Here is a 56,966-nt window from a genome sequence, read left to right on the forward strand (position 1 = left end):
GCCCGCCCTGGTCGCCGTACTGCTGGCCCTGACCCGGGTACTGCTGCTGGCCCTGGAACTGCTGCTGGTCCTGGTACTGCCCCGGCTGGCCCTGGTTGCCGTACTGCTGCTGCCCCTGGCCCCAGTCACCCTGCTGCTGCGGATAGTGCTGCGGCTGGCCGCCGTCGTAGGCGGACTGGCCGTCGGCGGCCTGTCCGCCCCATCCGCTGTCCCCGTACAACGGGTCCTCCGGATGCCACGGTTCGGAGCCAGGGCCCCGGCCATACTCAGTCATCGATCCCCTACGAGCCGCGAGCCGGCAGCGGCCGGCTCATGGCTCGGCTCCCGTCCGCCTCTTTGCTGTGCGAGGGCTGTTCGAACACCATCGCATCGGGCGGAACGTTACCGTATCGCGATCAGATGACCACTTCGACGCCCTCGCCGGGCGACTTGCCTGACACCCGTTCGGATTCCAGCGCCTGCTGCAGAATGATGACGGCCGCCGCCTGGTCGATGACCGACCGGCCCTTCTTCGATTTCACGCCCGCTGCGCGCAGCCCCTGACCGGCGGTCACTGTGGTCATCCTCTCATCCACGAGCCGTACCGGAACAGGAGCGATCCCTTCCGCGAGCTCCTGGGCGAAGGCGCGGACCTTGACCGCGGCGGGACCCTCGCCCCCCTTGAGGGAGCGAGGGAGCCCGACGACGACCTCGATCGGCTCGTACTCCTCGACGAGCTGCCGCAACCGGCGGTGGGCGGCCGGGATGTCACGTCCCGGGACCGTCTCCACCGGTGTCGCGAGGATCCCGTCGGGGTCGCACGAGGCGACCCCGATCCGGGCGTCCCCGACGTCGATCGCGAGCCGACGTCCTCTGCGCATGTCCACGGCCCTTACTTGGCCGTCTCGGCGACGAGGCGCTGGACCGCGTCGATGGCCTCGCCGACGGCGGCGGAGTTCTGGCCGCCGCCCTGAGCGACGTCCGGCTTGCCGCCACCGCCGCCACCGAGGGTCTTGGCGGCCGCGCGGACCAGTTCGCCGGCCTTCAGACCGCGCTCGCGGGCGGCCTCGTTGGTGGCGATGACCGTCAGCGGCTTGCCGCCCGCGACCGTGAACAGGGCGACGACGGCGGCCCGTCCGCCCTGGATGCGGCCGCGCACGTCGAGGACCAGCTTGCGCAGGTCGTCGGCGCCCGTGCCGTCCGGGACCTGACCGGTGACCAGGGCGACGCCGCCCACGTCCTTGGCGGACTCCACGAGACCGGCGGCGGCCTGCAGGACCTTCTCCGCGCGGAACTTCTCGATCTCCTTCTCGGCGTCCTTCAGCTTGCCGAGCATGGCGGAGACCTTCTCCGGAAGCTCCTCGGGGCGGCCCTTGACCAGCTCCTGGATCTGGGCGACGACCGTGTGCTCACGGGCGAGGAAGTTGTACGCGTCGACGCCGACCAGGGCCTCGATGCGCCGCACCCCGGAGCCGATGGACGATTCGCCGAGCAGCTTGACCAGGCCGAGCTGGGAGGTGTTGTGCACGTGCGTGCCGCCGCACAGCTCCTTGGAGAAGTCGCCGATGGTCACGACGCGGACGCGCTCGCCGTACTTCTCGCCGAACTCGGCGATGGCGCCCTGCTTCTTGGCCTCGTCGAGGCTCAGGATCTCGGCGTGCACGTCCAGGTCGCGGGCGAGCACCTCGTTGATCTGCTGCTCGACGTCGGTCATCACGGCCGTCGGGACGGCGGACGGGGAGCCGAAGTCGAAGCGGAAGCGGCCGGGCTGGTTCTCGGAACCGGCCTGGGCGGCCGTCGGGCCGAGGGCGTCGCGCAGCGCCTGGTGCGTGAGGTGCGTGGCCGAGTGGGCGCGGGCGATGGCCGTACGACGGCGGACGTCGATGGTGGCCTGGGCCTTGGCGCCGACCGTGACCTCGCCGACCTGGACGACACCCTTGTGGACGTACACGCCGGGGACGGGCTTCTGGCAGTCGCGGATCTCGATGACGGCACCGGTGTCGACCCGGAGGCGGCCCGTGTCACCGATCTGGCCGCCTCCCTCGGCGTAGAACGGGGTGCGGTCGAGGACGATCTCGACCTCGTCGCCCTCGGTGGCGGCCGGGGAGGAGACACCGTCGACGAGGATGCCGACGACCGTCGACTCGGCCTCGGTGCGGTCGTAGCCGATGAAGTCGGTCTCTCCGGCGGCGTCGGCGATCTGACGGTAGGCGCCGAGGTCGGCGTGGCCGGTCTTCTTGGCTCGGGCGTCGGCCTTGGCCTTGTCCCGCTGCTCCTTCATCAGGCGGCGGAAGCCGTCCTCGTCCACCGACAGGCCCTGTTCGGCGGCCATTTCGAGGGTGAGGTCGATCGGGAAGCCCCAGGTGTCGTGGAGCAGGAAGGCCTTGTCGCCGGCGAGGACCGTGCCGCCGGAGTCCTTGGTGTCGGTGATGGCCGTGTCGAGGATGTTCGTGCCGGCCTTCAGCGTCTTGAGGAAGGCGGCCTCCTCGGCGAGGGCCACGGTCTCGATCCGCTGCCGGTCGCTGACCAGTTCCGGGTACTGCTGCCCCATCATCGCGATCACGACGTCGATGAGGTCCTTGACGACGAGACCGGTGGCGCCCAGCAGCCGCATGTTGCGGATGGCGCGGCGCATGATGCGGCGCAGCACGTAGCCGCGGCCCTCGTTGCCGGGGCTCACACCGTCGCCGATGAGCATCACGGAGGTGCGCATGTGGTCGGTGACCACGCGCAGCGAGACGTCGGAGCCGTGGTCGGCGCCGTACTCGACACCCGTCAGTTCGGTGGCCTTCTTGATGACCGCCATGGAGGTGTCGATCTCGTACATGTTCTGCACGCCCTGCAGAATCATGGCGAGGCGTTCCATGCCGAGGCCGGTGTCGATGTTCTTGCTGGGCAGGTCGCCGAGGATCTCGAAGTCGTCCTTCGAGATGCCCTCGCCGCGCTCGTACTGCATGAAGACCAGGTTCCAGATCTCCACGTACCGCTCGTCGTTGACGGCCGGGCCGCCCTCGACGCCGAACTCGGGGCCGCGGTCGTAGTTGATCTCGGAACACGGGCCGCAGGGGCCCGGGACGCCCATGGACCAGTAGTTGTCCTTCTTGCCGAGGCGCTGGATGCGCTCGGCCGGAACGCCGATCTTGTCGCGCCAGATGGACTCGGCCTCGTCGTCGTCGAGGTAGACCGTGATCCACAGGCGCTCCGGGTCGAGCCCGTAACCCCCCTTGTCCTGGGGCGAGGTGAGCAGCTCCCAGGCGTAGGTGATGGCACCTTCCTTGAAGTAGTCGCCGAAGGAGAAGTTGCCGCACATCTGGAAGAACGTGCCGTGGCGCGTGGTCTTGCCGACCTCTTCGATGTCGGGCGTGCGCACGCACTTCTGCACGCTGGTGGCGCGCGGCCACGGCGGCTTGACCTCGCCGAGGAAGTACGGCTTGAAGGGGACCATGCCGGCGGGGACCAGGAGCAGAGTCGGGTCGTCCGCGATGAGCGACGCCGAAGGGACGACGGTGTGACCGCGCTCCTCGTAGAAGCTCAACCAGCGGCGGCGGATTTCAGCCGACTCCATCAGTGGTCCTCATTCCGGTTGTACGAGTACGTCGTGTTCTCGATGTACTTGATCTGCTTGTTGTCGCCGACCTGCTTGTTGCCCGGCTGCTGGGTGTCGCCGATCGCGGCGATACGGCGCTGCGGGGGCAGTTCGGGGTCCGGGCGCTCGTTCAGGCCGAGCACCTCGCCGAGTTCGGCCTCTCGTTGGGCCATCCCGTCGCGGACGTCGAGCGCGAACTCCTTGAGCCGGTGCCCCGCGTCGATCGCCTTGTTGGCGGCCTGTGCCGCGAGGCTCTCGGGGGTCAGCTTCCTGAGTTTGCGGTTGACCTTGGTGGTGGCCCATACACCCGCGGCTGCGCCTGCGGTGAACCAGAACGTACGGCGGAACATCGCTGCGTCAGTCCTTCTTCCGCTTTCCCCGCCGCGCGGACGGGACGGTGCGGCCCACGATCACGGTACGCCGGGACGCTTTGTCGGGCACATTCTCTCGACGGCCTCCGATGGCCCGGCGCACGCCGTAGCCGAACGCCGCGACCTTGACCAACGGGCCGCCGAACGTGGAGGCGACGGTCGTCGACAGCGCCGAGGCGTTCGACGTGACCTCCTGGACGTCCGACGCGATGGCGTCGACCCGGTCGATCTGCGTCTGCGCGGAGCGCACCGCGGCGGAGGCCTCTGCCAGGAGCGGGACGGCCTGGTCGGTCACGTCCGCCACGAGCTTGGTGGTCGCCCTGAGCGTCTGGGCCAGCCTCACCAGCGCGACGGCGAGGAAGGAGACCAGGATCGCCCAGAAGACGGCCACCAGGATCCCGGCCACCTCACCACCGGACACTGTGCACCCGCTCCCTGACTGTGTGCCTGAACATCGAAAAGTCGTCACCCGAGCCTATCGCGCCGGGGCCGGGGCTCCGTACCGCATTTAACGGCTCCGGGGTGTGGAGTTGCGCGAAGCGATTGTACGGAGTGCTTATGGGTCAGTACGCTCCGTATCTCATGCAGCGTTCTCACCGCGCCCGGCGCTCCGGTCCCGCGGCACCCGGCAATCTGCCCCTGGAACTCGACGCGTTCGTGGGGCGCACCACCGAACTCGCACGGCTGGCCGAGGTGCTGGAGACGGTCCGCCTGGTCACCGTGACGGGCATGGGAGGCGTCGGCAAGACCCGGTTCGCGGCGCACGCGGCGGCCCGGACGGACGTACGCGACGGGGTGTGGCGTGTGGACCTGTCCGCGGTGCACGACCCGGAACTCGTCGAGTACGCGGTGGCCGAGGCGCTCGGTCTGACGGACCACACGGCGAAGCCGCCGCGGCAGGTGCTGCTCGACCACGTCGCCGGGCGCCGGCTCCTCCTGGTCCTGGACAGTTTCGAGCACCTGGTGGACGTGAGCGCCTCACTGGTGGGCGAGTTGCTGCGGCGGGCGTCCGGGCTGCGGGTGCTGGCCGTGGGCCGCAGGCCGCTGGACGTCGGGGGCGAGCAGGTGTTCCCGCTGGCTCCGCTGGGCGAGGCGGAGGCGGTGGAGCTGTTCGCGCACCGGGCGGCGGCCCGGGTGCCCGGCTTCGCGCTGGTCGAGGAGAATCGGTCCGCCGTCGAGGAGCTGTGCGGGCGCCTGGACGGAATCCCGCTGGCGCTGGAGCTGGCGGCGGGACGCCTCAGCGCCCTCTCCCCCGCGCAGCTCCTCGCCCGCCTGGAGGACCGGTTCCGGCTGCTGACCGGCGGCGGGCGCGACGCGCCGCCCCGGCACCAGACGCTGCGCACGGCGATCGGCTGGAGCCACGAGCTGTGCACGCCGGGGGAACGGCTGCTGTGGGCACGGCTGTCGGTGTTCGCCGGGCAGTTCGACCTGGAGGCCGCCGAGTACGTGTGCAGCGGGGACGGACTGCACGCCGACGACGTCCTCGACGTGCTCGGCGAGCTGCTCGCGCAGTCGGTGCTCTCGCGTGAGGAGACCTCGGCGGGGGTGCGCTACCGGATGCTGGACACCGTCCGGGCCTACGGCGCGGACTGGCTGGCGGCGACGGGCGACGCGGAGCGGCTGCGCCGCCGGCACCGCGACTGGTACATGGGCCTGGCCACCTGGTGCGAACTGGACTGGTTCTCGCCGCGCCAGGGCGAGGTGGCGGCACGCGTCGAGACGGAGCTGCCGAATCTGCGCTGCGCTCTGGAGTACTCGCTCACCGAACCGGACGAGGCCCATCTGGGCCAGTATCTGGCGGGCGCGCTGTGGTTCTACTGGGTCGGCTGCGGCCGGCTCTCCGAGGGCCGGCACTGGCTGGAGCGCAGTGTCGAACTCGACGGCGACCGTGACCAGTCACGGCTGAAGGCCCTGTGGGTGCTCGGCTATGTGGCGGTCCTCCAGGGGGACTCGGTGCCCGCGCTGTCCGCGCTCCAGGAGTGCCGCGAGGAGGCGGAGCGCTCCGAGAACGCCGTCGCGGTCGCGTACGCCGAGCATCGCACCGGCTGTCTGGCCCTGGTCACGGACGACATGGCGCGCGCCGAAGCCCTGCTGCGCTCGGCTCTGGACCGCTATCACGAGATCGGCGAGCTCAACAGCAACGTGCTGATGGGACAGGTCGAGCTGGCGATGGCGCTCGCCTTCCAGGGCGATCTGCCGGGCGCGGTGAAACTGTGCGAGGACGTCCGCAGGGTCTGCGAGGACCACGGGGAGCGCTGGGCGCTGGCGTACGCGCTGTACGTCCTCGCGTACGAGGCCCAGGCCGGGGGCGATCAGGCACGGGCCCGGAGTCTTCTGGAGCAGGGCCTCGGAATCGCGCACGGCTTTAACGATCTGCTCGGCGCCGTCCTCGCGGTCGAGCTGCTCGCCCTGGTCACGGCGGTGGAGGGCGATCCGGCCGAGGCCGCGCTGCTCCAGGGGGCGGCCTCGCGGATGTGGCCGTCGGTGGGCCTGCCGCTGTTCGGCTCGGCGTACTACAACGCGCCGCACGAGCGCTGTGCGGCGCTTTCCCGGCAGCGGCTGGGCGACGAGCGGTACGAGGAGTGCGTACGGGCGGGAGAGCTGCTGGGGCAGGAGGCGGCGGTCGCCCGTGCGCTCAAGGGGGCCGGGGCTCCGCCGCTCGGGGCGGTGCCGTCGCCGCGCAGGCTGCCCCCGGACATGCGAAAGCCCGCCGTCTCGCCCACCGCGAAGGGCGGGGAGACGACGGGCTGACACTGACGCGCGGGTGGTACCGCGTCCGCTGTAAGAAGATCAGCGGGCGTAGTACTCGACGACGAGCTGCTCGTCGCAGATCACCGGGATCTCCTTGCGGTTCGGCTCACGGTCCAGGCGGAACGCCAGGGCCGGGAGGTTCACCTGGAGGTAGCGCGGGGTCTCACCGTCGGGGGCGAAGCCACCGGCGCGGGAAACCTCGAACAGCGTCTTGCTGCGGCTGCGCTCGCGGACCATCACGACGTCGTCGGGACGGACACGGAACGACGGCTTGTCGACCTTGCCGCCGTTGACCTCGATGTGGCCGTGGACGACCATCTGGCGGGCCTGGTAGATCGTGCGGGCGATGCCCGAACGAAGGACCAGCGCGTCCAGACGACGCTCCAGCTCGATGACCAGAGCCTCACCGGTCTTGCCCTGCGTCTTGGCGGCACGCTCGTAGGCGCGGACGAGCTGGCGCTCGGACACGTCGTACTGCGCGCGCAGACGCTGCTTCTCGAGCAGACGGACCTTGTAGTCCGAGTTCTGCTTGCGGCCGCGGCCGTGCTCGCCCGGCGGGTAGGGGCGGGCCTCGAAGTACTTGACGGCCTTCGGGGTCAGCGCGATGCCGAGGGCACGCGACTTCTTGACCTTGGGGCGGGACTGATTCGCCACTGTCTGTTTCTCTTTCCTTATTCCGGCTCACCCGGGTTAAGGAGGTCGCATCCGCAGCCTGGGAAACCCCGCGGGCCCTGACGGGCCTGCCGGGCAGCCGCTCCCTGGTCTGGGCACTACGTGCAGCACACGAGTAGCCCACCGACCGTTCCCGGAAACCGGGTGGTGGTGGGCAGCCCGCGACACCTTCGACGGTGCGCGACGCTCCTGGATCCCCTCGTCGTACGAGTACGGTGTCGGGGTTCCGGCTGCATGTCCCGTTGGGTGATGCCGACCGGAGCCGGACGCGGGACGCAGCGCTTCGAGCCATGTTACAGGGTGCTCACGACCGCCCTCTACCGAGGTGCTTGCGGGTCCACTCCACGGCGTCGGCGTAGCGGGCCTCGGCGCCGTGCCGGGTCGGTGTGTAGTACTCCCGGTCCGAGAGCTCCTCCGGCGCGTACCGCTGGGCGGCGATGCCTTCGGGCAGGTCGTGCGGATACACGTAGCCCTGGGCGTGCCCGAGCTTGGCGGCGCCCTTGTAGTGCCCGTCGCGCAGATGCGTCGGCACCGGACCCGCGTGGCCCTTGCGGACGTCCTCCATGGCGGCGCCGATGGCCACGGTCGCGGCGTTGGACTTCGGGGCCAGGGCGAGGGCGATCGTGGCGTGGCTGAGGGTGAGCGCGGCCTCGGGGAAGCCGATCATCGCGACGGCCTGGGCGGCGGCGACGGCTATGGGCAGCGCGTTCGGGTCGGCGAGGCCGATGTCTTCGCTCGCGGAGATCATCAGGCGGCGGGCGATGAAGCGGGGGTCCTCGCCCGCCTCGATCATCCGGGCCAGGTAGTGCAGGGCGGCGTCCACGTCGGAACCGCGGATGGACTTGATGAGCGCGCTGGCCACGTCGTAGTGCTGGTCGCCGTCGCGGTCGTACTTCACGGCGGCACGGTCGACCGTCTCCTCCAGCGTCTGGAGGGTGATCTCCGGCTCGCCCTTGTCGAGGGCGGCGCCGGCCGCGGCCTCCAGGGCGGTCAGGGCGCGCCGGGCGTCGCCGCCCGCGATCCGCAGCAGGTGCTCCTCGGCGTCCCCGGGCAGGGCGACGGCCTCCTTCAGGCCTCGCTCCGAGGTGAGCGCCCGGCGCAGCAGGCCGCGCAGGTCGTCGTCCGTGAGCGGTTCGAGGGTGAGGAGGAGGGAGCGGGAGAGCAGCGGCGAGATCACCGAGAAGTACGGGTTCTCGGTGGTCGCGGCGATCAGCGTCACCCAGCGGTTCTCCACGGCGGGGAGCAGGGAGTCCTGCTGGGCCTTGCTGAAGCGGTGGATCTCGTCCAGGAAGAGGACGGTCTCCTTGCCGTAGCCGCCGGTGGCGCGGCGGGCGCCGTCGATGACCGCGCGCACTTCCTTGACGCCCGCGGTGATCGCGGAGAGCTCCACGAAGCGTTTCTGGGTGGCCTTGGAGACGACGTACGCGAGGGTCGTCTTGCCGGTGCCCGGCGGGCCCCAGAGGATCACCGAGGACGGTCCGGCCGGCCCTCCGCCGCCCTCGGCGACGAGTCTGCGCAGGGGTGAGCCCGGCTTCAGCAGATGCTGCTGCCCCACGACCTCGTCGAGGGTGCGCGGGCGCATCCGGACCGCCAGGGGACTGCTGGACGGGTCCTTCTCCTGGCGTTCTTCTGCCGCGGCGGTGAACAGGTCGGGCTCCACGTCAAGAACCCTACCGGGGGCCACTGACAATCCCCGCAGGGCCGTCAGCCGACCGGTCCGGCGATCCCCGCGGGCCCGTCAGCTGGTCCAGAAGTCCCACCAGCGGGTCAGGATCAGCATGCCGATGATGCCGATGTGCAGTGTCGGCAGGACCCAGGTGAACTCGCCGAAGAAGCTCTTGACCCAGCGCGGGGCGGGCAGGAAGCCGTTGCGGACGTTGAAGGACGTCAGGTACCAGAACATGGTGATCGTGGCGACCCAGGCCAGGGAGCACCACAGGCAGAGCGAGTTGATCCGGTACAGCGACTGGAACTGGAGCCAGGTGCAGAACGCGACCCCGAAGAGGGTGCCGGCGTTGAACGTCAGCCAGTACCAGCGCGGGTAGGTGGCCCGCGCGAGCAGGCTCACACCGACGCAGATCACGATGCCGTAGGCGACGAGCCCCATCATGGGGTTCGGGAAGCCGAAGGCCGAGGCCTGGGCGCTCTTCATGATGTTGCCGCAGGAGACGACCGGGTTCAGGCTGCACCCGGGCACGAAGTTCGGGTTCTCCAGCAGCTTGAACTTGTCGATCGTGATGACCCACGCGGCAAGGAGACCGGCGGCGCCCGTGATCACCAGCAACAGCGCGAGGGCACGGCTGCCGCCGACCGTCCGGGGAGCGGCGGGGCGTTCCAGGTCGGTCGGGACGTCGTTGACTGTCGTCTTGCTCATCACGCCGTTTCCGTAGCTTCGAAGGGGCCTGCGGGCAGGCTCATTGTGCCGCACGCGCCTGCCCGTCCACCGTTCGGTGGACATAAGAAAGTACGCAGGGCCGTCCCGGAGCGTTCGGTTTCGGGGGAGGCTCGTCGGCATGACAACACACGCGGACCAACTCGCGGTGGACGTACGGGGGCTGCGCAAGCAGTACGGGGACGTGACCGCCGTCGACGGCATCGATCTCGGCATCCGGCAGGGCGAGGTCTTCGGCCTGCTCGGACCGAACGGCGCCGGCAAGAGCACCACCGTGGAGATCCTTCAGGGCAATCGCCGGCGGGACGCGGGCGAGGTCTCGGTGCTCGGCTCGGACCCGGCGACGGGCACGCGCGCGTGGCGCTCACGTGTCGGAATCGTCTGGCAGGACGAATCCGCGCCCGCCGAGTTGACGGTCGGCGAGACCGTGCGGCATTTCTCCCGTTATTATCCGAATCCCCGTGACCCTGAGGAAGTCATCGGCCTGGTCGGCCTGGAGGAGAAGGCGGGCAGCAGGATCAAGTCGCTGTCGGGCGGTCAGCGCCGGCGGCTCGATGTGGCCCTCGGTGTGATCGGCGGCCCCGAACTGCTGCTCCTGGACGAGCCGACCACGGGCTTCGACCCGGCGGCGCGACGGCGGTTCTGGGAGCTGATCCGCAAGCTGGCCGACGAGGGCACCACCATCCTGCTGACCACGCACTACCTGGAGGAGGCGGAAGCCCTCGCCAACCGACTGGCGGTCATCGCGCGGGGCCGGGTCGTCGCCGAGGGCGAGCCGGCCGCGCTGCGCGAGCGCTTCGGCACCGAGGCCACGGTCGAGTGGACGGAGGCCGACGGCAGCCCGCGCAGCGAGCGCACGGACACCCCCACCAGGACGGTCGCCGAGCTCACGCACCGCTTCGACGGGGAGATCCCGGGACTCCGGGTGAGCCGCCCCACTCTGGAGGACGTCTATCTGCGACTGACCGGCCTGGAGGACGCGCGATGACCACGACCGACGTACGCCTGCGCACGAAGACCGCGGACGGCCGGCTGCCCGGCGCGTGGGGGCTGGGGCTGCGGCGCGGCGCCCTGGAGATCAGACAGTTCTTCCGCCAGCGCGACCAGGTGGTGTTCACCTTCGCCTTCCCGGTCGTCTTCCTGTTCCTGTTCGCGTCGATCTTCAGCGACGACGTGAAGGGCGCGGGCATCACCGCCTCCCAGCTGTACGTCCCGGCGATGATGGCCGCGGGCATCATGTCGACCAGTTTCCAGTCCCTCGGCATCTCGATCGCGATCGAGCGGGACGAGAAGGTGCTGCGCCGGCTGCGCGGCACACCGATGCCGCCGGCCGCGTACTTCTTCGGAAAGATATGGCTGGTTCTCGTGACCGGCGCCCTGGAGACGGTGATCCTGCTCCTCGTCGGCACCACCCTGTACGACGTCGACCTGCCATCGGACCCCGGCAAGTGGGCGGACTTCGGCTGGATCTTCGTCCTGGGCCTGACGGCCTGCGCCCTGCTCGGCATCGCGATCAGCTCGGTCCCGAAGTCGGGCAAGAGCGCCACGTCGGTGGTCGTCCTGCCGTTCCTGGTCCTCCAGTTCATCTCCGGCGTCTACATCTCCGTCGACACCATCCCGGACTGGATGCTGAACATCGGCGCCCTGTTCCCGCTCAAGTGGATGTGCCAGGGGCTGCGCGGGGTGTTCCTGCCCGATTCCGCCAAGGTCCTGGAGCAGGCGGGCGACTGGGAGTTCGGACGGATCGCCCTGGTGCTCGGGGCGTGGTGCCTCGGAGGACTGCTGCTGTGTCTGCTGACCTTCCGCTGGAAGAGCCGGCGCGACGGATGACAGCGCCGGCCGTGCTCCACGCCCCTCACCACCCGGCGCCCCATCTGCCGCGGGGCTTCGGGGAGTTGGGGGTGGAGGCCGGACGGCCGCGGTGACGAGCGCGATGCGCTCCGGGTTGCCGGAGTGAGGCTCCAGCCCGGTGCCCCACGGTTCCCCTGACGCTGGAGGGGCTGACGGATGTCAGCCCCTCCAGCGTTCGGGCAGGCGATCCCGGGGACTGAACCCCGGCCGGGACGAGCCCTGTTCAGCCCAGGCGGGACCGCAGGTCGGCCACGAGCTCGCCGACGCCGACGGCCGTCTGCTCCCCGGACTCCATGTCCTTCAACTGCACGACGCCCTCGGCGAGATCACGCTCACCGGCGACGATCGTGAAGCGGGCCCCACTGCGGTTCGCGTTCTTCATCGCGCCCTTGAGCCCCTTCCCGCCGTACGCGAAGTCGGCGGCGACACCGGCCTTGCGCAGCTCCGTGACCACACCGAAGAGCACTCGGCGGGCCTCCTCGCCGAGCGGTACCGCGTACACGCTGGTGGCCGAGGGGAGTTCGAGCTCCACGCCCTCCGCCTCCAGCGCCAGCACCGTACGGTCGACGCCCAGCGCCCAGCCGACGGACGGCAGTTCGGGGCCGCCGATCATCTCGGACAGCCCGTCGTAACGGCCACCGCCGCCGACCGCGGACTGCGAGCCGAGACCGTCGTGGACGAACTCGAACGTGGTGCGCGTGTAGTAGTCGAGGCCGCGCACCAGCTTCGGGTCGTCCTCGAAGGAGACGCCCGCGGCCGTGATCAGGTCGCGCACCTCCTCGTGGTACGCCTTGCAGGCGTCACAGAGGTAGTCGCGCAGCGACGGCGCCCCGCCGAGCTGCTTCTGGACGTCCTCGCGCTTGTCGTCGAGCACGCGCAGCGGGTTGATCTCGGCGCGGCGCAGCGTGTCCTCGTCGAGGTCCAGGCCGCGCAGGAAGTCCTGCAGCGCGGCCCGGTAGACCGGACGGCACTCCTTGTCGCCCAGGCTGTTCAGCAGGATGCGGAAGTTCCGCAGGCCGAGCGACCGGTACGCCTGGTCGGCCAGGATGATCAGCTCGGCGTCCAGCGCCGGGTCCTCGGCTCCGATCGCCTCGGCGCCCACCTGGGAGAAGTGGCGGTAACGGCCCTTCTGGGGACGCTCGTAGCGGTAGTACGAGCCCGAGTACCAGAGCTTGACGGGGAGGTTGCCCGCCTTGTGCAGGTTGGCCTCCAGAGCCGCGCGCAGCACGGAGGCGGTGCCCTCGGGGCGCAGGGCCAGCCTGTCGCCGCCCTTGGTCTCGAAGGCGTACATCTCCTTGGTCACGATGTCGGTGGACTCGCCGACACCGCGCGCGAACAGTTCGACGTTCTCGAAACCGGGCGTCTCGATGTAGCCGTAGCCGGAGTTGCGCAGCGGCGCGGCGATGGCCTCGCGGACAGCGAGGTACTTGGCGCTGTCCGGCGGAATGAGGTCGTACGTGCCCTTGGGGGCCTGGAAAGTACTCACGAAGTCTTCGTCACATTCCTCGTCGAGGAGCGGAGGTCGGGCCCGCTCCGCGTTCTTGGCGGCTCGCCGCCACCTGCCGCAGATACGGGTTGGTGGCGCGCTCCTGGCCGATGGTCGTCTGGGCGCCGTGGCCGGACAGCACCACGGTCGAGTCGTCGAGCGGCAGGCACACACGGCCCAGCGAGTCGAGCATCTCGTCCATGTCGCCGCCCGGCAGGTCGGTGCGTCCGATGGAGCCGGCGAAGAGCAGATCCCCGGAGAAGAACACGGACGGGATGTCCGCGCTCTCGGGCATCCGGAACGTCACCGACCCCTTCGTATGGCCCGGAGCGTGCGCGACGGAGAGGCCGAGGCCCGCCAGCCTCAGCTCCGCGCCGTCGGTCAGCGTCCGCACGTCGTCGGGCTCCCCCACGGTCAGTTCGCCCATCAGCGGCATTCCGATCGACCGGCCGAGCGCCCGCTCGGGGTCGCTCATCATGTACCGGTCCTCGGGGTGGATCCAGGCCGGCACGTCGTGCGCTCCGCACACCGGGACGACCGAGGCGACATGGTCGATGTGGCCATGGGTGAGGATGACCGCGACGGGCTTGAGCCGATGCTTCTTGAGCGCGTCCTCGACTCCCTGGGCGGCCTGATGGCCCGGGTCGATGATCACGCACTCCTCACCCGCGGCGGGGGCGACCAGGTAACAGTTGGTCCCCCAGGCCCCGGCGGGGAACCCGGCAATGAGCACGATCGTCCTTCGTGGTGGCGTACGCGCTGGTGTCGTACGGAGCGGGTGGCTGTGGATCAGAGCCTACCGGCGCTGCCGATTCCTCAGCGAACCCATATACGGTACGGGGCACACGCAGGCGGTCGGCTCACAAGACGCACGCGTCCCATCGACGTACGAGACGCACGAGGAGAAACCCGGTGGTCAGCCAGGAACAGCGGCGGCGTCAGCTCGCCCGGGAGAAGTTCTTGCGACAGCAGCAGCGCCGCACATCCGCGCGGCGCAGGACCCATTCACGCAACGCGGTGATCGCGGCGGTCGTCGGCGTGGTCGTCGCGGGCGGTGCGCTGTCGTACGCGGCCGGGGCCTTCAAGAGCGACGACAAGAAGGCCAACGCGGGCGCGGAGGTGACGCCCAGCGCCAAGCCCAGCGCCACGCCGAGCAAGGCGCCCGATCCGTGCGAGAAGCCCGCCGCGGGCGCGGTGAAGCCGCTCACGTGGAAGAAGGAGCCGGCGGTCACCATCGACGCGTCCGCCGCCTACACCATGAAGATGGCGACGACCTGCGGTGACATCGACATCGCCCTCAAGGCGTCCGCCGCCCCGCACACGGTGAACTCGTTCGCCTTCCTCGCGGGCAAGGGTTTCTTCGACCACACCAAGTGCCACCGGCTCACCACCAACGGCATCTACGTGCTGCAGTGCGGTGACCCGCAGGGCACCGGCTCCGGCGGTCCCGGCTACACGATTCCGGACGAGAACCTGAAGGACAAGACGCTCAAGGGCGGCGTCTACCCGGCGGGCACGATCGCCATGGCCAACACCGGCCAGAAGCACACCGGCGGCAGCCAGTACTTCCTCGTCTACCAGGACAGTCAGCTCCCGCCCAGTTACACACCGTTCGGAACTATTTCCAAGTCCGGCATGAAGGTCCTGAAGAAGATCGCGGCCGCCGGCGAGAGTACGGGCCAGGGCGACGGCGCACCCAACGCGACCGTCGTCATCAACAAGCTGACCGTGACGAAATCCTGACCGCCAGCTGCTGAATTTCGGTCGCGCGGGATGCGGACAGCCGCCCCGCCGGTCGCCTATGTTGGCCGTGACGAAACTGTGGACGATGCCAGGGGGCGTGACGCCCCTCACAGGCATCATGTGGAGGAGGCGCTGTGAGCAGCGACCCGTGGGGCCGCGTCGACGAGACGGGGACCGTGTACGTGCGTACGGCCGACGGCGAGCAGGTCGTCGGTTCCTGGCAGGCCGGCTCTCCTGATGAGGCACTGGCCTACTTCGAGCGCAAGTACGAGGGCCTGGTGGTCGAGATCGGCCTCCTCGAAAAGCGAGTGAAGACCACCGACCTGTCGGCGAAGGACGCCCAGACCGCCATCGGTCACATCCGCGAGCAGGTGGACGCCCACCACGCGGTCGGCGATCTGGACGCGCTGAAGGTGCGGCTGGACAAGCTCGTGGAGACGGTCGACGCCCGCCGCGAGGAGCGCAAGGTCCAGCGGGCCAAGCAGTCCGACGAGTCTCGGCACGCCAAGGAGGCGCTGGTCGTCGAGGCCGAGGAGCTGGCGCAGAGCGACCAGTGGCGGTCGGCCGGTGAACGGCTGCGCGCGCTGGTGGACACGTGGAAGGGGCTGCCGCGACTCGACCGCAAGTCGGACGACGAGCTGTGGCACCGCTTCTCGCACGCCCGCTCGGCGTTCTCCAAGCGGCGCAAGGCGCATTTCGCGTCGCTGGACGCGCAGCGCGAGGAGGCCCGCAAGACCAAGGAGAGGCTGGTCACCGAGGCCGAGTCGCTGTCCGGTTCGGCGGACTGGGGCCCGACGGCGGCCCGTTACCGCGAGCTGATGGCGGACTGGAAGGCCGCGGGCCGCGCCCAGCGCGAGCACGAGGACGACCTGTGGAACCGCTTCCGCGGCGCCCAGGACGTGTTCTTCGCGGCGCGCAGCTCGGTCTTCGCCGAGCGCGACGCGGAGCAGACGGAGAACCTCAAGCTCAAGGAGGAGCTGGCCGAGGAGGCCGAGAAGCTCGTCCCGGTGCAGGATCTGAAGGCGGCCCGTGCGGCCTTCCGTTCCATCAACGAGCGCTGGGAGGCCATCGGCCACGTGCCGCGCGACTCCCGCCCGAAGGTCGAGGGCCGGATGCACGCGGTGGAGCGGGTTCTCCAGGAGTCGGAGGAGACCGAGTGGCGCCGGACGAACCCGGAGGCACGCGCGCGTGCCGAGGGTCTGACCGGTCAGCTGCAGGCCGCCGTGGACAAGCTCCAGGGCCAGATCGAGGCGGCGCGCTCGTCGGGCAACACCTCGAAGGCCGACAAGCTCCAGCGGGAGCTGGACGGCCGTCAGGCGCTGCTGGACCAGGCTCTGAAGGGTCTTCAGGAGTTCGGCGGCTGATCGGACGAAAGTTCGGCGGCTGATCCGTCGGACGACATGCGAAGGGGCTCCCGTACGGTGCGTACGGGAGCCCCTTCGCGTGATGCCCGGCCGGGTGGCCGGGCGGACGGCGGGTGTCAGGCCTCGGAGGGCCTGCGGGCCGATGTCACGCGATACACGTCGTAGACGCCCTCCACACCCCGTACGGCCTTCAGGACGTGTCCCAGGTGCTTGGGGTCGCCCATCTCGAAGGTGAACCGGGAGGTGGCGACACGGTCGCGTGAGGTCTGGACGGCCGCGGACAGGATGTTGACGTGCTGGTCGGACAGGACGCGGGTGACGTCCGACAGGAGCCGGGACCGGTCCAGGGCCTCGACCTGAATGGCGACCAGGAAGACCGAGGACTGGGTGGGCGCCCACTCGACATCGAGGATGCGTTCGGGCTCTCGCGAGAGCGAGTCGACGTTGACGCAGTCGCTGCGGTGGACCGATACACCGCTGCCGCGGGTGACGAATCCGATGATCGGGTCACCCGGCACCGGCGTACAGCACCGGGCGAGCTTGACCCACACGTCGTCGACGCCCTTGACGACCACGCCGGGGTCGTTGTTGCTGCGCCGCTTGCGGCCTCGGCCGCGGGCGGGCGGTACGGACTCGTCGATCTCCTCGGTGGCCGCCTCCTCGCCGCCGAGCGCCTGGACGAGTTTCTGGACGACGCTCTGCGCGGTGACATGGCTCTCGCCGATCGCCGCGTACAGCGACGAGATGTCGGGGTAGCGCATCTCGTGCGCGAGGGTGACCAGGGAGTCGCCGGTGAGGATGCGCTGGATCGGCAGGTTCTGCTTGCGCATCGCGCGGGCGATGGCGTCCTTGCCGTGCTCGATCGCCTCGTCGCGGCGTTCCTTGGAGAACCAGGCGCGGATCTTGTTGCGGGCACGCGGCGACTTCACGAAGCCGAGCCAGTCGCGGGAGGGGCCCGCGCCGGCCGCCTTGGAGGTGAAGACCTCCACCAGGTCGCCGTTGTCCAGGGTGGATTCGAGCGGTACGAGCCGGCCGTTGACCCGTGCCCCTATGGTCCGGTGGCCGACCTCCGTGTGGACCGCGTACGCGAAGTCCACCGACGTCGCACCGGCCGGGAGCGCTATGACGTCACCCTTGGGCGTGAAGACGAAGACCTCGTTGCGCGACAGGTCGAAACGCAGGGACTCCAGGAACTCGCTGGGGTCCTCGGTCTCCTTCTGCCAGTCGAGCAACTGGCGCAGCCACGCCATGTCGTTGACGGTGTCCTGGCCGGCGCTGCCCTTGGCCGCCCGCGGCACGTCCGTGCGGATCTTGGAGGAGCCCGCGACGGTCTCCTGCTTGTACTTCCAGTGCGCGGCGATGCCGTACTCGGCGCGGCGGTGCATGTCGAACGTACGGATCTGGAGTTCGACGGGCTTGCCGTTGGGGCCGATGACCGTCGTGTGCAGCGACTGGTACATGTTGAACTTCGGCATCGCGATGTAGTCCTTGAACCGGCCGGGGACCGGGTTCCATCGCGCGTGCACGGTGCCGAGCGCCGCATAGCAGTCGCGGACGGTGTCCACGAGGACGCGGATGCCCACCAGGTCGTAGATCTCCGCGAAGTCACGGCCGCGGACGATCATCTTCTGGTAGACGCTGTAGTAGTGCTTCGGACGGCCGGTGACGGTCGCCTTGATACGGGCCGCGCGCAAGTCGGACTGGACCTCGTCGGTCACTATGGCGAGGTACTCGTCGCGCTTGGGGGCGCGCTCGGCGACCAGCCGCACGATCTCGTCGTACATCTTGGGGTAGAGGATCGCGAAGGCGAGGTCCTCCAGCTCCCACTTGATGGTGTTCATGCCCAGGCGGTGGGCGAGCGGCGCGTAGATCTCCAGGGTCTCGCGCGCCTTCTTCTCCTGCTTCTCGCGCTTGAGGTAGCGCATGGTGCGCATGTTGTGCAGGCGGTCGGCGAGCTTGATGACCAGGACGCGGGGGTCCTTGGCCATGGCGACGACCATCTTGCGCACGGTCTCGGCCTGGGCGGCCTCGCCGAACTTGACCTTGTCCAGCTTGGTGACGCCGTCGACGAGCAGGCCGACCTGGTCGCCGAAGTCGCGGCGCAGGGTGTCGAGGCCGTACTCGGTGTCCTCGACCGTGTCGTGCAGGAGACCGGCCATGAGCGTCGCCGGGTCCATGCCCAGCTCGGCGAGGATGGTGGTGACGGCGAGCGGGTGCGTGATGTACGGGTCGCCGCTCTTGCGCTTCTGGCCGCGGTGCCAGCGCTCGGCGACCTGGTAGGCCTTCTCGATCTGCCGGAGCGTCGCCGTCTCGATCTTGGGGTCGTTGCTGCGCACTATCCGCAGCAGCGGCTCCAGAACCGGGTTGTACGGGTTCGAGCGCTGGACGCCGAGACGGGCGAGGCGGGCGCGGACGCGGTTGGAGGAGCCGCCGGAGCGCGTGGGCTGCGCTGCCGCGGGACGGACCGCCGGGGTGGTCGCGGGGCGCTCGGGCGAGGCCGGCTTGGGACGTGGCTGCTCGGCCGCCGTGTCGTCGGGCGCGGCCTGGGCGTGCTCGACCGGCCCGCTCGCGACGTTCCGTGCGGGCGTCTCCGCGGGGCCCGAGGCGGGCTCGGGCTGGGTGGAGGCGGTTCGCCCCAGGCGTTCCGCGCTGGGGGCGAGTGGCTGGGCCTCGTCTGGCAAGAGGGCTCCTCGTGCGCGATCCGGGTCCCCCGGTCAGGCTCCGGAAACCCCATGGTAGCGATCCTTCGCGCCTGACTCGCTGTCGGCCGCAGGGGGCGGCCTCGTACGGAATCAACGCCAGAGGCGGGCGCCGGATTCCTCCGGGCCCGCCTCCACGGTGTCCTACGGGTGTCTCAGGCCTTTCGCGGGCCTCTCCGGGGGTTGTCCCCCGGATGGTGCGCGCGCGGTCCTCAGACCGTCAGGAGCGCCTCCAGGGGAGCCCCGGCCAGGGCCGGCTCCAGACGGCCGCGGCCGCCCAGGAAGCCGAGCTCCATCAGCACGGCGACGCCCGCGACCTCGGCGCCCGCCCGGCGGATGAGCTGGAGCGAGGCCTCGGCGGTGCCGCCGGTGGCGAGGACGTCGTCGACGACCAGCACGCGGTCGGCCGCGCTCAGGTCCTCGGCGTGCACCTCGATCTCGGCGGAGCCGTACTCCAGGTCGTACGCCTGCGACAGGGTCGCTCCGGGGAGCTTGCCCGCCTTGCGCACGGGGATGAAGCCGAGCCCGGCCTGGACGGCGACCGGCGCTCCGAGGATGAAGCCTCGGGCCTCCAGACCGACGATCTTGGTGGCTCCGTTGCGTACGGCGATGTCCGCCAGGGCGCCGGTCAGCGCGCCGAACGCGGCCGGGTCGGCCAGGAGCGGGGTGATGTCCTTGAACATCACCCCCGGCTCCGGGTAGTCGGCCACGTCACGGATGCGGCTGGACAGCAGCTCTTCGATGCCGGTCATCGGCGCTTCCCCGAGGGCCGGCCGCGGCCGGCCCTGCGGGACGCGGGCTGGTTGCGGGGACCGACGACCGCCGGCATGACGTCGTCCGGCTCGTCGTCCTCGTACGACTCGCCGACCCGCTGCTCCGGGGACTCGCCCTGGGCGGCCGCCTGGGCCCGCTTGGCGAGGACCCGCTTGCGCAGGGCCTTCATCTGCGGCTCGCGCTCCTTGAGGTCGGCGACGAGCGGCGTGGCGATGAAGATCGAGGAGTACGCGCCGGCCGCGAGGCCGACGAACAGCGAGAGCGAGATGTCGTTGAGCGTGCCCGCGCCGAGCACGCCGCCACCGATGAACAGCAGGCCGGCGACCGGCAGCAGCGCGACCACCGTGGTGTTGATCGAACGCACCAGGGTGCCGTTGATCGAGCGGTCGGCGACGTCGCTGTAGGTCCAGCGGGTCTGCTTGGTGATGTCCTTGGTCTGCTCCTTGAGGCTGTCGAAGACGACGACCGTGTCGTAGAGCGAGTAACCGAGGATCGTCAGCAGACCGATCACGGTGCCCGGAGTGACCTCGAAGCCGACCAGGGCGTAGATGCCGACCGTGATGGTGATGTCGTGGATCAGGGCGACCAGCGCGGCGATCGCCATGCGCCACTCGAACGCGATGGCGAGGTAGATCACGACCAGGACCATGAAGATCGCCAGGCCCTCCCAGGCCTTGTTGGCGATCTCGTCACCCCAGCTGGGGCCGACCAGGTCGGCGTTGATCTGCTCGGAGTCGACCTTCAGGTCGGCGGCGAGCTTCTCCTTGATCGCGTCCGACTTGTCGGTGTCGATACCGGCGATCTGGACACGCAGGCCGCCGTTGCCGAGCTTCTGGACGACCGCCTCGTGGCCGGAGGCGTCGCGCGCGAAGGTCTCCGCCTGGCTCACCGAGACACTGGACTTGCCGGTGGTGAAGACGGCACCGCCCTGGAACTCGATGCCCATGTTCAGGCCGCGCACCGTCAGGCCGAGGATGGCCGTGATGGTGATCAGGATCGAGATGCCGTACCAGATCTTGCGCTTGCCGACGAAGTCGTAGCCGATCTCGCCGCGGTGGAGCCGGGCGCCGAGGGTGCCGAGTTTCGACATCTCACGCCTCCTTCGTGTCGACGGGGGCGGACGCGCGACGGGTGCGGCGCAGCGGCGGCTTGGCGCCCAGTCGCTTCGGGTCGAGGCCGGACCAGCTGTGGCCCTCCGCGAAGAACTTCCTGCGGGCGAGGAGCGTCATCAGCGGCTTGGTGAAGAGGAACACGACGACCACGTCGAGCACCGTCGTCAGACCGAGGGTGAACGCGAAGCCCTGGACCTTGCCGACGGTGACGATGAAGAGCACCGCGGCGGCGAGGAACGACACGAAGTCGGAGACCAGGATGGTGCGCCGGGCACGCGGCCAGGCACGCTCGACGGCGGGCCGCAGGGAACGGCCCTCGCGGATCTCGTCCCGGATGCGTTCGAAGAAGACGATGAACGAGTCCGCTGTGATACCGATCGCGACGATCGCACCGCACACGGCCGGCAGGTTCAGCGCGAAGCCGATGGCCGGGCCGAGCAGCGCCATGAGCACGTAGGTGAGGATCGCGGAGACGCCCAGGGAGGCGATGGCGATGACCGACAGGCCGCGGTAGTAGAGCACCAGGTAGATGATGACCAGGGCGAGGCCGATGGCACCGGCGACCAGTCCGGCGTGCAGCTGCTCGCCACCGAGCGCGGCGGTCACCGTGGTGACGCTGGACTCCTTGAAGCTGAGCGGCAGCGCGCCGTACTTCAGCATGTTGGACAGGTCCTGCGCCTCGGTCTGGGTGAAGCTTCCGGAGATCTCCGCGGGGCCGGTCAGCTCCTGGCTGACGGTCGGGGCGGAGACGACCTCACCGTCGAGGGCGATGGCGAACTCGCTCTGCACGCCCTGGTTCTGGGCGAGCTTGCTGGTGATCGCCGCGAACTTCTTGGAGCCACCGGACGTGAAGTCCATGGTGACCTTCCAGCCCTGGGCGCTCTGCGTGTCGAAGACGGCGGCGGCCTTCTTGATGTCCGTACCGGACACCGCGGCCGGGCCGAGCACGTACTTCTCCCACTGGCCGGAGGAGTTCTTGTCCTGGCCGCATGCCACGGTCGGCTCGGTCGGCTTGGCGCCGGCACCGGCGGTGGCGCGGGCGGTCCTGTCGGAGCAGTCGAGCGCGGCGAACTGGGCCTGGAGCTTGGCCGTCGCGGGGTCCACGCTGGCGCTCGCGGACGGCGAGGCGCTGGAGGAGGCCGAGGAGCTCGGGGTGCTGCTCGCGGACGGCGAGGAGCCCGCCTTCAGGGCGTCGGTGACCGCGCGGCCCTGAGTGGTGGCGGAGGTCGACGGCGTCGCGGGGGCCGAGGAGGACGAGGTCGCCTTGTCCGTGGCCTTGGCCGACGGGCTGCCGGAGGCGCTCGGCGACGGGCTGGCCGACGCGGCACCCCCGGAGACCTCGGAGGCCAGCACGGGACGGAAGTAGAGCTTGGCGGTGGTGCCGACCTGGTCCCGCGCCTGCTTGGAGTTCGTGCCCTTGGGGATGTTGACAATGATGTTGTCGGATCCCTGGGTCTGAACCTCGGCCTCGGAGACACCGAGACCGTTGACACGGCGGTTCATGATGTCGACCGCGGTGTTCATGTTGGTCTTGTTGATCGCGTTGGGCTGGCCCGGCTCGTTCTTCGCCGTGAGCGTGATGCTCGTGCCGCCGGCGAGGTCGATGCCGAGACGCGGAGTGGTGTGCCCTGAGGCGAACATCCCCCCGGTGAGCGCCGCGATGGCGATCAGGATCAGGGCCAGCGAGCGCCCCGGCCTGCTCTGGGCGCTCGCGCTCCGGCCCTTCTTCGGTGCTGCCACCTTCTCGTACTCCCTCTCGGGCCGCCCTGCGCCGAGTGAGCGCGTGGCCGGCCATGCCATGGTGTCGGGACTCCGTGCGAGAACAGCACGTCCCGGGAGGTGCCGGGCGCGAGCGGGTCGCGCCGTGCTCCCGGGTCGTGACTACTTCGCGTCGGCCTCGCCGTCGGTCTTCTTCGGCTCTGCTTCGTCGACGTCGGAGACCTGGTCGGCCTTCACCTCGACGACCTCGTCGGCCGGCTTGTCCGCCGCGTCCTTCTTGCCGAGGTCGAGGGGCTTGTCGTCGGAGGCGTCGGAAGAGGCTTCGGCGGCGGGCTCGTCGGTCTCGGTGAGGGAGGAGGCATCGTCCGGCACGAGGGTGCCGTCGGCCTTCAGGTCGTGCTCGATGCCGTGGACGATGCGGTTGTACTCGTCGTCCGAAAGGACGGAACCGATCGCGTTCTTCGCGAAGAGCAGGTCAACACCCGGGGCCGCGTCGAGGAGGACCGTGTCGTCGTTGACCTCCTTGACAGTGGCGTACATACCGCCGATCGTCCGCACGCCGGAGCCGGGCTGCAGCTCGTTGCGCATGGAAGCCGCCTGCTGCTGCTTCTTCTTGGCCGACCGGGTCATCAGGAACATGGCCCCGATGAGCACGATGAAGGGGAGAAGGGTGTAGGGACTCACGGGTCGGGACTTCCTTCTTCGACCGCAAAGGTGAGCGGCCTGCTGGATGGGGGTATGTATGCCGTCGGCATGGGCGGCATCGGCGGAGTCTAAGCGAGTCCGCACTCAGGGAACAACGCTCAGCATGGCACCGGGGTTCCTGCCTCGGTACCTGCGCACGCCGTCACGCCCCGAACAGGTCTTCTTGTCCGTTTCCGCCTGCTGACCGGCGGGGTGGGGTGAGGCCGAGATGCGCCCATGCCGCGGGTGTCGCCACCCGGCCACGGGGAGTGCGGGCGAGGAGTCCCTCTCGTACGAGGAAGGGCTCGGCGACCTCTTCCACGGTCTCACGCTCCTCCCCCACAGCGACAGCGAGTGTGGACAATCCAACAGGGCCGCCGCCGAAAAGCTTGATCAGGGCTTCGAGGACACCGCGGTCCAGCCGGTCCAGTCCCCGCGCGTCGACCTCGTAGACCTTCAGCGCCGCCCCGGCGATCTCCCGGGTGACGATCCCGTCCGCCCTGACCTGCGCGTAGTCGCGCACGCGGCGCAGCAGGCGGTTGGCGATGCGGGGCGTGCCGCGGGAACGTCCGGCGATCTCCGCGGCGCCCTCGGCGCCGATCTCGACGTCGAGGAGGCCGGCGGAGCGGTGGATGACGCGCTCCAGCTCGGTGGGCTCGTAGAACTCCATGTGCCCGGTGAAGCCGAAGCGGTCGCGCAGCGGCGGCGGCAGCAGTCCCGCGCGCGTGGTGGCGCCGACCAGCGTGAACGGGGGCAGCTCCAGCGGGATGGCGGTGGCGCCTGGGCCCTTGCCGACGATGACGTCGACGCGGAAGTCCTCCATCGCCATGTAGAGCATCTCCTCGGCGGGCCGGGACATGCGGTGGATCTCGTCGAGGAACAGGACCTCGCCCTCCTGGAGGGAGGAGAGGATCGCGGCGAGGTCTCCGGCGTGCTGGATGGCGGGGCCGCTGGTGATGCGGATGGGGGCGCCCATCTCGGCCGCGATGATCATGGAGAGGGTGGTCTTGCCGAGCCCGGGTGCACCGGAAAGGAGTACGTGGTCCGCGGTGGCTCCACGCGCGCGGGCGGCGCGCAGGACCAGGTCTAGCTGCTCGCGGACCTTCTCCTGGCCGATGAACTCGTCCAGGTCCTTGGGGCGCAGGGCGGCCTCGACGGCCTGGTCCTCGCCGTCGGCGACCGATCCCACCAGCCGCTCAGCGGCGGCGTCGACGAACCGCTCGTCGGCGGCTTCGTCTCTCGTGTCGTCCCAGTTCATCGGTGGTGCCTCGTGGTCTCGTGGTGGTGGGGCGGTCGGCGGGGCGGCGGGCGCGGGCCGCACCGGGGCACGCGCCCGGCCCGGGGGCCGGGGCCGTTCAGCGTGCTCGGTTCAGGGTCTGCAGGGCTGCCCTGAGGAGCTGCCCGACCTGCGGGGTTCCCTCGGCGGCCTCGGCCTGCGGGGCGACGGCGGAGACCGCCTCGTCGGCCTCGCGGGTCGCGTACCCGAGGCCGACGAGCGCGGCGTGCAGCTGGTCACGCCAGCCCGCCGTGACCGCCGTGCCGATGGCCGGGCCACCGGGGCCGAGGGGCTCGCCGAGCCGGTCCTTGAGGTCCAGCAGCAGCTTCTGGGCGCCCTTCTTGCCGATGCCGGGAACGGCGATGAGCGCCTTCTCGTCACCGCTGGACACCGCGCGGCGCAGGGCGTCCGGGGTGTGCACGGCGAGCATCGCCTGAGCCAGTCGCGGGCCGACTCCGCTCGCGGTCTGGAGCAGCTCGAAGACCTGGCGCTCGTCGTCGTCGGCGAAGCCGTAGAGGGTGAGCGAGTCCTCGCGGACGACGAGGGAGGTGGCGAGCTTGGCCTGCTGTCCGGTGCGGAGCCCGGAGAGTGTGTTGGGCGTGCACTGGACGGCGATGCCGATGCCGCCGACCTCGACCACCGCGGAGTCGGGGGCGAGGGCGGCGACCGGGCCGCTGACGAAGGCGATCATGCGGTACGGCCTTTCGATGCTTGGTGCGAGGCGTGCGCGGCCGCGGCCTGCTGGAGTCTGTTCTGCGCGACGGCCCGGTCGGGGCCGATCCGCGCGGCGGCCTGCTGGAGTCTGCTCTGGGCGGGGGCGCGCCAGATGTGACAGATGGCGAGCGCGAGGGCGTCCGCCGCGTCGGCGGGCTTGGGGGGCTCGGCGAGCCGGAGCAGGCGGGTGACCATCGCGCCGACCTGGGCCTTGTCCGCGCGTCCGTTGCCGGTGACGGCGGCCTTGACCTCGCTCGGGGTGTGCAGGGCGACGGGGATGCCGCGGCGGGCCGCGCAGAGCATGGCGACGGCGCTGGCCTGGGCGGTGCCCATCACGGTCCGGACGTTGTGCTGGCTGAACACCCGCTCCACGGCGACGTATTCGGGCTCGTACTCGTCGAGCCACTGCTCGATGCCCTGCTCGATGGCGACCAGCCGCAGGCCCAGCTCGGCGTCCGCGGGGGTGCGTACGACTCCGACGCCGCGCATGGTCAGGGGCCGTCCGGCGACTCCTTCGACCACCCCGACACCGCACCGGGTCAACCCGGGGTCAACACCCAGCACCCGCACCCGGGCCCTCCTTCGATTTCACCGGCCGTCACTGGGAGGTATCCCCAGTTCGTGCAGGCTATCGGGTGCCACTGACAGAGCGACGGGCCGACGGGTGTGTGTCCCGTCGGCCCGTCGCTTCACGCAAGCCCTCGATCAGGCGTCGACCTTCTCCATGACCTCGTCGCTGACGTCGAAGTTGGCGAAGACGTTCTGCACGTCGTCGCTGTCCTCCAGGGCGTCGATCAGCTTGAAGATCTTCCGGGCGCCCTCCTCGTCGAGCTCGACCTGCATGGTCGGGACGAAGTTGGCGTCGGCGGAGTCGTAGTCGATGCCGGCCTCCTGGAGCGCGGTGCGCACCGCGACCAGGTCGGTGGCCTCGGACAGGACCTCGAAGGACTCGCCGAGGTCGTTGACCTCTTCGGCACCCGCGTCCAGCACGGCACCGAGGACGTCGTCCTCGGCCAGCTCACCCTTGGGGACGATGATGACGCCCTTGCGGTTGAACAGGTACGACACGGAGCCGGGGTCGGCCATGTTCCCGCCGTTGCGGGTCATGGCGACGCGGACGTCCGAGGCCGCGCGGTTGCGGTTGTCGGTGAGGCACTCGATGAGCACGGCGACACCGTTCGGGCCGTAGCCCTCGTACATGATCGTCTCGTAGTCCGCGCCGCCGGCCTCGAGACCGGCGCCGCGCTTGACCGCGGAGTCGATGTTCTTGTTCGGGACCGAGCTCTTCTTGGCCTTCTGGATGGCGTCGAACAGCGTCGGGTTGCCGGACACGTCGGCGCCGCCCGTGCGGGCCGCGACCTCGATGTTCTTGATCATCTTCGCGAAGAGCTTGCCGCGCTTGGCGTCGATCACGGCCTTCTTGTGCTTCGTCGTAGCCCATTTAGAGTGGCCGGACATCTGCCTGTCTCCTTCGCGTAACCCAACCTGTACGGACTCCCCCAGGCATCGGGAGCCTGGGAAGACCCCACAGATCCTACAAGGACGCCGGTGTCCGGTTCGCGCGCACCATGTCGACGAACAAACCGTGAACACGGTGGTCGCCCGTCAGCTCCGGGTGGAACGACGTGGCGAGCGCGTTTCCCTGGCGTACGGCGACGATGTGGCCGCCGTGCTCGGCGAGCACCTCGGCCTCGGCGCCCACGGACTCGACCCAGGGGGCACGGATGAAGACGCCCTCCACGGGATCGCCCTCGACGCCGCGGACGTCGACCGCCGCCTCGAAGGACTCGTTCTGCCGTCCGAAGGCGTTGCGGCGCACGATCATGTCGATGCCGCCGATGGTCTCCTGGCCCGAGCGAGGGTCGAGGATCTTGTCGGCGAGCATGATCATGCCGGCGCAGGTGCCGTAGACGGGCATCCCGGCGCGGACCCGCGCGCGCAGCGGCTCCATCACTCCGAAGAGGACGGCCAGCTTGGAGATGGTGGTGGACTCGCCGCCCGGGATGACGAGACCGTCGATCTCGGCGAGTTCCTCGGGGCGCCTTACCGGCCTGGCCACGGCGTCCGCCGCGGCCAGGGCGATGAGGTGCTCCCGTACGTCGCCCTGGAGAGCCAGGACACCGATCACAGGAGTGCTCATGTGACTACCAGCCGCGGTTGGCGTAGCGCTCGGTCTCGGGGAGGGTGTCGCAGTTGATGCCGACCATGGCCTCGCCGAGGTTGCGGGACGCGTCCGCGATGATCTTGGGGTCGTCGTAGAAGGTGGTGGCCTTCACGATGGCGGCGGCGCGCTTGGCCGGGTCGCCGGACTTGAAGATGCCGGAGCCGACGAAGACGCCCTCGGCGCCGAGCTGGCGCATGAGCGCGGCGTCGGCGGGGGTGGCGACACCACCGGCGGAGAACAGGACGACCGGGAGCTTGCCGAGCTCGGCGACCTCCTTGACGATCTCGTACGGGGCGCGCAGCTCCTTGGCGGCGGCGTACAGCTCGTTGTTGTCGAAGCCGCGCAGCCTGGCGATCTCGTTCTTGATCTGGCGCAGGTGGCGGACGGCCTCGACGACGTTGCCGGTGCCGGCCTCGCCCTTGGAGCGGATCATGGCCGCGCCCTCGGCGATCCGGCGCAGGGCCTCGCCCAGGTTGGTGGCACCGCAGACGAAGGGGGTGGTGAACGCCCACTTGTCGGAGTGGTTGACCTCGTCGGCCGGGGTCAGGACCTCGGACTCGTCGATGTAGTCGACGCCGAGGGACTGCAGGACCTGGGCCTCGACGAAGTGGCCGATGCGGGACTTGGCCATCACCGGGATGGAGACCGCTTCGATGATCTCCTCGATCATGTTCGGGTCCGACATCCGGGCGACGCCGCCGTCCTTGCGGATGTCGGCGGGGACCCGCTCCAGGGCCATGACGGCCACGGCGCCGGCGTCCTCGGCGATCTTCGCCTGCTCGGCGTTGACCACGTCCATGATCACGCCGCCCTTGAGCTGCTCGGCCATGCCGCGCTTGACGCGGGCGGTGCCGATCGCGGTGTTCTCAGCGGGCTGGGCGGAGTTGGAGAGCGTGCTGGACACGGATTGACCTCACTGGGTGAAAGAGGATTTGTTCATCTCCGAGGAAACGCGTGGCGACCAGTCCACTGCAAGGGCCAATGGGGAGGCGGTGGATCGTTTTCAGTCCCGCCCACCCCTGTCCATCAGGTCGTCGGGCGGTCCGCCAGGGCCGTCGGGGGTTCGTCGTCCATCTCGAAGGCCATCGGGAACGGGGCGTGGCCCGCGAGGCGGAACCAGCGGACCTTGCGGTGGCGGCGCAGGGCGCGGGCGGCACGTACGGCGTCGTTGTGGAAGCGCCGAGCCATCGGCACCCGGCGCACGGCCTGGGCCAGCTCGCCGGCCGCCTCCTCGCCGCCGGGCACCTGGCGTACCGCCTCGACCTGCTGTGTCTCCCCGAACACCGCCCGCAGGGCCTGGCTCAGCTCGCTCTCGGCGACCTCGCGCTGCTCCTCCTCGGCCTGCCGGGCCGCGTGCGCCGCCTCGTAGAGCACGATCGAGGCGGCCGGGTCGAGCACCCCGGAGGTGGCCAGCTCCTGGGTCACGGAGGCCCGGCGCAGCAGCTGCGCGTCGAGGGCGGCGCGGGCGGCGTCGATACGGGCGTGCAGCCGGTCGAGACGCCCGGCGGTCCAGCTCAGGTAGAGGCCGATCGCGACGAGGCCGACGAGGATCCAGATGAGGGTTGCGGTCACGGGCGGCAAGGCTACCCGTGCGACGGCGCTGGGCCCTCCGGTCCCGTGCGCGACGTGAACCGCCCCGTCGGGACGGGGAGTCGGGCCTGTCCCCGGCGGGGCAGGCAACGCGGGGTCCGCCCCGGCCGGAAGGCGCGGCAGAGCCGGCAGCCACCGCGCGCGGGTCCCGCTCCCCGGAGTCCGGCGCAATGGCTCGCCGCGTCCGGCAGGGCACATGGGAGGCTCACCGCGGACCCCGCGGACCGGCGCGCGCACGTGGCAAACCGAACGCCGCCATCCGCTGAGCCACCGCCCGGCCGGCGCGGGCCGAACCGTCGTGTTCAGGCCGTTCTCGGCTCAGCGGCGCCTTCAGCGTCCCGTCGGGGCAGGCGGACCGGTCCACGTCCCGTCGGGGCAAGCGGAATCGTCCTCCCGCGCGCGGGAGCCCGCTTCCGCGGCGCCCCGAGCCCCTTGCGGACGACCGGACTTCCGCGCACGGAACAGCGACACGCGGCCGGAACGGCGGGGCTGCCCACGTCCCGTCGGTGGAGCGGGACAGCCTCCCGCCCGCGGAAGTGCCGATCCGCGGCCTCCGCACCCCCACGCCGGACAACCCGCCCTCCGCGCGAAAGCGCGGCACGCGGCCGGAACGGCGGGCTGCCCGCGTTCTGTCCGGGAACCGGAACGGCCTCCCGCGCGCGGGAGGGTGGTTCCGGGCGTCGCTTGCCCCGCGTGAGGCGACCCGCCCTCGCTCGCGCGGGGAGTGCGGGGCGGGATTCGGCCGGGTTTCCGGCCGGGGTCAGTCGCGGGCCAGGCCGAAGCGGGCGCGGAGGCCTGTGCGTTCGTCCGTGGCGACCGCGGCCGCGCCGTCCGTGACCGTCTCGTACACGGACAGGATGTCCGCGCCGACCGTCGACCAGTCGAAGCGCCGTACGTGGGCACTCCCCCGCTCGCGCAGGCCGGCCCGGCGCTCCGGGTCGGCGAGCAGACGCACCGCTGCGGCGGCCAGGTCGTCCGCGTCCTCGTTGGCGAACAGCTCACCCGCGGAGCCCTGGTCGAGGACCTGGGCGAACGCGTCGAGATCCGCGGCGAGCACCGGCGCCCCGGCGGACATCGCCTCGACCAGGATGATCCCGAAGCTCTCGCCGCCCGTGTTGGGCGCGACGTAGAGGTCGATGCTGCGCAGGAAGCGGGCCTTGTCCTCGTCGCTGATCATGCCGAGGAACTCGACGCGCGAGCGCATCTCGGCGGGCAGCGACTCCACGGCCTCCTTCTCGTCGCCGCGTCCGGCGACCAGCAGCCGTGTCTGCGGGCGCTCGGCCAGGATCTTCGGCAGCGCCTTCATGAGCACCGGCAGACCCTTGCGGGGCTCGTCGATGCGGCCGATGAAGCCGATGGTGTCGCCCTGCCACTCGGGCTTGGGCTTGGCGCGGGCGAAGAAGTCGACGTCGACGCCGTTCGGGATGACGACCGCGTCGCCGCCGAGATGCTCGACGAGGGTGCGCCGGGCGTACTCGCTCACGGCGATCCGCGCGCTGATCTTCTCCAGGGCGGCCTGGAGGATGGAGTACGCGGCGATCATCGCCCGAGAGCGCGGGTTCGAGGTGTGGAAGGTCGCGACGATCGGGCCCTGCGCGGCCCAGCACGTCAGCAGGCCGAGCGACGGCGAGGACGGCTCGTGGATGTGAACCACGTCGAAGGTGCCGTCGTGCAGCCAGCGCCGTACCCGGGCCGCCGACAGGAAGCCGAAGTTCAGCCGCGCCACCGAGCCGTTGTACGGCACCGGGACAGCGCGGCCCGCCGAGACGACGTACGGCGGCAGGGGGGTGTCGTCGTCCGCGGGGGCGAGGACGGAGACCTCGTGCCCCAGGCCGATGAGATGCTCGGCCAGGTCGCGGATGTGGAACTGGACGCCACCCGGGACATCCCAGGAGTACGGGCAGACGATGCCGATCCTCACGGGTTCCTCTTCTCGGGATCCCGCACGCCGGACCCCTCTTCGGGAGCCTTCCCGGGGTCGAGGTCCTTGAGCCACAAACGCTGCAACATGTGCCAGTCCTCCGGGTGGTCGGCGATGCCGGCGGCGAAGGCATCGGCCAGCGCCTGTGTCATGACAGACGTCTTTTCGGCACGGGTACCTGACTCGGGGACCTCGACGGGCGGATGCACCCGGCCCCGCATGACGGGCGAGTCGTCGTACCAGAGGGTCACGGGCAGGAGGATGGCGCCGGTCTGCTGGGCGAGCAGGGCCGGCCCCGCGGGCATCCGGGTCGCCTCGCCGAAGAACTCCACCTCGACGCCCGACGCGGACAGGTCCCGTTCGGCGACCAGGCAGATCAGTCCGCCGTCGCGCAGGCGCCTGGCCAGCGTGGCGAACGCGGCACCGCCGCTGTGCGGCAGCACCTCCATACCGAGGCCCTCGCGATAGGCGACGAAACGGTCGTAAAGCGATTCGGGCTTGAGGCGCTCGGCGACGGTCGTGAACGGCGTCTTCAGCCCGGTGGTGACCCAGGCGCCCGCGAGGTCCCAGTTCGCCATGTGCGGAAGGGCCAGGATGACGCCCCGGTCGGAGGCGATCCCGTCGGTGAGACGGTGCCCGTCCTCGATCTCGAACCCGTTCCGCACCCGCTCCTCGCTCCACGCGGGAAGCCGGAACGACTCCATCCAGTAGCGCAGGTACGAGCGCATGCCGGCCCTGGAGAGCTCGGCGAGCCGATCGGGTGTCGCGTCCGGCACCACGCGCGCGTAGTTGCCCTCCAGTCGCTGGACCCCCTTGCCGCGCTTCTTCCAGGCGACGTCGGCGATCGTGCGGCCGAGGCGCACGGCGACCGGCTCGGGGAGCTTCTTGACGGTGCTCCAGCCGAGAGCGTAGGCGCCGTCCACCAGCCGGTCCTGAAGGCTGGTCACGAGGTGGCCTCACTGCTCTGGGCGGCGACCGCGGCGTCAGCCTCGGCGGCCTCCCGGCGGACGGTGACGACGCGCTGGATCAGCGTGACGAGACTGCCGACGGCGACGATCCACAGCGCGATGGGCAGCAGCACCTGGACGCCGGGCACACCGAACGTGTGCAGGCCCGCCAGACCGGCCGCGACCAGGGAGATCACCAGCCGTTCGGCGCGCTCGACGAGACCGTTGACCGCGACCGGCAGACCGATCGACTCACCGCGGGCCTTGGTGTACGACACCACCTGACCGCTGGCGAGACAGAAGATCGAGACGGCGCACAGCACGTTGTCGTTGCCGTTGCCGGCGTACCAGAGCGCGAAGCCGCCGAAGATCGCGCCGTCGGCGACCCGGTCGAGCGTGGAGTCCAGGAAGGCGCCCCAGCGGCTGGAGCGGCCGAGCTGGCGCGCCATGTTCCCGTCGACCAGGTCGGAGAACACGAAGAGCGTGATGACGATCGTTCCCCAGAAGAACTCTCCCCGGGGGTAGAAGACCAGCGCGCCCGCCATCACTCCGGCCGTGCCCAGGAGGGTGACCGTATCGGGGCTTACCCCCCGGCGGATGAGAAACGCGGCGAACGGTGTGAGGACACGCGTGAAGAATGCACGCGCGTACTTGTTCAGCATGGCCTTCCCGAGGGTCGGTGTCGCCGCACGGCCCCTGCTGGCCGTCGGCTGGCCCATCGTAGCCACGCGTGCGCTTGTGCGATGGTCGGGCACCCGCACCCCGTGTCACGACCCGATGCCGTCGGTGTCACGGCGCGATCGCGTCCACTGTATGGACGCACCGTGACACGAGTGCAAAGCTCGAAGACACCGCGGGGCGTCACCGGAGCCGCCACCGCTGGGGGTGCCCCCGGGACGGAGTCCGGGGGGAGGCTTCGGCATGTCCCGCGCCCACAGAGACCTCACCGTGCACGGGAGGCAAGGCCATGGGCGACAAGGCGAACGCACACCCCGGAGCCGCCGGCAGGGCTACGGCGGCCGACCACCCCGCGTCCGTACGGAATGTGGTGCTGGTCGGCCACAGCGGATCGGGCAAGACGACATTGGTGGAGGCTCTCGCGCTGACGGCGGGAGCGGTGAACCGGGCGGGCCGCGTGGAGGACGGCGGCACCGTCTCCGACTACGACGAGATCGAGCACCGGCAGCAGCGTTCGGTGCAGCTCTCCCTGGTACCCGTCGACTGGGACGGATACAAGATCAACATTCTGGACACCCCCGGGTACGCCGATTTCGTCGGGGAACTGAGGGCCGGTCTGCGAGCGGCGGACGCGGCCCTCTTCGTCGTCTCGGCCTCGGACGGGGTGGACGGCTCGACCCGGATGCTGTGGGAGGAGTGCGCGGCCGTCGGCATGCCCCGGGCCATCGTGGTGACCCACCTGGAGTCGGCCCGGTCGGACTTCGAGGGGATGACCCGGACCTGCGCGGAGGCGTTCGGCGGGGACGACCCCGACGCCGTACTGCCGCTGTATCTGCCGTTGCACGGCGCCGAGGCGCCGGACGGGCACGCGCCCGTGACCGGCCTGATCGGACTGCTCACCCAGCGGCTGTTCGACTACTCCTCGGGGGAGCGCAAGGAGGCGGAGCCCGGACCCGAGCAGCAGCCGCTCATCGAGGCGGCCCGCAACCGGCTGATCGAGGGGATCATCGCCGAGAGCGAGGACGAGACCCTCATGGACCGCTATCTCGGCGGCGAGGAGATCGACCTCAAGACACTCGTGCAGGACCTGGAACGGGCCGTGGCGCGCGGGAGCTTCTTCCCCGTGCTGGCCGCTGCCCCGGCCGCCGAGGGAGCCCGGCAGGGGCTCGGCACGGTCGAACTCCTCGAACTGATCACGGGCGGCTTCCCCACCCCGCTGGAGCGTCCGGCGCCCACCGTGACCACACCGGACGGCGCCGCCCGCGAGGTGAAGGCGTGCGACCCGGACGGGCCGCTGGTCGCGGAGGTCGTGAAGACCGCTTCCGACCCGTACGTGGGACGGGTCTCCCTGGTCCGGGTCTTCTCCGGAACCCTGCGCCCCGACGAGACGGTGCACGTCTCCGGGCACGGGCTGACCGACCGCGGACACGAGGACCACGACGTCGACGAACGGATCGGCACCCTGTCCGCGCCCTTCGGCAAACAGCAGCGGGCCCTCACGCACTGCATCGCCGGCGACCTCGCCTCGGTGGCGAAGCTGAACCGCGCCGAGACGGGAGACACCCTTTCGGCCAAGGACGACCCGCTGCTCATGGAGCCGTGGCGGATGCCCGACCCACTGCTCCCGCTCGCCATCGAGGCGCACAGCAAGGCCGACGAGGACAAGCTCTCCCAGGGGCTCGGCCGGCTGGTGGCCGAGGACCCCACGATGCGCCTGGAACAGAACCAGAACACCCATCAGGTCGTCCTGTGGTGCCTGGGCGAGGCACACGCGGACGTCGCCCTGGAACGGCTGCGCAACCGGTACGGCGTGCAGGTCGACGTGGTCCCGCACAAGGTCTCCCTGCGCGAGACGTTCGCCGGAGCGTCCACCGGGCGCGGCCGCCATGTGAAACAGTCCGGCGGGCACGGCCAGTTCGCGATCTGCGAGATCGAGGTCGAACCGCTGCCCGGCGGCTCGGGCATCGAGTTCGTCGACAAGGTCGTCGGCGGCGCCGTCCCCCGGCAGTTCATCCCCTCCGTCGAGAAGGGCGTGCGCACCCAGGCCGCCAAGGGCGTGGCCGCCGGCTATCCGCTCATCGACGTACGGGTCACACTGCTCGACGGCAAGGCGCACTCGGTCGACTCCTCCGACGCCGCGTTCCAGACGGCGGGCGCGCTCGCGCTGCGCGAGGCGGCCCGCGACGCGAAGATCCATCTCCTGGAGCCGGTGGCCGAGGTGACCGTCCTGGTCGGCGACGACTACGTGGGCCCGGTGATGAGCGACCTGTCGGGACGACGCGGCCGGGTCGTCGGCACCGAGCAGACGGGGGCCGGGCGCACACTCGTACGGGCCGAGGTGCCGGAGATCGAGATCGGGCGGTACGCCGTGGATCTGCGGTCCATCTCGCACGGCACCGCGCGCTTCGACCGGCGGTACGCGCGGCACGAACCCATGCCGCAGCAGATCGCCGAACGGCTCCGCGAACAGGACCCCGGCACCTGAGGGTTGGGGGACTTCCCCGGGGGACCTCATCCGTCGGTGGGCGGCTTCCGCCGTCCGCCGACGAATGTCGGCCGCGGCCGATACTCTGAGAACCTGATCAAGACGAAGACCTGATCAACAGGTGTGCGGGACACCGAAGTCGGGAAAGCCGCAGGAGCGGGTGCGGCGGCGATGGGGGCGGAAGTGGCGTTCGACGGTTTCGATTTCAGCCCCGGGGCGCAAGTGCCGCTCACGGGCACCGCGGGCCAGACGGCGGCGACCTTCGCCCTGGCCTCGGCGGCGTACCGCGACAGTCCGGTGGAGGAGATCCTCAAGGCCGACAACGAATGGCACCAGTCCACGGTCAAGGCCGGCCGGATCAAACTGTTCGCGCCGAATCTCGGCGAGGCCTTCTCGGGAGCCGTCGCCGCCCGCATGCTGGGCGCGGGCCGCAATCCGCTCATCCAGTCCTTCGGCACCGAGCCGCAGGTCATCGTGGAGCACTGTCTCGCGGCGACCAACATCCGCCGGGACCGCGACAATTGGCTGTCCGCCGTCATGGTGCTGTGCGGGCTGCTGTTCCTGCCCGGACTGCTCGTGTGGCTGCTGGTCTTCCAGATCCGGACGCAGATCGCCAAGCGCGCGGACAAGCGCGGTTCCGCGCTCGGCACGACACTCCTGATCGCCGTCGGCGCGCTGGCCGTCCTCTTCCTCGTCCGCATGCCGTTCACGGGCTTCTGGGCCTGGTACGCGCGCGCCTCGGTGGTCCTGCCCGTCGTCGGCTGGCTGTGGGCGAAGCGGATCTGCGAGCGCACCGCCAAGGATCTGCGGGCGCGCTGGGACAACCTGCTGTCGGGCGGCGGCATCGGCGCCAAGATTCCCGAGGCGGTCCCCGGCAGCCCCGGTGAGACGGCGGCGGAGCGGCTGCGACAGGCGCTCGCCCGGCTCACCGCGGAGCAGCAGTCCAACTCGGTCTTCTACGCGGGCCCCAAGGGCATACTCGGCATGGGCACCCGCTGGGGCAGCTGGCAGCTCGCCGAGGACCTGGTGGCGCGGGACGCGAAGAAGGAGATCCACCCGTTCCGCAGCTGGGACGTCATCCGCAACATCCACGACCAGTTGCGCATGCTGGAGCGCGGTCCGCTCAACACCGGTGGTTTTCCGGCGCCTTCGATAAAGCACTGGATCGTCACACCGATCGGCGAGAACGCGAAGGCGGTGTCCCGGCCGGGCGGCACCGACGTGGACGCCTACACGATCAAGACGCACGCCGTGCAGGACATCTGCAACAAGCAGCAGTTCGGCAGCGGCGACCGGCACTACCTCGGGGTCCAGTGGACGCTCTGGGACGGCCAGTTGATCATCACCATGATGATCACGGTGACCGTGCTGCACCAGACGCTGCGCATCGAGGTGACCGGGCACGCGCTGGGTCCGGTGAACCCGCTGTTCACCAGCAAGCCGGAGGCCCCGACCAAGGAGGTCGCGAAGGCCGTCAAGTTCTGGGAGACCCGCAAGGTGAGCCTGCCGCTGGTCACCGCGGACGAGGTCGTACGGCTCGCGGCGCGGGCGCCCCTCACCTGGTATCCGCCGCTGCTGAACTGGATCGGCGGGAGTCTGGCGCTGCCCGAGCCCTTCGGGCTGCGGCACGCGTGGGCCGATCAGCCGTGGCGGCACCGTTTCATGGCGGACGACGCGCTGCGGGCCGCGACGCCCGTGCTGCGCGTGGTGCACTCGGCGGCGCTCAAGGTCCTCGAGGAGAACGGCGTCGACACCGAGAAGTTCGGCAACCGCTCGGCCTTCCTCAGCACGGCCGTGCAGGACCCCGCGCCGCGCAAGGCCGACCTGTACGACGCGTAGCCACGGCGGCGGACGGGGCGCCCACAGGGGCGCCCCGGGCCGGACCACGCGGTGGTCCGGACTACGACGTGGGCCAGGCCTCCGCCAGCATCTTGCGGGTGTCCGCGAGGAGTTGGGGCAGGACCTTGGTGTGGCCGACGACCGGCATGAAGTTGGTGTCGCCACCCCAGCGGGGCACGATGTGCTGGTGCAGATGGGCGGCGATGCCGGCACCCGCGACCGATCCCTGGTTCATGCCGATGTTGAAGCCATGGGCGCCGGAGGCGCTGCGCAGGGCGGTCATGGCCTGCTTGGTCAGCTCACCGAGTTCGGCGGTCTCCGGCCCGGTCAGGTCCGTGTAGTCGGCGACGTGCCGGTAGGGCACGACCATCAGGTGCCCGCCGTTGTACGGGTAGAGGTTGAGCACCGCGTACACGTGCTCACCGCGCCTCACGATCAGCCCGTCCTCGTCGGACTTGGCCGGAATCGAGCAGAAGGGACAACCGTCGTCGGCCCCCGGGCCGGTGGGCTTGTTCTCGCCCTGGATGTAAGCCATCCGGTGGGGCGTCCAAAGGCGCTGGAACGCGTCCCGCGTTCCCACTCCGATCTGCTGCTCCGGCTCACTCGTCATGTGTTGCAGCATATTGCTTCGCCCGTTCGCGGCGTGTCGGCGGGTGCCGGACAAAGGGGCCTGCGGCGAAGCTGTGGCCATGGACGACGACAGCCCGATGACCCGCTGGGAGCAGCGCACCGAGGTACCGCTGGGGGTCGCGTCGCTGCTGTTCCTCGCCGCGTACGCGGTCCATGTGCTGGCACACGGTCTGCCCCAGGGCGGACGGGATGTCTGCCTCACGGTGATCGTGGTCACCTGGACGGCGTTCCTGGTCGACTATCTGGTGCTGTGGCGGCTGAGCGGACAGGGCCCCCGGTTCGTTCACCGCCACCTGCTGGACACCGTGGTGCTCGTCCTGCCCCTGCTGCGTCCCCTGCGGGTCGTCAAGCTCTACGACGCCGTGCTGCGGCGCCGCGGAGAGCCACGGCTCCCGCTGTACGCGCGGGTGATGTTCTACGCGGGAATCGCGGTCCTGCTGCTCGGCTTCTCGGGTTCCCTCGCCGTCTACCAGGCGGAGTACGCGGCGCCGCACGCGACGATCGTCACCTTCGGCGACTCGCTGTGGTGGGCCGCCTCCACGCTCTCGACGGTCGGGTACGGGGATGTCACGCCGGTGACGCCGAGGGGGCGCGTGATCGCGGTCGCCATGATGGTGTGCGGTCTGGCACTGCTCGGCGCGGTGACGGGGTCGTTCTCCTCGTGGCTGCTGCAGGTGTTCTCGCGCGAGGGCGACGAGAAGCCCCCGGGGCGCTGAGCTTCCCGGGGGCTTCGTGTCATGAGCGGGCAGGGCCTGCCGATCAGACCTGCGCGCGCTCCTCGACGACCTTCGCGATCTTGGCGATGGCCTCGTCGAGGGGGATGCCGTTCTCCTGCGAGCCGTCGCGGTAGCGGAAGGAGACGGCACCGGCCGTCATGTCCTCGTCGCCCGCGATGACCATGAAGGGCACCTTCTGCTTCTGCGCGTTGCGGATCTTCTTCTGCATACGGTCCGAGGACGCGTCGACCTCGACGCGCAGACCCTTCTTGCGGGCCTCGGCGGCGAACTTCTGGAGGTACTCCACGTGCGCGTCGCCGATCGGGATGCCGATCGCCTGGACGGGCGCCAGCCACGCCGGGAACGCGCCCGCGTAGTGCTCAAGGAGCACGGCGAAGAACCGCTCGATGGAGCCGAAGAGCGCACGGTGGATCATGACCGGGCGCTGCTTGGAGCCGTCCGGACCGGTGTACTCCAGGTCGAAGCGCTCGGGCAGGTTGAAGTCGAGCTGCACGGTCGACATCTGCCAGGTGCGGCCGATGGCGTCCTTGGTCTGCACGGAGATCTTCGGGCCGTAGAAGGCGGCGCCGCCCGGGTCCGGGACCAGCGGGAGGCCCTGCTTCTCGGCGACCTGGCGCAGCGTCTCGGTGGCCTCTTCCCAGACCTCGTCCGAGCCGACGAACTTCTCCGGGTCCTTGGTGGACAGCTCCAGGTAGAAGTCGGTGAGACCGTAGTCGCGCAGCAGGTTCAGGACGAAGGTGAGCGTCTTGTCGAGCTCCTCCGCCATCTGCTCCTTGGTGCAGTAGATGTGCGCGTCGTCCTGCGTGAAGCCCCGGGCACGGGTCAGACCGTGCACGACGCCCGACTTCTCGTACCGGTACACGGTGCCGAACTCGAAGAGGCGCAGCGGCAGTTCACGGTACGAACGGCCGCGCGCGTCGAAGATCAGGTTGTGCATCGGGCAGTTCATGGGCTTGAGGTAGTAGTCCACGCCCTCGTCGAGCTGCATGGGCGGGTACATGCCGTCGGCGTACCAGTCCAGGTGGCCCGAGGTCTCGAAGAGCTTCCCCTTGGTGGCGTGCGGGGTGTAGACGAACTCGTAGCCCTCCTCCTCGTGCCGGCGGCGCGAGTAGTCCTCCATGACCCGGCGGATGACGCCGCCCTTGGGGTGGAAGACGGCGAGGCCGGAGCCGATCTGCTCCGGGATGGAGAACAGGTCAAGCTCGTTGCCCAGCTTGCGGTGGTCGCGCTTCTCGGCCTCGGCGAGGAAGTCGAGGTGCGCCTTCAGCTCCTCCTTGGAGGGCCAGGCGGTGCCGTAGATGCGCTGGAGCATGGGGTTCTTCTCGCTGCCGCGCCAGTACGCGGCGGCGTTGCGCATCAGCTTGAACGCCGGGATGTTGCGGGTGGTGGGCAGGTGGGGACCGCGGCAGAGGTCCTTCCAGCACAGTTCGCCGGTCTTGGCGTCGAGGTTGTCGTAGATGGTCAGCTCGCCGCCGCCCACCTCGACGTTCGCGCCGTCGTCCGAGGAGGCGGAGCCCTTGATGCCGATGAGCTCCAGCTTGTACGGCTCGGCCGCCAGCTCCTCACGGGCGTTCTCGTCGGTGACGACGCGGCGGGAGAAGCGCTGCCCGCGCTTCTGGATCTCCTGCATCTTCTTCTCGACGGCCTTGAGGTCCTCGGGCGTGAACGGCTTCTCGACGTCGAAGTCGTAGTAGAAGCCGTCCTTGACCGGCGGGCCGATGCCCAGCTTGGCGTCGGGGAAGAGCTCCTGCACGGCCTGGGCCATCACGTGCGCGGTCGAGTGGCGCAGGATGTTCAGGCCGTCCTCGGAGGAGATCTCGACGGGCTCGACCTCCTCGCCGTCCTGCACCTCGTACGCGAGGTCCCTCAGCTCGCCGGCCACGCGGGCCGCGACGATGGTGCGCTCGCCGGTGAAGAGGTCGGCGGCCGTAGTGCCCGTCGTCACCACGCGCTCTTCCCGCTCGGAATCGCGTTGGATGATCACACGGACGTCTGACACCGGACTCTCCTGACTGAAGGCGACGCCACACCACATACGACATGGCATGGCAATGCCCCGAATCCTACCGAGCCCGGGGTCCCCTCCGCGAAACGGTTGTGGACAGCCGCCGTCAGTCGCCGCTGCACGCCTCCTCGAAAAAGTCCAGGTTCTCCTGGAGCGACTTCATCAGCCGGTCCCGCTCGGCCTCGTCCACCTGTACGGGTACGACGCCGGAGGCGTCCGTGAGCCTGCGGAATCCGCCCCGGCTCTCCAGCCGCCCGTGCACCCGCACCGGCAGCCCGACCAGGTGGGCCTGGCCCGCTATCCGGTACGCCTCCTCGTCGAGGGTCATCCGGACGTGCGGGACCTCGGCTCCCGCGATGACCCGCAGCCGTACGGTGCCCTCCCCGCGCGGGCCCGACCTGCGCATCCGGACCACGGCGCCGGTGATCCGCACGGGCACGGACGGCTCCTCGCGCAGATAGCGGGCCCCCGCCTCGCGCAGCACGGACAGGTCGCCGGGTGAGAACTCGACGGGCTCGGCGGGGTTCGCGCCGCCCTCGGGGACGCCCGCGGCGGGCGACCACTCGACGGTGATCCGGGCGCCCTCGGTGCCCCGGACGAGGGCCACCAGGGCTTCCATCAGTTCATGGCTGACGCCCGCCTCGACGGCCGCGTCGAAGGCGTCCATCCCGCCGGTGGCCCGCTGGTAGTCGATGGCCTCGCGGGCGGCGCACAGCGCCTCGTGCAGCCGTACGGCGAGCGGCCGGCCGGTGGTGACGGGCACGAAGGCGGTGAGGCCGCGGCCGCCCGGTTCCGCGCCGACCAGCACGTTCTCCAGGGAGGCGCCGGCGGACCTGCGGTGACGGGCGCCGTAGTAGCCGGCACGCGCGCGGGTGGCGAGCGAGCCGGCGAGCAGCATCTGGCGGGCGGCCCCGCGCAGCTGCTCCTCGACGGTCCAGGGCGCGGCGCCCACCGGGCCGGTCGGCACGTCCCGCCACCACCGGATCTCGTCGCTGGGCACGGCGAGGCCGACGAGTACGTCGCGGGCGGACGGTGAACCGCTGCGGGCGAGCGCGACGAGCGCCTCGCCGAGGAGGTCGTCGCTGTCGGGGAAGGCCCGGTTCTCCGGCACCAGCAGGCTGGTGCCGCCGCCCCCGGGCCCGGGTGGGGTCCATCGGCCGTACCGTCCGGCCGCTCCCCCGCGGCGCTGCCAGCCGTGCCGTCGCAGCAGCGCGCCGAAGACGGCGGGGTCGACCTGGTCGGGCGTGGGCGGATCGTTCCAGAACGCTTCGGCGGGGTGCGGCCTGACCGGCCGCAGTACCTCGTCGATGGGGCGGTGTGTCATGGTCTGCCTCCCGTCCCGACCCTCGTCATGATCTCGCAGAGGGCCCGGTCGTCGAAGATCCGGGCCGTCGGAATGCGGACGGTGGTCCGGCGCCGGCCCGTGATGGCGTGCCCGGCGAGGTTGATCCAGTAGCAGCAGTGCCGCAGGTCGAGCCGGTCGTGGCTGGCGCGCAGCCAGTCGTCCTGGGATCTGGGCACGAGCATCACGACCAGGATCTTGTGCACCGAGACCGGGGTGCGCGCGAGCTTCGCCAGGTGCTCGTTGTCGAGCGTGAAGGAGAAGGCGGGTCCCGGGGGGTCGGGCGGGATCTGGTACGTGCACTTGAGCTGCACCTTGATGGTGACTTCGTCGTCGACCGTGTGCCCGGGGGCGCTGTGGCTGACGTGCCAGTCGATGCCGTTGTCCGGAAACGGCTGGGACAGTGAACAGCCCGCGGCCGCCGCGACGGCGTGCAAGTAGCCCACCTGCAAGGTCTCCATGCAGGCGGTGGTGGCGAGTGATCCGCGATGGGGTGCCGTCCGCTGGGGCAGCAGCCCGCCCCGTTCGGGCTGCGCGAGTGCCATGAGTCCAACAGCCTTCCAGGCTTGATGTATCCCCGCGACGGGTCGCTGAACTGCAAAGACCCGTACCTCTGTTGTCTCCTTCCGGCGTACGGCGCAAACAGCCCGGGTATCACCAAACAGGCAGAAGACGGCGCGTCAGCTGCCGTGGGTGAACGAGGAGTTGTGTGCGTATGACGTGCTGGTACGAGGGCCCTCTGGCCGCGTTCGACACGGAGACCACGGGCGTGGACGTCGAGACCGACAGGATCGTGTCGGCCGCCGTCGTCGTCCAGGACGCCCCGGGTTCCCGTCCGCGGGTGACCCGATGGCTGGTGAACCCGGGAGTGCCGGTGCCCGCTGGGGCGACGGCGGTCCACGGACTAACGGACGATCATCTGCAGCGCAACGGCCGCTGGCCGTCGCCCGTCATGGAGGAGATAGCCCGGGAGCTGAGTGAGCAGGCCGCGGCGGGGCGCCCGCTGGTGGTGATGAACGCCCCGTTCGATCTGACGCTGCTGGACCGGGAGTTGCGCAGGCATCGCGCCTCGTCCCTCGACCACTGGTTCGAGGCGGCCTCGCTGCGCGTGCTCGATCCCCGCGTCCTCGACAAGCATCTGGACCGCTATCGCAAGGGCCGCCGCACCTTGACGGATCTGTGCGCGCACTACGACGTGGTGCTGGAGGGCGCGCACGACGCGGCGGCCGACGCGCTGGCCTCGATGGAGGTCGTCCGTGCGGTGGGGCGCCGTTTCTCGGCGCGTCTGGAGCGGCTGTCGCCGTCCGAGCTGCACACGCTCCAGGCGGTGTGGCACGCGGCACAGGCGCGCGGGCTGCAGGCCTGGTTCGCGCGCAGCGGTACACCGGAGGCGGTGGATCCGGCGTGGCCGCTGCGCCCGGATCTGCCGGCGGCGGCCTGACCGGGCGCGATGCCGGCGAGGACAACGAAAAACCGGTCCGTCGATGACGGACCGGTCTTCTCCGGGTGGGCGATACTGGGTTCGAACCAGTGACCTCTTCGGTGTGAACGAAGCGCTCTCCCACTGAGCTAATCGCCCGGGAACGGACTGAACAATACAGGTCCCGGCGGGTGGGGTTCAAACCGCTTCGAGATGAGCCCTCAGTCCACGCCGTCCCGCCCGCATCATCAGGGCGTGGTTGGCGCGGAAGAAGGGGCGTCCCGGCACGGCGAGCCGCCGCAGCAGCGGCGTGGTGACCCGCACTTCCTGGTCGTAGTGGGCGCGCGTTCCCGGTCCGGCCGCGTCGAAGGTCCAGCGCGCCCAGCCCTCCAGGTCGCCGGACATCGCCATCTCCAGGACGCCGGCCGCCGGGTCCCGGCGCGCCGCGCGGGCGGTGATGGTGATGTCGTACGGCAGGACCGAGCGGATCCGGATGACGCCGGTCCGGTCGTCGACGGGGGTCACCTCGCGCACCTGGGGCCACCAGCGCGGATAGTTCTCGGCCCGCTCCAGGACCGTGTAGACGTCCGTCGGCGGCGCGGGCAGCTCCCACACGGCGTGAAAGCGGTAGTGGCTCCAGTCCATGGACCGAGTGTGCCCACCGGCGGGCCGGATGTACCGGCCCGTGTCCGTCCGTCGATCTGAGTACGGCGTGAGTACGCGCGCTCATGCCCGGGGACATGACCGGGACCACACTCCGGTGTATGTCCCAGATCCCTTCCCCGGCCGAGGAGTTGCGGCTGCTCGACACCGAGCTGCGGCAACTCGACGCCCGCCGGGCCGTGTTGCTGACCCGCCGCGCCTGGCTGGTCCACGCGCTCCAGCCACCGCCCGTACGGACCGCGCCCCCGGCGTTCCCGGCCCGTCGGCCGGAGACCACGGCGCCCGGGGTGCAGAACGCGCTCCTGCTCCTCGGCGGCGTCCTGCTGACCATCGCCGCCGTCGCGTTCACGCTCGTCGGCTGGGGGCACTTGGGAATCGCGGGGCGTTCGCTGGTGCTCGGCGCGGTGACGCTGGCCGCGCTCGGCGCGCCCGTGTTCCTGCTGCGGCGCGGGCTGCGCGCGACGGCCGAGGCGCTGGCGGGGCTCGGCCTCGCGCTGACGGTCCTGGACGCGTACGCGCTGTACGCGGTCGCGCTCCCCCGCACGGACGGCGTGGCCTACGCGGCGCTCGCGTCGGCGGCGCTGGCCGCGGTGTGGACGGCGTACGGACTCGCGACGGGCGCGCCGCTCCGGACGGCGGGACGACGGACGGCCACCACACGCGACACCGGCGCCCCCGGCGTGCGGCCGTCGCTGTGGCTGCCGTTGCCCGCCGCCGTGGTCGCCGCGCAGTCGCCGCTGCTCCTGTGGGCGGTGGCCGCCGCCGCGGGTGCGCACGCCGTCACGGCCACTCTGCTGGTCACGGCGGCGTTCGACGCGGCGCTCGCGCTGCGCACGCCCCTGACGTCCGTCCGTGTCGTCGCCGCCGTCGGGGCGTACGGGACGGGCGGCTGCGGCACCTTCGCCGCCGGCTGGCTGTCGTTGACGGCCGCCGGCCCGAGCGCCGCCGCCCGTGCGGCGGCGCTCCTCCTCCTTGCCGCGTCGATCGCGCTGGCAGTGGCGTGGCGCACTCCGAAGCCGGGCGTCGCGACGGGCGCCGCGACGGCCGGGGGCCTGATCTCCGTCGTCGCGTTCGGCGGGGTGCTGCGCGTGTCCCTGCCGGGCGAGTGGACGGTTCCCGGTCATCTGGTGTGCGGGATCGCCCTGTTGGCCGTCGTGAGGACGGGAGCTCCGGCGCCGGTACGCCGTGGGACCGCCCTGGCCGCCGGCTGCGTGGGGGTCCTCTCCGTGGCGTGGGCGCTGCCCGTGGTCGTGATCACCCTGCTGGGACCGGTCGGCCGGACGGGCTCCGTCTGGTCCGGCGCCCCGGCGAACGCGCGGGACGCCGTGACGAGCGGCCTGCCCTGGCCCTGGGACGCGGCCACGGCCCCGCTCGTTCTCGCGCTCGTCGCCGCGGTCCTGACGGTGGCCGTCCGCGCCACCGCGTGGCGTCCGCACGCCGTCGTCTGCGCGCTGACACTGACCTGGGCGACCGTGTTCGTCCTCCCGGCGACCCTCGAACTCCCTTACGCGACAGGGCTGTCCGTGCAAGGGCTCACCACGGTGGCCCTGCTCGGGTACGCGCGCCGGACGCACCCCTCGGTCACCGCGCCAGTGCTGGCCCTGCTCACTTCCCTCAGCCTCGCGTTCCTCGCGCTGGCCTCCGAGACCGCGACCCTGACCGTGCTCGCCGCGCTGGCCGTCCTGTTCGCGGCGGCCGCCGTCCGGCCCGCCCGGCGGCCCGGCCTCGGCCCGGTCGTGGCACCCGCGGCGCTCGGGTACGCGACGGCCCTCGCCTGCGCGACGGGCGCCTCCCTCGGTCTTCAGCCCCAGCACACCGCGCTCCTCGTGCTGGTCGTGCCCGTGGTCGCTGCGCTGCTCGCGGCACGCGTCGAGGACGGACCGACGACCGTGTCGGTGGAGGTCACCGGTGCCCTCGCGGGGCTGCTCGCCATCGCGCTCACGGTGGCCGAACCGGCCATGCTCGCCACGGTCCTGGCCCTGTGCGGGGTGATCGCCGCCGGGACGGCCGTACGGGAGGACCGGCGCGCCGTCGGATACGCGGCCGGGGTCCTGTTCGTCCTGGCCGCCTGGGTACGCCTCGCGGCCTGGGGCGTCGGCTCGCCGGAGGCGTACACGCTGCCGGTGACCGTTCCGGCGCTGCTCGTGGGCGCGTTCAGGCGCCGCGAGGACCCGGCGGTGTCGTCGTGGACGGCGTACGCGCCGGGCCTGTCCGTGACACTCGTGCCGGGCCTGTTCGCGGCGTGGGGCGACGCGCACTGGCTCCGTCCTCTGCTGCTGGGCGCGGCGGCGCTCGCCGTCGCCCTGCTGGGTGCCCGGCATCGCCTGAAGGCTCCGCTGGTGCTGGGCGGCAGCGTGCTCGTCCTGGACGCTCTGCACGAACTCGCCCCGTACGTGATCCAGTTGGTGGACGCGCTCCCCCGTTGGACGCCTCCCGCACTCGCCGGTCTGCTGCTGCTCGCGCTGGGTGCCACGTACGAGCAGCGGATCCGCGACGCACGGCGGGTGCGGGAGGTCCTGGGGAGGATGGGCTAGCGACCGGTCACCGGGGAGCGGGAGCGGTCACGAGGGCATCCTGTCGCCGAGGAGCGCGAGGTTCTCGATGGCGGCGAGGCCGTACAGCGCCGTGTCGTTCGTGTAGACCCAGTCGGCCTCGCTGCCCGGCACCAGCGTGACGGGACCGCTCAGCTTCTCCGTCTTCCAGGGCGAGGACTCGGTGTAGCCGTCCGAGCTGTAGAACTTCGTCCAGGCGCGGGTGGCGAGGGCCGCCTCGCCGGTCTGCACGGCGGCGTACGCGTCGAGTCGCGAGTGGCCCTGGAAGAGCAGCAGGGTGCCGAAGTTGGTGCCGTAGCGGGCCGCCTGCTCGGCTTTGGTGGCGTTGAAGTAGCGGCAGTAGTCGAGGTACGCCCCCTTGAAGGCGGGCATGTCGACGAGGTCGATGAGTTCGGCGCACAGTTCGTTCAGGCCGAAGACCGCGGAGAGGTGCGAGACGCCGACCACGGGCTCCGTGGCGACGGCGAACCGGCCGGTGTCGAGGTCGTACAGCCCGGAGCCCTGGACGAATCCGTTGGGCTGCGCGGCGATGGTCTCCATCGTCGACAGGACGCGTGCCTTGGCCTTCTCCCACTTGGGGCCCTTGCGCTCCCACTCGGTCAGCCACGCCGAGACGAGCCCGCTCCAGTCGGTGCCGAAGCCGATCGACAGGGCGTGCCGGTCGGGCGTGTAGGGCTCGGTGCGGATCTTGCGGATCGGGTCGAGGACGAGGAAGGTCTCGTCGGAGTCGACGTTGGCGTGCATGAGGTCGCCGACGCGCTCGTCGGCGGTGAGGAAGTAGTAGTAGCGCCGGTAGGTGGTGTTGGCGATGCGCTGCTGTTTGGCGCTGTCGGCGTAGTGCTGCACCCCGTGCCGGGTGCCGAGACCCGCCCACTGGCCGAGGTGGTAGACGTCGACCTCGCCGGTGTGCCGGGTCATCGCCTCGGCGAAGCGGAAGATGTCCGCGCGGCCGCTGCGCAGGTACGCGAACCACAGCCAGAGGTCCGGCGACAGCTCGGAGTTGTCCCAGGCGTAGCCGCCGATGTCGTAGCGCCACTGGTGCCGGACCGGGTCGTACGAGTGCATGATGTCGCCGTAGTCCCAGAAGCCGTACCAACGGCGCATCTCCACCTGGTCCTTGTAGTAGGTGAAGAGGAAGTCGAGGTGGTCCTCGATCTTCGCCTTGGCGGGTGTCGACCGGTCGGGCTCGGAATAGAGCCCCGGGCCGAAGACCTTCGCCTTGATCAGTTGCCTGGGCGGTGCGGCGAGCTGCGGCAACACGCTTACGGCATCGATCTGTTCGGCGAGTTTCTCGGGCGTGGGTGTCGACTCGTTGGCCCAGAAGAGGAGTTCGGAGGTACGGGCGATGCCGTAGGGGGTGCCGAAGCCCGGCTCGTAGTCCTCGTAGGTGATGTTGAGGCCTTCGAGCTGTTCGGCGTACGTGTCCTGGCCCATGCCGTCGTGGTAGAAGCGCAGGTCCATGGGCCGGGCCTCGGGCGACCAGAGCCAGAGGGTGACCTCGGCCTCGTCGGTGTGGGCGTCACGGATGTCGAGCTGGGCGGGGAACTTCTCCCAGAAGTCCCGCAACCCGAAGGAGAATCCGCCGCTCGGCCCCCCGACGTAGCCGAAGCCGGAGGCTCGCCGGCCGCCGCCTGCGCCGATCCAGCCGTACCCCTTCTTGGTGCGCTTGCGCAGGGTGAAGCCGTCGGCGGAGAGCTGGGAGAGGGTGTAGTCGCCCCACTCGGGGATGTACTGGAGCCGGGTGGTGACGCGCTGGTCCCAGGTGGACGGGTCGGCGAGCTTCTCGCCCGCGAACTGGGCGGCCTGGACGGCGGCTCCGGGGTCGCGGCGCAGCCCGGTGACGCCCTTGACCGCCTCGCGGAGCAGACCGGTTCCGTCGCCGCCGATCCGGATGTGCCGGTCGTACGCTGCGTCCCGCATCGGCACGGTGAAGCGGACGCCGAGCCCGCGGACGAAGTCGCCGCTGCTCTTCCCCGGCTCCTGCTTTCCGTCGAAGGTGATCGTGTGCACCATGCGGAAGGAGTCGGCGCCGGCGTAGAAGTACAGGCGGACCGAGAACGGCAGCCAACTCCTGTCGCCCTTGCGGTGCTTGCCGTCGATGCGGACGACGGCCCGTACCGGGCCCTCCTGTTCGACCTCGACTTCGGAGATCGCGCTCTCGAAGCGTTCGAACTTCTCGGCGCCCTGGTCCTCGTCCTCGATCTCCGGCTGGCGGACGAGGACGAGGCGGCCGTTCCTGGCGATCTCGGTCGTGCCGCGCGTCACGGACTTGACCAGTGTGGAGCCGCTCTTGCCGATCTTCGCGGTGATGACGCCGGTCGATATGCCGATGGTGCCGCCGCTCTTGTCGACGGTGACCTCGTGCTCCGGCGCGGCGGGTTCCCCGGCGGTCAGCGTGAGTTTGCCCGCGTCCGAACTCACGGCGTGCGCGGTCCACTTGAGGGAGCCGTCCGGCCAGTAGGCGATCGGCCAGGACTGTACGGGGACGGCCTTGCCGTCCGCGTCCGTGAGCGCGAACGCCTGGTCCTGCTGATAGGCGCCCCTCGGCCAGGGCACACCGACGGTGGAGCCGGGGGCGGCGCCGAGGCCGCCGTCCTCCAGCCAGTCCAGGGTCACCGGGTCCGCGTCGTCGGTCCCGGCTCTGGGGGCGGCCTGCGCGTTCGTGGTTCCGAGGGCCCAGCTGAACTGCGCGGCGGCTCCGGCGACGGCGGCCGCCTTGAGAAGCGACCTGCGAGGGATGGGAGACATGACCTTTCCTTTCCTTACGAGATGGTCAGGGGCATGACAGATATGAGGGCATGACGGAGCGGGGCCGGGCGCTCGGTGCTCCGGCCCTCGGGAGTGCGGGCTCAGCGGCGTCTCCACCGCTCCTCGACGGCGACGGCCGCCGCGGCCACGGCCCCGAGGACGGGGACCGCCAGCGGCGCGACGATCAGCGCGGAGCAGACCACCACGGCCAGCCCGCCGATGAGCAGGAAGGACCCGGCGGGATCCAGGACGGTACGGCGCCCGGCGTCCGCGAGCAGGTCGCGCCAGGCCGCCCCCGGCTCCCAGACCGCGGCCGCGCGCAGTCCCGCGACGGCTCCCCCGATCAGGGCGAAGAGCCCGACCGCCCCGACGAGCGGACCGCCGGGGATTCCGGCGCGCACGGCCTGGACGTCCACCCAGACCGCCGTGGCCCCGGCCCATCCGGCGACGCCGACGAGCCAGCCGGCCCGTACGGCAGCCCGGAAGTCGGCCACGAACTCCCGCCATCCGCCGGCCTCATGAGCCGTACGCCGGCGCAGATGCCGGGCGCCGGCCGCGAACGCGGCGGGAACGGTGACCAGGGGCAGTGAGGCAACCGCGATCCACACACCGGTCAGCAGACACTCCGCGAAGACGGCGAACCTCTCGGCGAGGACGGATTCCCGGGGCGCCCTGCGGGACTTCGCGGCCTGCTTCGTGCGGGACCGGCGCGCGGGCGGTGCCGCCGCGGCACGGGCCCTCGGCTGGGTGACGGTCATGTCAGCCCTTCAGTCCGGACGTCGCCATACCGTCGATCAGATACCGCTGGAAGGCGAGGAAGAAGAGGAGTACGGGCAGCAGCGCCACCAGTGACATCGCGATCATGCCGCCGTAGTTGGCGATTCCCTCCTGGTCTCGGAACATCATCATGCCGAGCGAGACCGTGTACTTGCCGGGCTCGTTGAGGTAGATCAGCGGGCCCATGAAGTCGTTCCAGGCGTTGATGAACGTGAAGATCGCGCTGGTGATGAGGGCGGGGCGGCACAGCGGCAGCACGATCGACCAGTAGATCCGCAGATGCCCGCAGCCGTCGAGCCGCGCCGCCTCGTCCAGTTCGCGCGGCAGGTTCCGCATGAACTGCACCATGAGGAAGACGAAGAACGCCTCGGTGGCCAGGTACTTGCCGATCAGCAGCGGCACATAGGTGTTGACCAGCCCCGCCTTCTGGAACATCACGTACTGCGGAATGAGCAGCACGTGATACGGCAGCAGGAGCGTGCCGATCATCAGCGAGAAGAGCAGGTTCCGCCCGGCGAACCGGATCTTGGCGAAGGCGTACGCGGTCAGCGAGCAGGAGATCAGGATGCCGACGACGGAACCGAGCGCGTAGAAGAGGGAGTTCTGGAAGAAGGTGGCGATCGAGATGTCGGCGATGCCGTTGGCCAGCCCCTTGAAATTGGCGAGGATCGGGCTGGTCGGGAACAGTCGCAGGCTGCCGATGATCTCGCGGCTCGGCTTGAACGAGGCGCCGAGGACCCAGAGCACGGGATAGAGGACGACCGCGAGGACCAGCAGGGCCCCGAGGTGCCAGGCGAGCGAGCCGGCGCGCCTGCGTCCGGGCGTCCGTGCGCGTCCCGAAGTCGTGGCGGCGACGGAGCCGAGTACCTTGCCGGTGATGCCGCTCATCGGGCGCCCTCCTCGTAGTGCACCCAGCGCTTCTGCGACCAGAAGAGGACGGCCGTCACCAGCGCGACGGCGAGCAGCAGCATCCAGGCCATGGCGGACGCGAAGCCCATCTGGGACTCCTTGAAGCCCTTTTGGTACAGGTAGCAGGTGTAGACGAGCGTGGCGTCGGCCGGACCGCAGGTGGTGTTGGAGACCACGTACGCCGAACCGAAGATCTGGAACGAGTGGATGGTCTCCAGGAGCACGTTGAAGAACAGCACCGGGGAAATCATCGGCAGTGTGATGCTCCAGAACCTGCGCAGCGGTCCCGCGCCGTCCACCTCCGCCGCCTCGTACAGCTCCTTCGGCACCTGTTTGAGCCCGGCCAGGAAGATGACCATGGGGGCGCCGAACTGCCAGACGGTGAGCGCGACCAGGCTGTAGAGCACCCAGCCCGGGTCGCCGACCCATCCTCCGGTGTGGAGGCCGAGGAACGACTGCGTACGGTCCACGACGGCGTCGTCGGAGAACAGCGCGCGCCAGACGAAGCCGACCGAGACGCTCGCGCCGATGAGCGACGGGGCGTAGAACGCGGCCCGGTAGACGGCCTGGCCGCGGCGGCTCTGGGCGAGGAGCAGGGCCACGCCGAGCGCCAGCGACAGTTTGAGCGGCGTGCCGATGACGACGTACTTCGCCGTCACCTCGACGGACTTCTGCCACCGGGGGTCGTCGAACATCGTGGTGAAGTTGTCGAAGCCGATCCACCGCGGCGAATCGAAGAGGTTGTAGTCAGTGAAGGCGAAGTAGAGGGAGGCGGCCATCGGGCCCGCGGTCAGCAGCAGGAAGCCCGCGATCCACGGCGACATGAAGAGATAGCCGGCGAGATCGTCCCGGCGTCCCCGGCGCCTTTCGGCGGTGGGGGCCGGGGGGCGTGTCTCCGGCGCGTCGGGCGGAGAGTCCTTGACGAGCGTCACGGCGGTTCCCATCAGGCGGCGAGGGCGGTCTTCGCCTCGGAGAAGAACTGCTTCACCGCGTCGGAGACCTTGGTGGTGCCCTGCGACATGTCACCGCCGATGCGCAGGAAGGCGGATTCGACGGTGTCGGCACCGGCCGGGTGCGGGGTGATCGTGCCGAGTACGCCGGCCGCGGCGACATCCTGCTCGTACCGCGCGATGGCCTTGCTGGGAGCGTCGGACGGCTGGAACGCGTCGAACTGCTCGGTGGTGGCGAGGATCCCCCGGTCGTAACCCATGATCTTGCCGACCTCGGGGTCGTGGACCATGAAGTCGATGAACCGGGCGACTTCCTTGGGGTGTTTGGTGTGCGCGGAGGCACTGAGCATCAGGGAGGCGAGGTACTGGCCGGTCTGCTTGCCGTCGGTCGTCGGGATCGGCGCGAGGCCGTAAGTGCTGTCACCCTCGGCCGTGTAGCGGACCGTGAAGTTGTCCCAGGTGAACTCGGAGGCCGCGTGGCCCGCCGAGAGCGAGGACTTGGGCTTGTCCTGCTCGACCCGCTTGGGATCGGTGATGATGCCGGCCTTCACGCGGTTGTAGCCGTCGGTCCACCACTCCGTCAGATCGGCCTCGTCGAAACCGAGTCCGTCCTTGGTGAAGAACGCCTTGCCGTTCTGCCGGAGATAGAGGTCGTACAGGTACATGATGCTGAAGTACCCGGTGTCGCCCGCCACTTTCTGGGTGTCGTGAATCTTCTTGAGCGCGGCGAAGTACTCGTCCCAGGTCCAGCCCTGCTTCGGCTTGATGCCCGCCTTCTCGAACACCTTCTCGTCGACGACAAGTGACATGGTGTTGGATCCGACCGGAATGCCGAGCTGCTTTCCGTCGACCTGACCGACCTTCTCGACTCCGGCGCGGAAGTTTTTCAGGCTGAGATTTCCGGCGTCTATCTGGGACTTGAGGTCGAGCAGGATCCCTCGCTTGTCGTACTTCCGCAGGAATCCAACAGCGTTCTGGAATACGTCCGGCGGATTTCCGCCCGCGGCCTGGGTCTGGAACTTCTCCCAGAAGGCCACATAATCCTGGAAGTCCGTCTGCACCTTGATCTTCGGATACTTCTTCTCGAAGAGCGCGATGGACTGGTTGATCCGCTTCGCCCGCTCGTCCGCGCCCCACCAGGCGTAGCGGATCGTCACCGTCCCGTCCCCGGCGCCACCGCTGCCCCCTCCGCAACCCGTCGCCGCGGCCAGCCCCAGCGTGGCCAGCGAAGCTCCGGCCGCCTTGAGGACCGTCCGCCTCTCGACACTCCCGTTGTTTCCCACTGTCGGGCCTCCCCGCCACGTCGACGCCACTGCATGAATCGTTTCAAGTAAGCGCTTGCTGGCACAAACTACGGAGGGGTTCCGGGCGCGTCAATGATTCGGACAGGAATTGATGAGCGCCGCTCGGATCCCGTCGCAATGGGCCCCGTGGCGGAGTCGGCGCACACGAAGCCGAGTACGCAGGTCGGGCGTACGCGGTCGACCTGCCGAACATTCCCTGGGGGTCGGGGCGGGGTTGGCGCGCGGCTGAAAACGTACTACCGCGAGGGGTCCTGACGGGGTGTCGGCGAGGGGCGGGGGAACGGAGCGTGAGGGGTGGCGGGCTCCGGGGTGGGTCGACCGGGACGGGTAACCGGGTCGGAAGGGTCGGCTCACGCCTGCCGATGGGTCGATCAGGTGGGTCCAAGTCGGGGCGGAATGAACCGAGTCGGCGTGCTCTGTCTGATTCAGCCCGGTCCGGACGGCGCCGCCCGGATTGACGGTCGGCTGGGTGCAGGTCGGCGCGGAGCGAGCCCTGTTGGGTCGGCCGGCGGGGCTCGGCCGGGCTCGGCCGGGCTCGGCCGGGCTCGGCCGGGCTCGGCCGGGCTCGGCACGGCTCGGCCGGGCTCGGCACGGCTCGGCCGGGCTCGGCACGGCTCGGCCGGGCTCGGCACGGCTCGGCCGGGCTCGGCACGGCTCGGGGGCAGACCGGACCGGTCTCCGCCTTCCCGCAGCACACGGTTTGCCCCAAGTCGCCCTCGCCCAGGTAGCGCGCCTCTGGCGACGCAGCCTTGCGGCGCAGTTCCGGCGGCGCCGTTCTGCCGAGCCGTCCTGCCAGGGCAGCCCTGGTGGCGCAGCCCGGCTCGGCTCAAGAGCCATGGGTCATGGGTCATGGGTCATGGGTCATGGGCCAGAGGGGTGTTCGCTGATGCGCCGGCGCGGCCAGGACGCCCGTCGGAACGCCCCGGGGGCGGCGCAGGGGACTCAGGGGGCAAGCGTCGAGGTGTCGTTCGGCGACGGCGACCACACCAGACGGGTCATCCGATGCGAGCCAGGCGCCGAGATGTTCGTACGCGCCAGAGCGGGCCGCCGGGACATCCGGTCCCCACCGATCAACGCAGGTCAGGCGGCTGCCGTGCGCATCCGGCGGACCGCGGTCCGGCACCGTGCGGCGGCAATCGCGCGCCGCACCCGACAGGCCCGCCCGCCGCACCGAGGGGCCTTCGCGCCGGGCCACGAACTCATGACGCCGGCATGACATACCGAGGCACCCACCCCCACGCCCGCCCCACGTGTCATACGAAAGCTCCGGCCCGCACGCCGATCCCTGCGGGCCGGACAACGCGATCACCGCAAGCATCCCGAACCGACACGGTCGACTCGGCTTGGCACCCCTGGCGGTCGACATCACCCCGCCAACCGCTCGCACTCACGCGACACCAGCGACAACAGCGCCGAGGCAGCGGCGATCCGTCGCACCCCGGGACCGGAGATCCAGACCGTGGACAGGGGCAGCGCGCCTCGTGAGCGGGGTGGGTCCGGCGACACCGGGCGGCGGGTGTCACCGCCCGAGCCCGGGGCACGGACCCTCGATCGCTCCGTCCCGGCCCGGAGCTGGGCCTTCGACCGGTTCATCCCGGCCGTGCGACAACGAAAACGGCCCCGGTCCACGGTGTCGTGGGCCGGAGCCGTCTGTCGTATGTGTGGGCGATACTGGGTTCGAACCAGTGACCTCTTCGGTGTGAACGAAGCGCTCTCCCGCTGAGCTAATCGCCCGGGCGCAGGGAGAACATTACCCCATGTCAGGGGATGGCTTCGACCAGCGGAGACGGCTCGAAGGAGGCCCTGACAGGCCTCGTCACTGCTTGACGTTCCACGGCATCACGACGCCGAACTTCCAGAGGTACACGCCGACCAGGGCGGCGACGATCACGAGGCCGATGGTGGTGAGGATGATGTTGCGGCGCCGGACCTTGGGGTCGAGCGCCCGCTGCGTGGCCTCCGTGACCTTGCGCTTCGTCCAGCGGAGCACCAGTTGGGCCCAGACGAACTCGGTCGCCCAGATCGCCATGCCGCCGAAGATCACCAGCCAGCCGGGACCCGGCAGCGGAAGCATGACCACGCCGGCGGCGACCACCGCGAGCCCGACGACGAAAACGCCCACCTGCCAGCTCACGTGCAGCGCGCGGCGCGCCTTGATGAATTGCGGCGCCCTCGAACCGAGCGCTCGCTCATTCTTCGCCTCGTCGTCCGCCATGGCGACCTCGCCCGGCTCGTCACTCCCCGTATTCATACGACCAAACCCTACCCGAGAGAAACCAGTCACCGGAATGGCCCTATCCGGAGAACGCGCCCTCGGCCGGATGAGTTACATAAAGACACGCAAAACACTCAGAGGGGTTTACAACGGCACCGTAGGTGGCATGTCGATTTCGCCGACGTGCGAATCCCCGAGCGCACACTGAGCGAAAGGCCCTGGCGCTTATGAACACCACGGTCAGCTGCGAGCTGCACCTGCGCCTCGTTGTGTCGAGCGAGTCCTCACTGCCTGTACCCGCAGGACTGCGGTATGACACGGCCGATCCCTACGCCGTGCACGCCACCTTCCACACCGGAGCCGAGGAAACCGTCGAGTGGGTGTTCGCCCGCGACCTCCTCGCCGAGGGCCTGCACCGGCCCACCGGTACCGGCGACGTCCGAGTCTGGCCGTCCCGAAGCCACGGCCAGGGCGTCGTATGCATCGCCCTGAGCTCTCCGGAGGGTGAAGCCCTGCTCGAAGCCCCCGCGAGGGCCCTGGAGTCATTCCTGAAGCGAACGGACGCAGCCGTGCCGCCCGGCACGGAACACCGGCACTTCGATCTCGACACGGAGCTCTCACACATCCTGGCCGAGAGCTGACGCGTCACCACAGAGCCGCCCGGCGCCGTCCACTCGGGGAGACGGCTCGGGCCCAGACAACCGCACAGGGAAGGCAGCGGCGCCGCCGCCGCGGAAGTCCGCGGCGGCGGCGCCGCTGCGCGTCCACCGACCCGCCCCCAGAGCCGGCCGCCACCACCGGCCCGCCTGGCCAACGGCCGGACACCTCCGTCCGCCGACCTGCCCCGCAGCCGCCACCTCCGTCCACGGACCTGCCCCAGTAACCGGGCACCTCCCTCCGCCGCCCAGCTCCCCCAGCCGGGCACCTCTCCATGCGCCTGCCCCACGGCCCGGCTCTCCTCCACTCACCCGCTACACGGCCCTGGCACCCCCTCTGCCGACCAGACCCACGGCCGAGCGCAGTACCCCCCGCTCCCCCGTGGGCACCGTCTCGCTCACGCTCAGGCGGCACTCCCTCCCCTCGCGCACCGCCCTCCGGGCCGCCCCCAGGAACTCGGCCGCTCGCCCCGGCAGGCCCTTCCGGGCGTGGGCTCCGCGGTCCGTGGCACCGTGACCGTCTCCGCCGCGCCGGGAAGCCACTACCATCGGCCAGCATCAGGCGGGCGCCCTCGCCCGACCCCCAGGCCAGGGAGCGAAACGTGCTGATCACCCACGACACCCGGTGCGCGCTCGACGCCGTGGTGGATCTGGTGAACACCGCACCGGAGGACGAGACGGCGGACGGACTCGCCGATGTGTCGTCCCTCGCCGATTTCGTACGAAAGCACGAGATCAGCGATGTCGGTGTGCTGTCGGAGCGTGATCTCGCGGCCGTACACGACGTTCGCGGCCTGTTCGCGAGGATCTTCGCCGCCGACGATCCGCGCGTCGCCGCCTCGCTCATCAACGAACTGGTCGCCGCCGCCGGCACCACGCCCCGGCTGACGGACCACGACGGCTACGACTGGCATGTCCACTACTTCGCGCCGGGCGCCTCGGTCGCCGACCACCTCGCGGCCGACTGCGGGATGGCGCTGGCCTTCTTCGTCGTCGCAGGAGAGCAGGAGCGACTGCGCCGCTGCGAGGCCCCTGACTGCCGACGGGCCTTCGTCGATCTCTCCCGCAACCGCTCCCGTCGCTACTGCGACAGCCGCACCTGCGGGAACCGGCTCCATGTCGCCGCCTACCGGGCGCGCCGCAAGGAAGCCGCGGGCTGACGGGCTCACGCCAAAGGGATCGCGGCGATCACGACGATCACAGCGATCTCAGAGATGTTCTCCGGAGGGGCCGGACCGACGGAGCCCTCGGCGGGTGACGC

Annotated in this window: 47 protein-coding genes, 2 tRNA genes and 1 pseudogene; 12 read left to right on the top strand and 38 right to left on the bottom strand. The window is 70.4% G+C overall.

Translation table 11 applies throughout. The features are described from left to right. The 5 genes and pseudogenes from ACZ6KY_RS16555 to ACZ6KY_RS16575 form a co-directional block, all read right to left on the bottom strand. Nucleotides 1–274, bottom strand: a pseudogene (locus ACZ6KY_RS16555) (endolytic transglycosylase MltG); the annotation flags it as partial. Between the two features lie 121 nt (nt 275–395). Then, on the bottom strand, nt 396–860 hold the full coding sequence (gene ruvX, locus ACZ6KY_RS16560) for a Holliday junction resolvase RuvX (RefSeq protein ID WP_401334171.1): 465 nt from the start codon (nt 858–860) through the stop codon (nt 396–398). A gap of 11 nt (nt 861–871) precedes the next feature. Then, a complete protein-coding gene (alaS, locus tag ACZ6KY_RS16565; protein WP_469310995.1) occupies nt 872–3,544 on the bottom strand; it encodes an alanine--tRNA ligase in 2,673 nt (890 codons plus the stop codon). Then, nucleotides 3,544–3,915: a DUF6167 family protein gene (locus ACZ6KY_RS16570; protein ID WP_469310996.1), complete on the bottom strand. Its 372-nt coding sequence runs from the start codon at nt 3,913–3,915 to the stop codon at nt 3,544–3,546. Before ACZ6KY_RS16570 ends, alaS begins: the two co-directional genes overlap by 1 nt. Nucleotides 3,916–3,922: 7 nt before the next feature. Beyond that, nucleotides 3,923–4,357, bottom strand: coding sequence for a DUF948 domain-containing protein (locus tag ACZ6KY_RS16575; RefSeq protein ID WP_369483219.1), 435 nt, complete (start codon nt 4,355–4,357; stop codon nt 3,923–3,925). 161 nt (nt 4,358–4,518) lie between these two features. Between ACZ6KY_RS16575 and ACZ6KY_RS16580 the strand changes: the two genes are divergently transcribed. Then, entirely contained in the window at nt 4,519–6,687 is a 2,169-nt protein-coding gene (locus ACZ6KY_RS16580; protein WP_469310997.1) for an ATP-binding protein, read from the top strand. A 39-nt stretch (nt 6,688–6,726) separates the two neighbouring features. Here ACZ6KY_RS16580 and rpsD read toward each other — a convergent pair whose 3' ends face one another. The 3 genes from rpsD to ACZ6KY_RS16595 all read right to left on the bottom strand — a co-directional run bounded on the left by rpsD (nt 6,727) and on the right by ACZ6KY_RS16595 (nt 9,733). Beyond that, a complete protein-coding gene (gene rpsD / locus ACZ6KY_RS16585; RefSeq protein WP_326788915.1) occupies nt 6,727–7,341 on the bottom strand; it encodes a 30S ribosomal protein S4 in 615 nt (204 codons plus the stop codon). A 322-nt stretch (nt 7,342–7,663) separates the two neighbouring features. Beyond that, nucleotides 7,664–9,019: a replication-associated recombination protein A gene (locus tag ACZ6KY_RS16590; protein ID WP_469310998.1), complete on the bottom strand. Its 1,356-nt coding sequence runs from the start codon at nt 9,017–9,019 to the stop codon at nt 7,664–7,666. 78 nt (nt 9,020–9,097) lie between these two features. Beyond that, complete coding sequence (locus tag ACZ6KY_RS16595) at nt 9,098–9,733, bottom strand: vitamin K epoxide reductase family protein (protein ID WP_469310999.1); 636 nt, start codon at nt 9,731–9,733, stop codon at nt 9,098–9,100. Between the two features lie 139 nt (nt 9,734–9,872). Between ACZ6KY_RS16595 and ACZ6KY_RS16600 the strand changes: the two genes are divergently transcribed. Together ACZ6KY_RS16600 and ACZ6KY_RS16605 are read left to right on the top strand one after the other, a co-directional pair. Further along, nucleotides 9,873–10,739 (top strand): ABC transporter ATP-binding protein, encoded by an 867-nt coding sequence (locus ACZ6KY_RS16600; RefSeq protein ID WP_469311000.1) that lies wholly within the window; start codon nt 9,873–9,875, stop codon nt 10,737–10,739. Further along, nucleotides 10,736–11,581: an ABC transporter permease gene (locus tag ACZ6KY_RS16605; protein WP_469311001.1), complete on the top strand. Its 846-nt coding sequence runs from the start codon at nt 10,736–10,738 to the stop codon at nt 11,579–11,581. Before ACZ6KY_RS16600 ends, ACZ6KY_RS16605 begins: the two co-directional genes overlap by 4 nt. A 244-nt stretch (nt 11,582–11,825) precedes the next feature. On the opposite strand, the gene hisS is transcribed toward ACZ6KY_RS16605, so the two are convergent. Further along, nucleotides 11,826–13,088: a histidine--tRNA ligase gene (gene hisS, locus ACZ6KY_RS16610; RefSeq protein ID WP_469311002.1), complete on the bottom strand. Its 1,263-nt coding sequence runs from the start codon at nt 13,086–13,088 to the stop codon at nt 11,826–11,828. 10 nt (nt 13,089–13,098) lie between these two features. Beyond that, nucleotides 13,099–13,821 carry an MBL fold metallo-hydrolase gene (locus ACZ6KY_RS16615; protein WP_469311003.1) on the bottom strand — a complete coding sequence of 241 codons (723 nt, stop codon included), beginning with the start codon at nt 13,819–13,821 and terminating at the stop codon, nt 13,099–13,101. Between the two features lie 179 nt (nt 13,822–14,000). On the opposite strand from ACZ6KY_RS16615, the gene ACZ6KY_RS16620 reads away from it, so the two are divergent. Both ACZ6KY_RS16620 and ACZ6KY_RS16625 read left to right on the top strand, forming a co-directional pair. Next, nucleotides 14,001–14,831, top strand: coding sequence for a peptidylprolyl isomerase (locus ACZ6KY_RS16620; protein ID WP_469311004.1), 831 nt, complete (start codon nt 14,001–14,003; stop codon nt 14,829–14,831). A 134-nt stretch (nt 14,832–14,965) separates the two neighbouring features. Beyond that, entirely contained in the window at nt 14,966–16,195 is a 1,230-nt protein-coding gene (locus ACZ6KY_RS16625; RefSeq protein ID WP_469311005.1) for a DUF349 domain-containing protein, read from the top strand. 116 nt (nt 16,196–16,311) lie between these two features. On the opposite strand, the gene ACZ6KY_RS16630 is transcribed toward ACZ6KY_RS16625, so the two are convergent. The 15 genes from ACZ6KY_RS16630 to pgsA all read right to left on the bottom strand — a co-directional run bounded on the left by ACZ6KY_RS16630 (nt 16,312) and on the right by pgsA (nt 32,514). Then, nucleotides 16,312–18,876, bottom strand: coding sequence for a RelA/SpoT family protein (locus tag ACZ6KY_RS16630; RefSeq protein ID WP_469311006.1), 2,565 nt, complete (start codon nt 18,874–18,876; stop codon nt 16,312–16,314). Nucleotides 18,877–19,106: 230 nt separating this feature from the next. Then, nucleotides 19,107–19,646 carry an adenine phosphoribosyltransferase gene (locus tag ACZ6KY_RS16635; RefSeq protein WP_469311007.1) on the bottom strand — a complete coding sequence of 180 codons (540 nt, stop codon included), beginning with the start codon at nt 19,644–19,646 and terminating at the stop codon, nt 19,107–19,109. Next, nucleotides 19,643–20,758 (bottom strand): protein translocase subunit SecF, encoded by a 1,116-nt coding sequence (secF, locus tag ACZ6KY_RS16640; protein ID WP_469311008.1) that lies wholly within the window; start codon nt 20,756–20,758, stop codon nt 19,643–19,645. The genes ACZ6KY_RS16635 and secF overlap by 4 nt, the downstream gene beginning before the upstream one ends. Nucleotide 20,759: 1 nt before the next feature. Next, nucleotides 20,760–22,520, bottom strand: coding sequence for a protein translocase subunit SecD (gene secD / locus ACZ6KY_RS16645; protein ID WP_469311009.1), 1,761 nt, complete (start codon nt 22,518–22,520; stop codon nt 20,760–20,762). A 141-nt stretch (nt 22,521–22,661) separates the two neighbouring features. Further along, nucleotides 22,662–23,183, bottom strand: a complete 522-nt coding sequence (gene yajC, locus ACZ6KY_RS16650) for a preprotein translocase subunit YajC (RefSeq protein ID WP_469311010.1) — start codon at nt 23,181–23,183, stop codon at nt 22,662–22,664. A gap of 163 nt (nt 23,184–23,346) precedes the next feature. Next, the gene (ruvB, locus tag ACZ6KY_RS16655) at nt 23,347–24,441 is read right to left on the bottom strand and encodes a Holliday junction branch migration DNA helicase RuvB (RefSeq protein WP_469311011.1); all 1,095 of its coding nucleotides are present in this window, start codon (nt 24,439–24,441) and stop codon (nt 23,347–23,349) included. A gap of 97 nt (nt 24,442–24,538) precedes the next feature. Continuing rightward, entirely contained in the window at nt 24,539–25,150 is a 612-nt protein-coding gene (ruvA, locus tag ACZ6KY_RS16660) for a Holliday junction branch migration protein RuvA (RefSeq protein WP_467756450.1), read from the bottom strand. Further along, on the bottom strand, nt 25,147–25,743 hold the full coding sequence (gene ruvC, locus ACZ6KY_RS16665) for a crossover junction endodeoxyribonuclease RuvC (protein WP_469311012.1): 597 nt from the start codon (nt 25,741–25,743) through the stop codon (nt 25,147–25,149). Before ruvC ends, ruvA begins: the two co-directional genes overlap by 4 nt. A gap of 135 nt (nt 25,744–25,878) precedes the next feature. Beyond that, the gene (locus tag ACZ6KY_RS16670) at nt 25,879–26,631 is read right to left on the bottom strand and encodes a YebC/PmpR family DNA-binding transcriptional regulator (RefSeq protein ID WP_328556626.1); all 753 of its coding nucleotides are present in this window, start codon (nt 26,629–26,631) and stop codon (nt 25,879–25,881) included. Nucleotides 26,632–26,707: 76 nt separating this feature from the next. Further along, nucleotides 26,708–27,313, bottom strand: coding sequence for a pyridoxal 5'-phosphate synthase glutaminase subunit PdxT (gene pdxT, locus ACZ6KY_RS16675; RefSeq protein ID WP_385404346.1), 606 nt, complete (start codon nt 27,311–27,313; stop codon nt 26,708–26,710). Between the two features lie 4 nt (nt 27,314–27,317). Then, complete coding sequence (pdxS, locus tag ACZ6KY_RS16680; protein ID WP_389076213.1) at nt 27,318–28,166, bottom strand: pyridoxal 5'-phosphate synthase lyase subunit PdxS; 849 nt, start codon at nt 28,164–28,166, stop codon at nt 27,318–27,320. Nucleotides 28,167–28,363: 197 nt separating this feature from the next. Continuing rightward, on the bottom strand, nt 28,364–28,909 hold the full coding sequence (locus ACZ6KY_RS16685) for a hypothetical protein (protein WP_328556623.1): 546 nt from the start codon (nt 28,907–28,909) through the stop codon (nt 28,364–28,366). A gap of 778 nt (nt 28,910–29,687) precedes the next feature. Then, entirely contained in the window at nt 29,688–30,848 is a 1,161-nt protein-coding gene (locus ACZ6KY_RS16690) for a glycosyltransferase family 4 protein (protein ID WP_469311013.1), read from the bottom strand. Continuing rightward, complete coding sequence (locus ACZ6KY_RS16695) at nt 30,845–31,795, bottom strand: phosphatidylinositol mannoside acyltransferase (RefSeq protein WP_469311014.1); 951 nt, start codon at nt 31,793–31,795, stop codon at nt 30,845–30,847. The genes ACZ6KY_RS16690 and ACZ6KY_RS16695 overlap by 4 nt, the downstream gene beginning before the upstream one ends. Beyond that, nucleotides 31,792–32,514 carry a phosphatidylinositol phosphate synthase gene (gene pgsA, locus ACZ6KY_RS16700; protein ID WP_469311090.1) on the bottom strand — a complete coding sequence of 241 codons (723 nt, stop codon included), beginning with the start codon at nt 32,512–32,514 and terminating at the stop codon, nt 31,792–31,794. Before pgsA ends, ACZ6KY_RS16695 begins: the two co-directional genes overlap by 4 nt. Nucleotides 32,515–32,762: 248 nt before the next feature. On the opposite strand from pgsA, the gene ACZ6KY_RS16705 reads away from it, so the two are divergent. After that, complete coding sequence (locus ACZ6KY_RS16705) at nt 32,763–34,958, top strand: elongation factor G-like protein EF-G2 (protein WP_469311015.1); 2,196 nt, start codon at nt 32,763–32,765, stop codon at nt 34,956–34,958. Nucleotides 34,959–35,129: 171 nt separating this feature from the next. Continuing rightward, entirely contained in the window at nt 35,130–36,797 is a 1,668-nt protein-coding gene (locus ACZ6KY_RS16710) for a hypothetical protein (RefSeq protein WP_469311016.1), read from the top strand. 61 nt (nt 36,798–36,858) lie between these two features. Here ACZ6KY_RS16710 and ACZ6KY_RS16715 read toward each other — a convergent pair whose 3' ends face one another. After that, entirely contained in the window at nt 36,859–37,419 is a 561-nt protein-coding gene (locus ACZ6KY_RS16715) for an HIT family protein (RefSeq protein ID WP_469311017.1), read from the bottom strand. A gap of 67 nt (nt 37,420–37,486) precedes the next feature. On the opposite strand from ACZ6KY_RS16715, the gene ACZ6KY_RS16720 reads away from it, so the two are divergent. Beyond that, on the top strand, nt 37,487–38,143 hold the full coding sequence (locus ACZ6KY_RS16720; RefSeq protein ID WP_469311018.1) for a potassium channel family protein: 657 nt from the start codon (nt 37,487–37,489) through the stop codon (nt 38,141–38,143). A 43-nt stretch (nt 38,144–38,186) separates the two neighbouring features. On the opposite strand, the gene thrS is transcribed toward ACZ6KY_RS16720, so the two are convergent. From thrS to ACZ6KY_RS16735, 3 genes are all read right to left on the bottom strand, one after another. Next, entirely contained in the window at nt 38,187–40,163 is a 1,977-nt protein-coding gene (gene thrS / locus ACZ6KY_RS16725) for a threonine--tRNA ligase (protein WP_469311019.1), read from the bottom strand. Nucleotides 40,164–40,275: 112 nt separating this feature from the next. Beyond that, the gene (locus ACZ6KY_RS16730) at nt 40,276–41,493 is read right to left on the bottom strand and encodes a hypothetical protein (protein WP_469311020.1); all 1,218 of its coding nucleotides are present in this window, start codon (nt 41,491–41,493) and stop codon (nt 40,276–40,278) included. Continuing rightward, the gene (locus ACZ6KY_RS16735) at nt 41,490–42,056 is read right to left on the bottom strand and encodes a DUF4365 domain-containing protein (protein WP_351541617.1); all 567 of its coding nucleotides are present in this window, start codon (nt 42,054–42,056) and stop codon (nt 41,490–41,492) included. The genes ACZ6KY_RS16730 and ACZ6KY_RS16735 overlap by 4 nt, the downstream gene beginning before the upstream one ends. Nucleotides 42,057–42,226: 170 nt before the next feature. On the opposite strand from ACZ6KY_RS16735, the gene ACZ6KY_RS16740 reads away from it, so the two are divergent. Next, a complete protein-coding gene (locus ACZ6KY_RS16740; RefSeq protein ID WP_469311021.1) occupies nt 42,227–42,952 on the top strand; it encodes an exonuclease domain-containing protein in 726 nt (241 codons plus the stop codon). A 66-nt stretch (nt 42,953–43,018) separates the two neighbouring features. Here the strand turns inward: ACZ6KY_RS16740 and ACZ6KY_RS16745 are convergent. Then, a tRNA-Val gene (locus tag ACZ6KY_RS16745) sits at nt 43,019–43,090 on the bottom strand. 39 nt (nt 43,091–43,129) lie between these two features. Continuing rightward, nucleotides 43,130–43,576 (bottom strand): SRPBCC family protein, encoded by a 447-nt coding sequence (locus tag ACZ6KY_RS16750; RefSeq protein WP_469311022.1) that lies wholly within the window; start codon nt 43,574–43,576, stop codon nt 43,130–43,132. A 119-nt stretch (nt 43,577–43,695) separates the two neighbouring features. Between ACZ6KY_RS16750 and ACZ6KY_RS16755 the strand changes: the two genes are divergently transcribed. After that, a complete protein-coding gene (locus ACZ6KY_RS16755; protein ID WP_469311023.1) occupies nt 43,696–46,128 on the top strand; it encodes an SCO7613 C-terminal domain-containing membrane protein in 2,433 nt (810 codons plus the stop codon). A 27-nt stretch (nt 46,129–46,155) separates the two neighbouring features. On the opposite strand, the gene ACZ6KY_RS16760 is transcribed toward ACZ6KY_RS16755, so the two are convergent. The 7 genes from ACZ6KY_RS16760 to ACZ6KY_RS16790 all read right to left on the bottom strand — a co-directional run bounded on the left by ACZ6KY_RS16760 (nt 46,156) and on the right by ACZ6KY_RS16790 (nt 55,085). Next, nucleotides 46,156–48,894, bottom strand: a complete 2,739-nt coding sequence (locus ACZ6KY_RS16760; RefSeq protein WP_469311024.1) for an exo-rhamnogalacturonan lyase family protein — start codon at nt 48,892–48,894, stop codon at nt 46,156–46,158. A gap of 101 nt (nt 48,895–48,995) precedes the next feature. Continuing rightward, nucleotides 48,996–49,652 carry a hypothetical protein gene (locus ACZ6KY_RS16765; protein WP_469311025.1) on the bottom strand — a complete coding sequence of 219 codons (657 nt, stop codon included), beginning with the start codon at nt 49,650–49,652 and terminating at the stop codon, nt 48,996–48,998. A gap of 1 nt (nt 49,653) precedes the next feature. Next, a complete protein-coding gene (locus ACZ6KY_RS16770) occupies nt 49,654–50,559 on the bottom strand; it encodes a carbohydrate ABC transporter permease (RefSeq protein ID WP_469311026.1) in 906 nt (301 codons plus the stop codon). Next, complete coding sequence (locus tag ACZ6KY_RS16775; RefSeq protein WP_469311027.1) at nt 50,556–51,524, bottom strand: carbohydrate ABC transporter permease; 969 nt, start codon at nt 51,522–51,524, stop codon at nt 50,556–50,558. Before ACZ6KY_RS16775 ends, ACZ6KY_RS16770 begins: the two co-directional genes overlap by 4 nt. After that, complete coding sequence (locus ACZ6KY_RS16780; RefSeq protein ID WP_469311028.1) at nt 51,524–52,813, bottom strand: ABC transporter substrate-binding protein; 1,290 nt, start codon at nt 52,811–52,813, stop codon at nt 51,524–51,526. The genes ACZ6KY_RS16775 and ACZ6KY_RS16780 overlap by 1 nt, the downstream gene beginning before the upstream one ends. Nucleotides 52,814–54,496: 1,683 nt before the next feature. Next, a tRNA-Val gene (locus tag ACZ6KY_RS16785) sits at nt 54,497–54,568 on the bottom strand. Nucleotides 54,569–54,650: 82 nt separating this feature from the next. Next, on the bottom strand, nt 54,651–55,085 hold the full coding sequence (locus ACZ6KY_RS16790; protein ID WP_469311029.1) for a TIGR02611 family protein: 435 nt from the start codon (nt 55,083–55,085) through the stop codon (nt 54,651–54,653). Between the two features lie 191 nt (nt 55,086–55,276). Between ACZ6KY_RS16790 and ACZ6KY_RS16795 the strand changes: the two genes are divergently transcribed. Together ACZ6KY_RS16795 and ACZ6KY_RS16800 are read left to right on the top strand one after the other, a co-directional pair. After that, complete coding sequence (locus tag ACZ6KY_RS16795; RefSeq protein ID WP_003959770.1) at nt 55,277–55,690, top strand: SsgA family sporulation/cell division regulator; 414 nt, start codon at nt 55,277–55,279, stop codon at nt 55,688–55,690. 617 nt (nt 55,691–56,307) lie between these two features. After that, a complete protein-coding gene (locus ACZ6KY_RS16800) occupies nt 56,308–56,865 on the top strand; it encodes a CGNR zinc finger domain-containing protein (RefSeq protein ID WP_469311030.1) in 558 nt (185 codons plus the stop codon). The last annotated feature ends 101 nt before the right edge of the window (nt 56,866–56,966 follow it).

Source organism: Streptomyces sp. NPDC042002 (assembly GCF_055588305.1).

What these genes read in the sequence shown, in the direction of transcription:
- ACZ6KY_RS16670 (WP_328556626.1), bottom strand. Translation starts at nt 26,631, where the DNA reads ATGTCCGGCCACTCTAAATGGGCTACGACGAAGCACAAGAAGGCCGTG.
- ACZ6KY_RS16755 (WP_469311023.1), top strand. Translation starts at nt 43,696, where the DNA reads ATGTCCCAGATCCCTTCCCCGGCCGAGGAGTTGCGGCTGCTCGACACC.
- ACZ6KY_RS16735 (WP_351541617.1), bottom strand. Translation starts at nt 42,056, where the DNA reads ATGGCACTCGCGCAGCCCGAACGGGGCGGGCTGCTGCCCCAGCGGACG.
- ACZ6KY_RS16790 (WP_469311029.1), bottom strand. Translation starts at nt 55,085, where the DNA reads ATGAATACGGGGAGTGACGAGCCGGGCGAGGTCGCCATGGCGGACGAC.
- ACZ6KY_RS16705 (WP_469311015.1), top strand. Translation starts at nt 32,763, where the DNA reads ATGGGCGACAAGGCGAACGCACACCCCGGAGCCGCCGGCAGGGCTACG.
- pgsA (WP_469311090.1), bottom strand. Translation starts at nt 32,514, where the DNA reads ATGGGCCAGCCGACGGCCAGCAGGGGCCGTGCGGCGACACCGACCCTC.
- ACZ6KY_RS16740 (WP_469311021.1), top strand. Translation starts at nt 42,227, where the DNA reads ATGACGTGCTGGTACGAGGGCCCTCTGGCCGCGTTCGACACGGAGACC.
- ACZ6KY_RS16765 (WP_469311025.1), bottom strand. Translation starts at nt 49,652, where the DNA reads ATGACCGTCACCCAGCCGAGGGCCCGTGCCGCGGCGGCACCGCCCGCG.
- ACZ6KY_RS16605 (WP_469311001.1), top strand. Translation starts at nt 10,736, where the DNA reads ATGACCACGACCGACGTACGCCTGCGCACGAAGACCGCGGACGGCCGG.
- ACZ6KY_RS16730 (WP_469311020.1), bottom strand. Translation starts at nt 41,493, where the DNA reads ATGACACACCGCCCCATCGACGAGGTACTGCGGCCGGTCAGGCCGCAC.
- ruvA (WP_467756450.1), bottom strand. Translation starts at nt 25,150, where the DNA reads ATGATCGCCTTCGTCAGCGGCCCGGTCGCCGCCCTCGCCCCCGACTCC.
- ACZ6KY_RS16775 (WP_469311027.1), bottom strand. Translation starts at nt 51,524, where the DNA reads ATGGGAACCGCCGTGACGCTCGTCAAGGACTCTCCGCCCGACGCGCCG.
- ACZ6KY_RS16715 (WP_469311017.1), bottom strand. Translation starts at nt 37,419, where the DNA reads ATGCTGCAACACATGACGAGTGAGCCGGAGCAGCAGATCGGAGTGGGA.
- ACZ6KY_RS16635 (WP_469311007.1), bottom strand. Translation starts at nt 19,646, where the DNA reads ATGACCGGCATCGAAGAGCTGCTGTCCAGCCGCATCCGTGACGTGGCC.
- ACZ6KY_RS16760 (WP_469311024.1), bottom strand. Translation starts at nt 48,894, where the DNA reads ATGTCTCCCATCCCTCGCAGGTCGCTTCTCAAGGCGGCCGCCGTCGCC.
- secF (WP_469311008.1), bottom strand. Translation starts at nt 20,758, where the DNA reads ATGTCGAAACTCGGCACCCTCGGCGCCCGGCTCCACCGCGGCGAGATC.
- ACZ6KY_RS16750 (WP_469311022.1), bottom strand. Translation starts at nt 43,576, where the DNA reads ATGGACTGGAGCCACTACCGCTTTCACGCCGTGTGGGAGCTGCCCGCG.
- ACZ6KY_RS16795 (WP_003959770.1), top strand. Translation starts at nt 55,277, where the DNA reads ATGAACACCACGGTCAGCTGCGAGCTGCACCTGCGCCTCGTTGTGTCG.
- ruvB (WP_469311011.1), bottom strand. Translation starts at nt 24,441, where the DNA reads ATGAACTGGGACGACACGAGAGACGAAGCCGCCGACGAGCGGTTCGTC.
- pdxT (WP_385404346.1), bottom strand. Translation starts at nt 27,313, where the DNA reads ATGAGCACTCCTGTGATCGGTGTCCTGGCTCTCCAGGGCGACGTACGG.
- alaS (WP_469310995.1), bottom strand. Translation starts at nt 3,544, where the DNA reads ATGGAGTCGGCTGAAATCCGCCGCCGCTGGTTGAGCTTCTACGAGGAG.
- ACZ6KY_RS16710 (WP_469311016.1), top strand. Translation starts at nt 35,130, where the DNA reads ATGGGGGCGGAAGTGGCGTTCGACGGTTTCGATTTCAGCCCCGGGGCG.
- ACZ6KY_RS16570 (WP_469310996.1), bottom strand. Translation starts at nt 3,915, where the DNA reads ATGTTCCGCCGTACGTTCTGGTTCACCGCAGGCGCAGCCGCGGGTGTA.
- ACZ6KY_RS16600 (WP_469311000.1), top strand. Translation starts at nt 9,873, where the DNA reads ATGACAACACACGCGGACCAACTCGCGGTGGACGTACGGGGGCTGCGC.
- ACZ6KY_RS16580 (WP_469310997.1), top strand. Translation starts at nt 4,519, where the DNA reads ATGCAGCGTTCTCACCGCGCCCGGCGCTCCGGTCCCGCGGCACCCGGC.
- ACZ6KY_RS16595 (WP_469310999.1), bottom strand. Translation starts at nt 9,733, where the DNA reads ATGAGCAAGACGACAGTCAACGACGTCCCGACCGACCTGGAACGCCCC.
- ACZ6KY_RS16720 (WP_469311018.1), top strand. Translation starts at nt 37,487, where the DNA reads ATGGACGACGACAGCCCGATGACCCGCTGGGAGCAGCGCACCGAGGTA.
- pdxS (WP_389076213.1), bottom strand. Translation starts at nt 28,166, where the DNA reads ATGGCCGAGCAGCTCAAGGGCGGCGTGATCATGGACGTGGTCAACGCC.
- ruvX (WP_401334171.1), bottom strand. Translation starts at nt 860, where the DNA reads ATGCGCAGAGGACGTCGGCTCGCGATCGACGTCGGGGACGCCCGGATC.
- ACZ6KY_RS16770 (WP_469311026.1), bottom strand. Translation starts at nt 50,559, where the DNA reads ATGAGCGGCATCACCGGCAAGGTACTCGGCTCCGTCGCCGCCACGACT.